Annotated in this window: 48 protein-coding genes and 1 pseudogene (1 of these 49 running past the window's edge); 33 read left to right on the top strand and 16 right to left on the bottom strand. The window is 43.3% G+C overall.

The genetic code is table 11. The features are described from left to right. A protein-coding gene (carA, locus tag I3254_RS07715; protein ID WP_238052355.1) for a glutamine-hydrolyzing carbamoyl-phosphate synthase small subunit crosses the window boundary here: on the bottom strand, positions 1–417 show its 5' end (the start). It extends 825 nt beyond the left edge of the window; 417 of the gene's 1,242 nt are visible here — the first part of the coding sequence; the start codon lies at positions 415–417; its stop codon lies off the left edge, out of view. A 503-nt stretch (positions 418–920) separates the two neighbouring features. Between carA and I3254_RS07710 the strand changes: the two genes are divergently transcribed. The 12 genes from I3254_RS07710 to I3254_RS07655 all read left to right on the top strand — a co-directional run bounded on the left by I3254_RS07710 (position 921) and on the right by I3254_RS07655 (position 16,930). After that, on the top strand, positions 921–1,457 hold the full coding sequence (locus tag I3254_RS07710) for a gamma carbonic anhydrase family protein (protein ID WP_238052354.1): 537 nt from the start codon (positions 921–923) through the stop codon (positions 1,455–1,457). A 157-nt stretch (positions 1,458–1,614) separates the two neighbouring features. Next, complete coding sequence (locus I3254_RS07705; RefSeq protein WP_238052353.1) at positions 1,615–2,316, top strand: HAD family hydrolase; 702 nt, start codon at positions 1,615–1,617, stop codon at positions 2,314–2,316. Positions 2,317–2,440: 124 nt separating this feature from the next. Beyond that, positions 2,441–3,536, top strand: a protein-coding gene (gene prfB, locus I3254_RS07700) for a peptide chain release factor 2 (RefSeq protein WP_102078362.1) whose coding sequence is annotated in 2 segments (ribosomal slippage) — positions 2,441–2,512 and positions 2,514–3,536 — 1,095 coding nt in all. Because the reading frame shifts where the segments join, the coding sequence is not laid out codon by codon here. Between the two features lie 77 nt (positions 3,537–3,613). Continuing rightward, the gene (locus I3254_RS07695; RefSeq protein WP_238052351.1) at positions 3,614–3,898 is read left to right on the top strand and encodes a pyrimidine/purine nucleoside phosphorylase; all 285 of its coding nucleotides are present in this window, start codon (positions 3,614–3,616) and stop codon (positions 3,896–3,898) included. A gap of 211 nt (positions 3,899–4,109) precedes the next feature. Next, on the top strand, positions 4,110–5,240 hold the full coding sequence (locus I3254_RS07690) for a DNA topoisomerase IB (protein ID WP_238052350.1): 1,131 nt from the start codon (positions 4,110–4,112) through the stop codon (positions 5,238–5,240). A gap of 325 nt (positions 5,241–5,565) precedes the next feature. Further along, on the top strand, positions 5,566–7,281 hold the full coding sequence (locus tag I3254_RS07685) for an AMP-binding protein (protein WP_238052349.1): 1,716 nt from the start codon (positions 5,566–5,568) through the stop codon (positions 7,279–7,281). 72 nt (positions 7,282–7,353) lie between these two features. Further along, positions 7,354–8,145 carry an SDR family NAD(P)-dependent oxidoreductase gene (locus I3254_RS07680; protein ID WP_238052348.1) on the top strand — a complete coding sequence of 264 codons (792 nt, stop codon included), beginning with the start codon at positions 7,354–7,356 and terminating at the stop codon, positions 8,143–8,145. 111 nt (positions 8,146–8,256) lie between these two features. Then, a complete protein-coding gene (locus I3254_RS07675) occupies positions 8,257–8,838 on the top strand; it encodes a L,D-transpeptidase family protein (RefSeq protein WP_238052347.1) in 582 nt (193 codons plus the stop codon). A 309-nt stretch (positions 8,839–9,147) separates the two neighbouring features. Continuing rightward, the gene (gene clpB / locus I3254_RS07670) at positions 9,148–11,745 is read left to right on the top strand and encodes an ATP-dependent chaperone ClpB (RefSeq protein ID WP_238052346.1); all 2,598 of its coding nucleotides are present in this window, start codon (positions 9,148–9,150) and stop codon (positions 11,743–11,745) included. Between the two features lie 204 nt (positions 11,746–11,949). Next, on the top strand, positions 11,950–13,224 hold the full coding sequence (locus I3254_RS07665; protein WP_238052345.1) for a PQQ-dependent sugar dehydrogenase: 1,275 nt from the start codon (positions 11,950–11,952) through the stop codon (positions 13,222–13,224). Between the two features lie 166 nt (positions 13,225–13,390). After that, a complete protein-coding gene (locus I3254_RS07660) occupies positions 13,391–15,034 on the top strand; it encodes a BCCT family transporter (protein ID WP_238052344.1) in 1,644 nt (547 codons plus the stop codon). A gap of 243 nt (positions 15,035–15,277) precedes the next feature. Then, positions 15,278–16,930 (top strand): BCCT family transporter, encoded by a 1,653-nt coding sequence (locus tag I3254_RS07655; protein ID WP_238052343.1) that lies wholly within the window; start codon positions 15,278–15,280, stop codon positions 16,928–16,930. Positions 16,931–17,073: 143 nt separating this feature from the next. Here the strand turns inward: I3254_RS07655 and I3254_RS07650 are convergent, their stop codons facing one another. The 8 genes from I3254_RS07650 to dnaQ all read right to left on the bottom strand — a co-directional run bounded on the left by I3254_RS07650 (position 17,074) and on the right by dnaQ (position 26,363). Then, the gene (locus tag I3254_RS07650; protein WP_238052342.1) at positions 17,074–17,430 is read right to left on the bottom strand and encodes a hypothetical protein; all 357 of its coding nucleotides are present in this window, start codon (positions 17,428–17,430) and stop codon (positions 17,074–17,076) included. Positions 17,431–17,663: 233 nt separating this feature from the next. Further along, on the bottom strand, positions 17,664–18,020 hold the full coding sequence (locus I3254_RS07645) for a DUF3144 domain-containing protein (protein WP_238052340.1): 357 nt from the start codon (positions 18,018–18,020) through the stop codon (positions 17,664–17,666). 76 nt (positions 18,021–18,096) lie between these two features. Continuing rightward, a complete protein-coding gene (gene metK, locus I3254_RS07640; protein ID WP_057760687.1) occupies positions 18,097–19,263 on the bottom strand; it encodes a methionine adenosyltransferase in 1,167 nt (388 codons plus the stop codon). A gap of 488 nt (positions 19,264–19,751) precedes the next feature. Then, positions 19,752–20,447, bottom strand: a complete 696-nt coding sequence (nth, locus tag I3254_RS07635; RefSeq protein WP_238052338.1) for an endonuclease III — start codon at positions 20,445–20,447, stop codon at positions 19,752–19,754. A gap of 120 nt (positions 20,448–20,567) precedes the next feature. Beyond that, entirely contained in the window at positions 20,568–21,413 is an 846-nt protein-coding gene (locus tag I3254_RS07630) for an RnfABCDGE type electron transport complex subunit B (protein ID WP_238052336.1), read from the bottom strand. A gap of 255 nt (positions 21,414–21,668) precedes the next feature. Then, on the bottom strand, positions 21,669–22,607 hold the full coding sequence (gene nudC, locus I3254_RS07625; RefSeq protein ID WP_238052335.1) for an NAD(+) diphosphatase: 939 nt from the start codon (positions 22,605–22,607) through the stop codon (positions 21,669–21,671). A 267-nt stretch (positions 22,608–22,874) separates the two neighbouring features. After that, the gene (locus I3254_RS07620; protein WP_238052333.1) at positions 22,875–24,557 is read right to left on the bottom strand and encodes a hypothetical protein; all 1,683 of its coding nucleotides are present in this window, start codon (positions 24,555–24,557) and stop codon (positions 22,875–22,877) included. Positions 24,558–24,704: 147 nt separating this feature from the next. Beyond that, positions 24,705–26,363: a DNA polymerase III subunit epsilon gene (gene dnaQ / locus I3254_RS07615; RefSeq protein WP_238052331.1), complete on the bottom strand. Its 1,659-nt coding sequence runs from the start codon at positions 26,361–26,363 to the stop codon at positions 24,705–24,707. A 349-nt stretch (positions 26,364–26,712) separates the two neighbouring features. Between dnaQ and I3254_RS07610 the strand changes: the two genes are divergently transcribed. Both I3254_RS07610 and I3254_RS07605 read left to right on the top strand, forming a co-directional pair. Continuing rightward, positions 26,713–27,258: a hypothetical protein gene (locus I3254_RS07610; RefSeq protein ID WP_238052329.1), complete on the top strand. Its 546-nt coding sequence runs from the start codon at positions 26,713–26,715 to the stop codon at positions 27,256–27,258. 116 nt (positions 27,259–27,374) lie between these two features. Next, positions 27,375–27,680: a hypothetical protein gene (locus I3254_RS07605; protein WP_165597863.1), complete on the top strand. Its 306-nt coding sequence runs from the start codon at positions 27,375–27,377 to the stop codon at positions 27,678–27,680. Positions 27,681–27,801: 121 nt separating this feature from the next. Here the strand turns inward: I3254_RS07605 and I3254_RS07600 are convergent, their stop codons facing one another. Further along, positions 27,802–28,281, bottom strand: a complete 480-nt coding sequence (locus tag I3254_RS07600) for a YkvA family protein (protein WP_238052327.1) — start codon at positions 28,279–28,281, stop codon at positions 27,802–27,804. A 203-nt stretch (positions 28,282–28,484) separates the two neighbouring features. On the opposite strand from I3254_RS07600, the gene I3254_RS07595 reads away from it, so the two are divergent. Then, the gene (locus I3254_RS07595; protein ID WP_238052325.1) at positions 28,485–29,762 is read left to right on the top strand and encodes an LD-carboxypeptidase; all 1,278 of its coding nucleotides are present in this window, start codon (positions 28,485–28,487) and stop codon (positions 29,760–29,762) included. 19 nt (positions 29,763–29,781) lie between these two features. Here the strand turns inward: I3254_RS07595 and I3254_RS07590 are convergent, their stop codons facing one another. After that, the gene (locus tag I3254_RS07590) at positions 29,782–30,804 is read right to left on the bottom strand and encodes a helix-turn-helix domain-containing protein (RefSeq protein WP_201579607.1); all 1,023 of its coding nucleotides are present in this window, start codon (positions 30,802–30,804) and stop codon (positions 29,782–29,784) included. 181 nt (positions 30,805–30,985) lie between these two features. Here I3254_RS07590 and I3254_RS07585 point away from each other — a divergent pair, with 181 nt between their 5' ends. From I3254_RS07585 to arfB, 6 genes are all read left to right on the top strand, one after another. After that, entirely contained in the window at positions 30,986–32,791 is a 1,806-nt protein-coding gene (locus tag I3254_RS07585; RefSeq protein WP_179799280.1) for an acyl-CoA dehydrogenase, read from the top strand. A 22-nt stretch (positions 32,792–32,813) separates the two neighbouring features. Further along, positions 32,814–33,821: an NADP-dependent oxidoreductase gene (locus I3254_RS07580; protein ID WP_238052324.1), complete on the top strand. Its 1,008-nt coding sequence runs from the start codon at positions 32,814–32,816 to the stop codon at positions 33,819–33,821. 3 nt (positions 33,822–33,824) lie between these two features. Next, positions 33,825–34,607, top strand: coding sequence for an SDR family NAD(P)-dependent oxidoreductase (locus tag I3254_RS07575; RefSeq protein ID WP_238052323.1), 783 nt, complete (start codon positions 33,825–33,827; stop codon positions 34,605–34,607). Between the two features lie 158 nt (positions 34,608–34,765). After that, complete coding sequence (locus tag I3254_RS07570) at positions 34,766–35,530, top strand: SDR family oxidoreductase (RefSeq protein ID WP_238052322.1); 765 nt, start codon at positions 34,766–34,768, stop codon at positions 35,528–35,530. Positions 35,531–35,766: 236 nt separating this feature from the next. Beyond that, entirely contained in the window at positions 35,767–36,609 is an 843-nt protein-coding gene (locus I3254_RS07565; protein WP_238052321.1) for a CoA ester lyase, read from the top strand. Positions 36,610–36,794: 185 nt separating this feature from the next. Beyond that, positions 36,795–37,208 (top strand): alternative ribosome rescue aminoacyl-tRNA hydrolase ArfB, encoded by a 414-nt coding sequence (arfB, locus tag I3254_RS07560; protein WP_102091188.1) that lies wholly within the window; start codon positions 36,795–36,797, stop codon positions 37,206–37,208. A gap of 153 nt (positions 37,209–37,361) precedes the next feature. On the opposite strand, the gene I3254_RS07555 is transcribed toward arfB, so the two are convergent. The 3 genes from I3254_RS07555 to I3254_RS07545 all read right to left on the bottom strand — a co-directional run bounded on the left by I3254_RS07555 (position 37,362) and on the right by I3254_RS07545 (position 42,328). Beyond that, the gene (locus I3254_RS07555; protein WP_238052320.1) at positions 37,362–39,257 is read right to left on the bottom strand and encodes an autotransporter domain-containing protein; all 1,896 of its coding nucleotides are present in this window, start codon (positions 39,255–39,257) and stop codon (positions 37,362–37,364) included. Positions 39,258–39,480: 223 nt separating this feature from the next. After that, positions 39,481–40,758, bottom strand: coding sequence for an MFS transporter (locus tag I3254_RS07550; RefSeq protein WP_238052319.1), 1,278 nt, complete (start codon positions 40,756–40,758; stop codon positions 39,481–39,483). A 370-nt stretch (positions 40,759–41,128) separates the two neighbouring features. Next, positions 41,129–42,328 (bottom strand): sugar transporter, encoded by a 1,200-nt coding sequence (locus tag I3254_RS07545; RefSeq protein ID WP_238052318.1) that lies wholly within the window; start codon positions 42,326–42,328, stop codon positions 41,129–41,131. Positions 42,329–43,070: 742 nt separating this feature from the next. Here I3254_RS07545 and I3254_RS07540 point away from each other — a divergent pair. The 5 genes from I3254_RS07540 to I3254_RS07520 all read left to right on the top strand — a co-directional run bounded on the left by I3254_RS07540 (position 43,071) and on the right by I3254_RS07520 (position 47,460). Next, positions 43,071–43,985, top strand: coding sequence for a hypothetical protein (locus tag I3254_RS07540; RefSeq protein WP_238052317.1), 915 nt, complete (start codon positions 43,071–43,073; stop codon positions 43,983–43,985). A 57-nt stretch (positions 43,986–44,042) separates the two neighbouring features. Then, the gene (locus I3254_RS07535) at positions 44,043–44,627 is read left to right on the top strand and encodes a YqiA/YcfP family alpha/beta fold hydrolase (RefSeq protein ID WP_238052316.1); all 585 of its coding nucleotides are present in this window, start codon (positions 44,043–44,045) and stop codon (positions 44,625–44,627) included. Positions 44,628–44,730: 103 nt separating this feature from the next. Then, entirely contained in the window at positions 44,731–45,357 is a 627-nt protein-coding gene (locus I3254_RS07530; RefSeq protein WP_238052315.1) for a TetR/AcrR family transcriptional regulator, read from the top strand. Between the two features lie 80 nt (positions 45,358–45,437). Beyond that, positions 45,438–46,421, top strand: coding sequence for an MDR family oxidoreductase (locus tag I3254_RS07525; RefSeq protein WP_238052314.1), 984 nt, complete (start codon positions 45,438–45,440; stop codon positions 46,419–46,421). Between the two features lie 403 nt (positions 46,422–46,824). After that, the gene (locus tag I3254_RS07520; RefSeq protein WP_238052313.1) at positions 46,825–47,460 is read left to right on the top strand and encodes a hypothetical protein; all 636 of its coding nucleotides are present in this window, start codon (positions 46,825–46,827) and stop codon (positions 47,458–47,460) included. Between the two features lie 94 nt (positions 47,461–47,554). On the opposite strand, the gene I3254_RS07515 is transcribed toward I3254_RS07520, so the two are convergent. Continuing rightward, positions 47,555–48,235 carry a TetR/AcrR family transcriptional regulator gene (locus I3254_RS07515; protein ID WP_238052312.1) on the bottom strand — a complete coding sequence of 227 codons (681 nt, stop codon included), beginning with the start codon at positions 48,233–48,235 and terminating at the stop codon, positions 47,555–47,557. Between the two features lie 378 nt (positions 48,236–48,613). Here I3254_RS07515 and I3254_RS07510 point away from each other — a divergent pair, with 378 nt between their 5' ends. The 7 genes from I3254_RS07510 (at position 48,614) to I3254_RS07480 (ending at position 57,312) form a co-directional block, all read left to right on the top strand. Further along, positions 48,614–49,765: an acyl-CoA dehydrogenase family protein gene (locus tag I3254_RS07510; protein WP_238052311.1), complete on the top strand. Its 1,152-nt coding sequence runs from the start codon at positions 48,614–48,616 to the stop codon at positions 49,763–49,765. Positions 49,766–49,870: 105 nt separating this feature from the next. Beyond that, positions 49,871–51,079: an acetyl-CoA C-acetyltransferase gene (locus I3254_RS07505; protein ID WP_238052310.1), complete on the top strand. Its 1,209-nt coding sequence runs from the start codon at positions 49,871–49,873 to the stop codon at positions 51,077–51,079. A 72-nt stretch (positions 51,080–51,151) separates the two neighbouring features. Continuing rightward, entirely contained in the window at positions 51,152–53,353 is a 2,202-nt protein-coding gene (locus tag I3254_RS07500; protein ID WP_238052309.1) for a 3-hydroxyacyl-CoA dehydrogenase NAD-binding domain-containing protein, read from the top strand. Beyond that, the gene (locus I3254_RS07495; protein ID WP_238052307.1) at positions 53,346–54,485 is read left to right on the top strand and encodes a CaiB/BaiF CoA-transferase family protein; all 1,140 of its coding nucleotides are present in this window, start codon (positions 53,346–53,348) and stop codon (positions 54,483–54,485) included. Before I3254_RS07500 ends, I3254_RS07495 begins: the two co-directional genes overlap by 8 nt. A 280-nt stretch (positions 54,486–54,765) precedes the next feature. Next, positions 54,766–55,470 carry a hypothetical protein gene (locus tag I3254_RS07490; RefSeq protein ID WP_238052306.1) on the top strand — a complete coding sequence of 235 codons (705 nt, stop codon included), beginning with the start codon at positions 54,766–54,768 and terminating at the stop codon, positions 55,468–55,470. 312 nt (positions 55,471–55,782) lie between these two features. Further along, positions 55,783–56,787, top strand: coding sequence for a 23S rRNA pseudouridine(2604) synthase RluF (gene rluF, locus I3254_RS07485; protein WP_238052305.1), 1,005 nt, complete (start codon positions 55,783–55,785; stop codon positions 56,785–56,787). A gap of 81 nt (positions 56,788–56,868) precedes the next feature. After that, positions 56,869–57,312 (top strand): SRPBCC family protein, encoded by a 444-nt coding sequence (locus I3254_RS07480; RefSeq protein WP_238052304.1) that lies wholly within the window; start codon positions 56,869–56,871, stop codon positions 57,310–57,312. 117 nt (positions 57,313–57,429) lie between these two features. On the opposite strand, the pseudogene I3254_RS07475 reads toward I3254_RS07480, so the two are convergent. Continuing rightward, positions 57,430–57,671 (bottom strand): annotated as a pseudogene (locus tag I3254_RS07475) (hypothetical protein); the annotation flags it as partial.

Raw genomic sequence — 57,671 nt, 5'->3', positions numbered from 1 at the left:
GATACAGCCGTTCTGTGCACCTTTATCACGTAATAGACGTGTTAGCTGACGCGTATCAATTTCAGCGATAGCTACGGTTTCGTTACGCTGTAAATAGTCGCTAAGTGATTCAGAGTTACGGAAGTTAGAGGTTGCCATGGTGGCATCACGGATGATAAGACCGTCTGCCCATACTTGATGGCCATTGCCAGATTCGGTGTCCTCAGCGTTGGTGCCTGTATTACCGATATGAGGGTAAGTCAAAGTCACCAGCTGGCGGGCATAACTTGGGTCGGTTAGGATTTCTTGATACCCTGTCATGGCTGTGTTAAATACCACTTCACCAATACGATGACCTAGGCTGCCGATACTGACACCGCGAAAGATTGTACCGTCTGCTAGTGCCAAAATTGCTTGTATTTCTGCCGATGAATTCAAGGATTGCCTCCGCTGTTATTGGTGAGTGCCATCGTGTTTTGTTGGAATAAAATTGCTCCGTATCCTTTTATTTACGGCGTTTGATTGTTGTCAAACCGAGGTGATAAAAGGGCGATACACAAAAATTTTCCACAAAAAAGCGAGAAGACATTATTGATGAAAACTACAAAACCCACTAGATAGTGAATAGGTAACTTGCATCATGTCCGCTCGCTTAGGCACAGATTTTGCGTATTATATACAAAATAGACGGTTATAGCTAGCCGATTTACTGGATTAATAGTCATTTCATGGCTAATAATACGGTCTTTATAAAGATATTGACTCTATAGAAATAGCCTAAGCAAATAAAAGCTACCTTTTCTTTTATCAAAATCAACATCCAGCGTGTATTAATAGCGCTGGATTTTCGCAGTTGGCTTTGCCACAATGGACAGCGAAGCGCTAGACCCAATTTTTATGATCGTTTGTTATAACAATAATGAAGATGACAAGGAGTCGTTATGATTTATCAGTATTTAGACAAAACCCCTGAGTTTGCCGCACCATTCAATGGCTGGGTAGCAGCCTCGGCGCAAGTGATGGGCGATGTATATTTAGGCCATCAAGCCAATATTTGGTTCGGTGCAGTGATACGCGGTGACAACGATCGTATCCATATCGGTGACTATAGTAATGTGCAAGAAAACAGTGTGATTCATACTGATGCAGGTATCAAAGTGACTATTGGTAATTACGTGACTATCGGTCATCTGGCTATGTTACATGGCTGTGAAGTCGGTGATAATAGCCTGATTGGTATTGGTGCTGTGGTACTTAACAATGTCAAAATCGGTAAAAACTGTCTGATAGGGGCGAAAGCCTTAATTACTGAAGGTCAGGTTATTCCAGATAACTCGCTAGTGATGGGCGCGCCTGCAAAAGTGGTCAAGACGCTGACCGATGAGCAAGCAGCCATGCTAAAAATGTCAGCGCTACATTATGCTGAGCGTTGCCAGAAATTTAAAACAGGCTTGACAGAAATAGCGATGCCTGACTAAGGGTAAGTAAACGAGCTAAGTTTAAATAGATAGACGATAGGGCGCATACTTATTTCATTGATAGACTGTTCAATTAATACGGTCAGCCTTAATGCATAACGTACCCAATTTTATTAAACGATTCATATTTTTTCGCAACCAACGATAAGGTCTCACCATGCAGGCAAATCAAGCACAAACACAACAAAAACAACTGGCATTATTTGATTTAGATCATACATTACTTGATGTCGATAGCGATTATCTCTGGGGTGAGTATATCGTAAAGCATGACCTTGTCGATGAGGCGCAGTACCGCACTGCCAATCAGAAATTTTATAATGACTATATTGAAGGTACGCTAGACGCGACAGAGTACAATGAATTCGTCGCGCAGTTTTTAAGCAGTCTGCCGCTTGATAGACTTGATGAGCTAAGAGAAGACTATATTAAAAGCGAAATCGAGCCACATATTCGCCCAAAAGCGATGGAAGCGTTATGTCAGCACATTGAGCAAGGGCACGATGTGGTGATTATTTCTGCGACCAATGATTTTGTGGTATCGGCTATTGCCAAGCGTTTTGGCGTGGAAGAAGCCAATGTATTGGCAACGCCATTAGAGATCAAAGACAATCGCTATACAGGTAAGCTAACTGACAGACCAAACTTCCAAGCGGGCAAAATATACCATTTAGATAAATGGGTGAATAAGCAGCAGTTAGCTGGTGTTACCTTTGAAAAAACGTATGCGTATTCAGATTCTAAGAACGACATCCCATTGCTCGAATGGGCAGATGTGGCCGTTTGCGTGTCACCTGATGATGCGTTACATGCGCATGCTTTGGCCCATCGCTGGGCAGTAGAAGATTGGTCGATCTAGATTATTTAAGCTAGTAATAGTAGCAACATTGGCAATAGCGATAATTAACGAACCATTTAGTCTCAATCTCATTTAAAATAGCGCCACATGCGTTATTTATTTTATTAGAAAAACAGGAACATTTATGGAAATCAATCCGTATCAAGAGCAGATTAAAGATTTATCAGAGCGTGGGCAGGATTTGCGGAGGTATCTTTGACTTCGATGGTAAGCAAGAGCGCTTAGAAGAAGTCAATTTGGAGTTAGAAAACCCAGAGCTATGGAACGATCCAGAGCGTGCGACCAAGATTAACAAAGAAAAAAGCCATCTTGATGGTGTCATCGATGTGGTGGTCTCTCTTGAAACTACGCTAGAGGACGCGTCTGCCATGCTAGAGTTGGCAGTCGAAGCAGAAGATGAGTCACTGCTAGCCGACGTGCAGAGCGAGCTAGATAGCGCTGAGAAACGCGTTGCTGATTTAGAGTTCCGCCGAATGTTTAGCGGTGAGATGGATCCAAATAACTGCTACTTGGATATTCAGTCAGGCAGTGGCGGCACCGAAGCGCAAGATTGGGCTGAAATGCTGCTGCGTATGTATACGCGCTGGGCAGAAGCTCATGGCTTCAAAGTAGATGTGATTGAAGTGTCATCAGGCAGCGTGGCTGGCATTAAGTCGGCAACGATTGAGATCAAAGGCGACTATGCTTTTGGTTGGCTGCGCACCGAGATTGGTGTCCACCGTTTGGTACGTAAATCACCATTTGATAGTAATAATGGTCGTCATACGTCATTTGCTGCGGTGTTTGTGTCACCTGAGATTGACGACAACGTCGAGATTGATATCAATCCAGCGGATTTGCGTATCGATACCTATCGCTCATCAGGAGCGGGTGGTCAGCACGTAAACACGACAGATTCTGCGGTACGTATTACCCATGAGCCGTCGGGCGTGGTAGTGACCTGTCAGAATGAGCGTAGTCAACATGGTAACAAAGCCACCGCGATGAAAATGCTACGTGCTAAGCTCTATGAGCTTGAAATGCAAAAACGTATGGAATCACAGCAAGCAGTCGAAGATGGCAAGTCTGACGTCGGTTGGGGCAGTCAAATTCGCTCGTACGTGCTCGATGACTCACGTATCAAAGACTTGCGTACGGGTGTTGAAACCTTTAACACCGGTGCCGTACTAGATGGTGACCTCGATCAGTTTATCGAAGCAAGTTTAAAAGCAGGACTGTAAAAGGCTGTTTTAAATAAGCAGCCGTTTTAAAATAGTAACTAATTAAAATAGCAACTAACATTTAATTAAGGAAAATTATGCCAAGCGTTAATAATTATTTTGATGATAAAGTGACTTCTATTGCTTTTCAAACGGCTACCAAGCCTGCGACTGTCGGTGTAATGGAAATTGGTGAGTATGAGTTTGGCACCAGTGAATTTGAAACCATGAGTGTGGTGAGCGGTGCATTGACCGTAAAATTACCAGAGAGTGATGATTGGCAAACGTTTAACGCTGGCGAGCAGTTTACCGTCGAAGCCAATCAGAAGTTCCAAGTAAAAGTAGACGTCGAAACCGCTTATCTATGTGTATACGGTAAATAATGACTTCTAAGTTATAGCAGTATCAAAACGAAAAACGCCAAGTATTTGATGCTTGGCGTTTTTTTGTGTGTCATATTTCAAATGAATTGTAAGCTATTATCCTGAAAACTATGTTTTACACAGGATTACACTTTGTCTGTGCCAAATAAACAGCAAAAATTACCGTCATTAATTATGCTAAAACCATGAGTTCTCAAAGGTATACAGGTTTATGACAAAGGCAACAGTAAAGGCAAACCAGCAAACAATGACCAAAGACGTGCGTCATGATTACGAGCATCTCGCACGCCGTGCCAATTTGCGTTATGTGAGTGACGACGAACCAGGCTACGAGCGTAGGCGTTGGGGTCGCGGCTTTACTTATCGTGATGCAATGGGCAACACGGTCAAAGACAAAGCATTGCGTCAGCGTTTTGATGCATTGGTGATACCGCCTATGTGGTCAGAGGTGTGGATATGCCAAGACGAACGAGGCCATCTGCAATCAACAGGGCGAGACGAAAAATCGCGCAAACAATACTTGTATCATCCCTCATGGAACAATATTCGCGACCAAGCAAAGTTTGATGCGATGATAGGATTTGCAGAGGCGCTGCCCAATCTACGCGCGCAGGTGGAGGCAGATTTGGAAGCAAAGTCCTTATCACGCACCAATGTGCTTGCTGCCGTCGTTAAATTGCTAGAGACCACTTTGATTCGTATTGGTAATAGCCGCTACGCTAAGCAAAATAAAAGCTATGGTCTGAGTACGCTACGCAGCAAGCATGTCAGTGAAACCGACAATGGACTGGCATTTGATTTTGTCGGCAAAAGCGCAAAAGAACACCACATTGAGCTGCAAGACGAGCGATTGATTGACATCGTTCAGGCCTGTTCTGAGCTGCCAGGTTATCAGATATTCAAATACTTAGATGATAATGGGCATAAGCAAGTCGTTGACAGTAGCGATATAAATGACTACTTACGGATGCATACGTGCGGCATGGACTGTGAAAGCAAACTGTACAGTGCAAAGGATTTTCGCACATGGATGGCAAGTGTACTCGCAGCAAGCTACCTTTATGACGAACTACAAACGTCTGCAGGCGCTAACATACTAGCCAGTGCACCAGAAAGCGCTGAGCGACAGCAATTAGTCACTGATATGGTAAAAAGTGTGGCAGCAGAGCTAGGTAACACGCCGACCGTATGCCGTGCCTCTTATATTCATCCCATTGTCATTGAGCGTTTTTTGGCAGGGCAGTTCTTTGAAACTTACAAACAAGCGCGCCGTGGACGAACTAAGAAATACCAAAGCTGTGAAGAAAAAGCGTTATTAGGGTTTTTAAGAGCTGATGTTTAAGTGTGAGGTTTTAGATAATAATATTGAGGTGTTAATTCTTTAATAGGAAATTGAAAATATGCGGTAGTACTTTGGCTATTGTAGGTGTCTTCGCGGACTTATAGCGAATTAATGATAATTAGTTATAGATTATCTCTATTTCTATAAAATAAAAATGATACGTTATGTATTGAAATAAAATTAGAAATGCGTTACTAATAGAGCATGATAAATACGAACCTATGAAACGGTCTATAGGATGTGGCCGTTCTTCAATTATAAATACCATTTTACCAGTTACCAGTTACCAGTTACCAGTTACCTGCTATTGCTAAAGGATTAGCTTATGAAAACCGCCTCTCAAACTCCGACGAATATTGATACAGATACTACCGTCACGCCCAAAAACTATACCGATTACTATAATAATTTTGATATGGATACACTGCTGTCAGAAATATTTGGCGAGCAGGTGGACGATCGACTAAATGCTTATATGGCTTGCTGTGGTCGTCATGTACGTGACGGCCGCGCTGACAATGCCGCGCTAGTACACGAAGATACCGCAGGCAATATAACACGCATGAGCTTTGGTGAGCTTGACAAAGCGAGTGCTCAAATCGCTAACTTGCTACAGTCGTATGGGGTAAAAGCGGGCGACAAAGTAGCGACGATGCTACCACGCACGCCTGAGCTACTGACTGTTGTATTGGCAACATGGCGTATCGGCGCCGTATATCAGCCGCTATTTACCGCTTTTGGCTATGACTCCATCAAATATCGGATGGATAAAGCCGATACCAAAGTCGTTTTTACTAACTTAGAAAATCGCAGCAAGTTTGAAGATTTGGCTGAGCAAACCAAAATGGTATTGGTCGGCAGTGTGGAAGATGCCCAGACATGGGGTGACGATCACTATATCCAGTCTATGGCAGCACAGTCGCAAACGTTTGAACCTGTGATGCTCGATACAGATGCGCCATTTTTGCAAATGTTTACCTCTGGTACGGTTGGTAAATCAAAAGGCGTCAGCGTTCCGTTGGCCGCGTTACCTGCTTTTTACCTATATATGCGTTATGCCATCGACCTACGTGAAGATGATCAGTACTGGAACATGGCAGATCCAGGCTGGGCGTACGGATTGTACTATGCCATCACGGGGCCTCTGCTACTGGGTATTACCACTTATTTTAATGAAGCAGGATTTGACGCGACTAATACCCGTGATTTTATAGTGCGTCATAAGATTACAAATTTAGCCTCTTCACCAACTGCGTTTCGAATGATGAAATCTAGTGGTGTGTTTGATAGTGTTGATGAAGGCGCTCACAATGATGCCAAGGCCAAGCTATCTTTACGCTGTGCCAACTCGGCAGGGGAGACATTGAACACCGAAGTGGTCAACTGGGTCGAAACCTATCTAGAATGCCAAGTCAAAGACCAATATGGGCAAACAGAGACTGGCATGACTTGCTGTGCACATCATGCACTGGCGCATGATTGTCCTGTTGGCTCGATGGGTATGGCGCTACCAGGTCATACGCTAGTCGTACTAGATGATGATATGAATGTACTGCCAGATGGTGAGCAAGGGCAGCTAGCAGTCGTGGTCAGTCAGTCACCTGCGTTTTATTTCCGGGGTTATAGCTGGAATGAAAAACAAGCCTTTGTAGATGATTACTATCTGACAGGCGACGTGGTCGAGCGTCATAGTGACGGCAGTTACTGGTTCTCAGGCCGTGATGATGACATCATTATTACCGCAGGTTACCGCGTAGGGCCTACTGATGTCGAAAATACCGTATTAGAGCATGAAGCAGTAGCAGAATCTGCGGCGGTAGGCGTGCCAGATGAAGTGCGCGGCCATACCATCAAGTCTTATGTGGTGCTAAAAGATGGCATCGAAGGCAGTGAGAAAATCGCCAAAGAAATCCAAGAGCTGGTACGCAAACGCCTATCCACTCATGCCTATCCGCGTGAGGTTGAGTTTGTGACCGAGTTACCAAAAACGCCAAGTGGTAAGATTCAACGCTTTTTGCTGCGTAGTCTGTCTGCTGCATAAATGAGTTAGTAAAGCGTCTATACATTCAATAGAAAAACATCTAATAAAAAGTAAAAATTTAAAGGAATAATCATGCAAGTTAAAGAAAACAGCTTTTTGGTCACAGGCGGTGCATCAGGTTTGGGAGAGTCAGTGGCTCGGGCGATTGTAGAGCAAGGTGGTAACGTCGTTATTGCTGATTTAAATGAATCTGCTGGGCAAGCATTAGTCGCTGAGTTAGGTGATAATGCGCGCTTTGTACGCTGTGATATAACTAATGGCGATGAAGTACAATCAGCGGTCGAAATGGCAGAGTCAGCTTTCGGTGGTTTGCAAGGTTCAATCAACTGTGCTGGTATCGTAGTGGTACAAAAACTGCTAGATCGCGATAACAATCCGGCAGACCTTGAGGCATTTAGCCGCGGGGTCAATATCAATCTGGTCGGTTCATTCAACGTCGCTCGTTTGGTAGCTGCTAGCATTGCCAAGCGCATAGCTAGTGATAGCAATGCAGGCGAGCATGTAGAAAAGAATGCAGATCAAGGTATTATTATTAATACAGCATCTATCGCAGCCTTTGACGGTCAAGTAGGACAAGCAAGCTATTCATCGTCTAAAGCAGGTGTGGTTGGTCTGACCTTACCGCTTGCTCGTGAGCTGGCACGTCATGGTATTCGCGTGATGACCATCGCACCAGGTGTCTTTGCTACGCCGATGATGGAATCTATCCCAGAAAAAGCCCGCGAGCAGCTAGAGGCAGGTGTGCCATATCCTAAACGTTTGGGCGCACCCAATGAGTTTGCCAAATTGGTCACTCATATCATCGATAATGCTTATCTAAATGGTGAAGTCATTCGCTTAGATGGTGCGATTCGCATGGTGTAGCAGTCTAGTGAGTGATTCATCACTTTTGCACAAAACGTATCTACAGAATCTGGCATAGTGCTTTGATACATATGATTAATGACAAAAAATTAATTATGGGAAACAGAGTCTATGCCATTTTTTTGTAAAAAATATTACTCATCAAATGAGCAGCGGACGCCTTGGTTGCCCGTTATCATTGGTCTTAGTCTTGCTGCCATTGTCAGCACCAGCGCTATTGCTTATGTCAAAAGCATCTCAAAACCCAAAAACCTCATTCCTGCGTCGTCAGTCATTGATCGAGTCTTCGTCGATAAATCAGATCGTATTTTAAAACTGATGAGCGATGGTAAAATCATTAGGTCGTATCGTATTGCGCTAGGGGGTAGTCCATCGGGACATAAGCAACAAGAAGGCGATCAGCGTACGCCCGTTGGAATTTATACCTTAGATTATAAAAATGAGAAATCTATTGCGCATCGTTCTATCCATATTAGCTATCCAAATGATGAAGACAAGGCACGAGCGAATTCATTAGGGGTCAATCCGGGTGGCGATATCATGATTCATGGGCAAATGAATGGCTTTGGACATTTGGGCTGGTTGAATCAAAGGCGAGATTGGACCGATGGTTGTATCGCTGTCACCAATGACGAGATGGATGAAATTATGGCAGCGGTGATACTTGGTACTCCTATCGAAATTGTGGAGTAGCATAGTCGGATTATGATTGGGTCTATGCTCAATAAGTCCATTGCTTATTACCGTATTCAACGTAAATTTCTCTTTAATTTACATCAATAAAATGGCGTTTCCTGCCTACTAACTATATTTAACTGGTATTAATAACCCGTTTAAATATTATTAATAATCAATATCATTGCTTTAAGTAAGGTTTTATTTGGTAATTGTCTTGAAATAGGTGTATATATACCTTATATAAGTGACAGATAACAGTGGGCACTAGACTAAGATAATCCTTAGAAGACTCACTGAAAATACTAATTATAAAAGGATATAAACATGAGATTTGAAAAGTTTACTCAAAAATTGCAGTCCGCCATTCAAGAAGCACAGAGCCTAGCGTTAGGTCGCGACCACACGGGCATTGATCCTGTACATTTGCTTGCCGTACTGCTACAAGATGAATCTAATTTATCTATTTGCCAACAAGCAGGTGCTTCTATTCCAGCGTTAAAAAATGGCGTTGCCAAAGCATTGGATAATCAAGCGACCATTTCGGAGCCGACAGGTGACGTTAACCTAAACCCAAACTCGGTCAAAATATTGAACTTGGCCGATCGTCAGGCGCAAAAAGAAGGCGATGATTTTATCGCGACGGAATGGGTGATGTTGGCACTCGCTGAGCAGGGCGAAACCAAAAAGATATTTGAAAGTGCCGGCGTGACGGCTAGCAAACTAAAAGCGGTCATTGAGCAGCTGCGCGGTGATGATACCGTCAATAACCAAAACGCTGAAGATCAGCGTGATGCACTCAACAAATACACGATTAATCTGACTGAGCAAGCAGAGCTTGGCAAACTAGATCCAGTCATTGGCCGTGACGAAGAAATTCGCCGTACCATTCAGGTGCTGTCGCGCCGTACCAAAAACAACCCTGTGCTCATCGGTGAGCCGGGCGTTGGTAAAACAGCCATCGTAGAAGGCTTGGCACAAAAAATCATCAATGGCGACGTACCAGAAGGTCTGCGCCGTAAAGAAGTGTTGTCATTAGACTTGGGCGCGCTAATCGCTGGGGCAAAATTCCGCGGTGAGTTCGAAGAGCGTCTCAAAAGCGTATTGAGCGACTTGGCCAAACAAGAAGGCAATGTCATTCTGTTCATCGATGAGCTGCATACGATGGTTGGTGCAGGCAAGTCTGAAGGTGCGATGGATGCGGGTAATATGCTAAAACCTGCATTGGCACGCGGTGAGTTGCATTGTGTCGGAGCGACGACGCTAGATGAATATCGCAAGTATATTGAAAAAGATGCAGCGCTTGAACGTCGCTTCCAAAAAGTACTGGTCGATGAGCCAACGGTCGAAGATACCATTGCGATATTACGGGGTCTAAAAGAGCGTTACGAGCTGCATCATGGCGTCGATATTCAAGATAGCGCCATTATCGCTGCTGCGCGCATGAGTCATCGCTATATTACTGATCGTAAGCTACCAGATAAAGCGATTGATTTAATTGATGAAGCGGCCAGTCGTCTGCGCATGGAAATGGATAGCAAGCCTGAATCCTTAGGTAAGCTTGATAGCCGTTTGATTCAATTAAAAATGCAGCGTGAAGTGCTCAAAAATGAAGAGGATGCTGGCGCGCAAGCCGAGCGTAAAGTGCTCGATGCACAAATAGCTGAATTGGAAAAAGAGTATGCTGATCTCAATGAGGTTTGGCAGGCAGAGAAAGCATTGGTCAAAGGCAGTCAACAGCTAAAAGATGAGCTAGATAAAGCCCGTATCGCGTATGACAAAGCCAGCCGCGAAGGCGATTATGAGACCATGAGTAAGCTGCAATACGAAACCATTCCGCAGTTAGAACGTCGTATTCATGAGTCTGACTTGGCAGAGCAAAAAGAGCAGACAGGTGAAGGTAGCGGTGTCAAATTGCTACGTAACAAGGTCACCGACAATGAAATCGCCGAAGTGGTGGCGGCAGCGACGGGTATTCCAGTTAGCAAAATGATGCAAGGCGAGCGTGATAAGATGATCGCAATGGAAGAAAAGCTCCATGAGCGTGTCATTGGTCAAAACGAAGCGATCGAATCGGTGGCCAATGCGGTACGTCGTAGCCGTGCAGGCTTATCTGATCCAAATCGTCCTTCTGGTTCGTTCTTATTCTTGGGACCTACTGGTGTTGGTAAAACTGAGCTGACCAAATCACTAGCAAACTTCTTGTTTGACTCTGAAGATGCGATCGTACGTATCGACATGAGTGAGTATATGGAAAAACACAGTGTCAGCCGTTTGGTAGGCGCGCCTCCAGGTTATGTCGGTTATGAAGAAGGCGGTACGTTGACAGAAGCGGTACGCCGTAAGCCATACAGCGTCATATTGTTCGATGAAGTAGAGAAGGCGCATCCTGATGTGTTCAACATCTTATTGCAAGTATTGGACGATGGCCGTTTAACCGATTCGCAAGGTCGGGTGGTAGATTTCAAAAACACTGTGATTATCATGACCAGTAACTTGGGTTCGCATAAAATTCAAGAGATGGTTGGCGAAAGCTATGAGGATATCAAGGCAGAAGTAATGGATTCTGTTGGGCAGCATTTCCGTCCAGAGTTCGTCAACCGTATTGATGAAATCGTAGTCTTCCATCCGCTTGGTATGTCGCAGATGGCAGGTATTGCGGATATTCAATTGGATCGATTGCGTCAGCGTATCCAAGAGCGTGAGATGGATATTGAGCTGTCAGCCGATGCGATGAATAAATTGGTTGCCGTGGGTTATGACCCTGTTTATGGTGCCCGTCCTTTGAAGCGTGCCATTCAACAAGAGATCGAAAACCCATTGTCATTAAAGCTATTAGCAGGTGATTTTGTCGCTGGTGATATTATCAAAGTCGATGTAGGTGCCGATGACAAGCTAACTTTTGATAAGCTTAGAATGAGCTAATCAGCTTATTCTTGACGTCTTTGTAATCCAACTGTACGTTTAAAACAAACCCCTTATCTACAATTGTAGGTAAGGGGTTTTTATTTATAAGGCGCGTTTTACGTTACTGTTTTTTTACCATTTCGATATCTCTTAAGTCTCAGGACTATGCTATAACTAAATCAAAGACTAATAGTATAAGTATCAATTGAATGGAGAAACAGAATGATGACAGCCCATATCGAACGTATAAATATACCCTTAACTTCGCCGCTAATTATTGCAGCATTGCTGTTTAGCACTGCCGCGTGCTCTAACCCTTCTACAGTAAGTCCTAGCAATAACAAAAGTACCGCAACGGAGTCTAAAGAAGTTTCCACTTCAGATAACGATGCTCAAACCGCCACACAAAAAGATACTAGCAAGCCTGACTTTACCACTAAGGCAATCGCTACCTTTGATGAGCCTTGGGCCATGACAGCATTACCCAGTACAGATGGCAAAGCGCCCAAACTATTGGTGACACAAAAAACAGGGGAGCTGTTCATTGTAGATACGGCGACGGGTAGCAAAACACAAGTCGCAGGCATCCCTAAAGTGGCCTACGGTGGTCAAGGTGGTTTGGGAGATATTATATTAGCGCCAAATTTTGCGACTTCGAATGCTGTATATATCAGCTATGTAGAAGCAGGAACAGGAAATGATAGCAATAAATTTGGTGCTAAAGTGATCAAAGCGACACTCTCAGGATTAGAGACAGCCACACCTACGTTGCAAGATATCACGCCTATCTGGCAACAGTCTCCGAAAGTCACGGGGCAAGGTCACTATAGCCATCGCTTATTGTTTTCACCTGATGGACAGTATCTATATATAAGCTCAGGAGAACGCCAGAAAAAAGAGCCTGCACAAAATATGAGCATGAATCTAGGTAAGATTATTAGATTGTATGCTGACGGCTCGGTTCCAAAGGACAATCCATTTGTCAATGATAGCAATGACATTGCCTCTCAGTTTTGGACAATGGGCAATCGCAATGTGCTCGGCATAAGATTTGATGAAAGCGGCAGGCTTTGGGCAAACGAGATGGGGCCAAAGGGCGGTGATGAATTTAATCTGATTAAAAAAGGCAAAAACTACGGCTGGCCGATTGTATCAAATGGTCGTAATTATTCAGGCACACCAATCCCAGATCACGACACTCGTCCTGATTTTGAAATGCCCAAAATCACATGGACGCCCGTTATTTCACCGTCATCACTGAGTTTATATACGGCTGGTAGCCACAATGACTTTCCAGCATTACAAGGCGATTTTTTAATCAGTGGTTTATCTTCAAAAGCGCTTATTGTCGTAAGTATCGATGAAGATGATAGTGCTACTGAACGCTATCGTTATGACATGGGTGAGCGTGTCCGCAGCGTACTGGCTGTTGATGGGCAGGTCTGGGCATTGGAAGATGGTGATGGTGGACGATTACTCAGATTATTGCCTAAGTAACATCATGATAAAGCTGCTTTTACATCTGTATTTATGTAGACATTTTAAAAAAACTATCAATCTTATTAGAATAAGTTAAAGGTTTTATCAAGTTTTATTTTGTAATTGATTGATAGTTAAAGCCTATTTTGTTAAGGTAATATTCCTTAAGTTTTGAGACTTGCACATGGAAGAAGTAAAAGTAGGCAGATTAGGACCTTTTCCACGGGTGAGTAAACCTGTGTTTATTACATCGTCACTGTTGATCGTTGGATTTATTATTTTCGGTGCGCTTTTCACTGAAACAGCAGGGGCAGTTTTTAGTTTTTTACAGAATTTTATTACCGATAAGTTCGGTTGGTTATTTATTATCTTAGTGAATACAGCGCTCGGGCTTTGCATTTACTTAGGAATGAGTCGCTATGGTGATATTCGTTTAGGCAATCAAACGGAGCGACCGCAGTACAATCTGTTTTCTTGGATTGGCATGTTGTTCTCTGCGGGTATTGGTATTGGTCTGGTTTATTGGGGTACAGCGGAGCCGTTGTATCACTTTATGGCACCACCAATGGGCGAGGCCGAAACGGTTGAAGCCGCAAAGCAAGCGATGAATATCTCATTTATGCATTGGGGTCTACACGCTTGGGGCATCTATACGATTGTGGCACTGTCGTTAGCGTATTTTCATTTTCGTCGCGGTTTGCCTTTATCGATTCGCTCAACTTTGTATCCTTTGCTCGGCAAAAGAATCTATGGTCGCTGGGGGCATACGGTCGATATCTTGGCCGTGTTCGGTACGATGTTTGGTGTGGTCACCTCACTCGGGCTTGGAGTGATGCAGATCAATGCGGGACTTGAGAAACTATTTGGCATGCCGAATAGTCTCACTGTACAGTTCGGTTTGATAGCTTTCATCACAGCGCTTGCAGCCGCTTCCGTTATGATGGGTCTGGATAAAGGTATTAAGCGCCTTAGTGATATCAATATAGGTTTTACAATCGTTTTATTGGTATTCATGGTGGCTTTAGGGCCAACGCTCTTTATCTTTGATAGCTTTATCGAAAATATCGGCAACTATCTGACCGTACTCGTCCCTTTGGGTACGTGGGGCGAGTCTTATAGTGGAACAGATTGGCAAAGCGCTTGGACGATATTTTATTGGGCATGGTGGGTGAGCTGGGCACCATTCGTTGGTATCTTTATTGCCCGTATCTCTCGTGGCCGTACCATCCGTGAGTTTACGTTTGGGGTGCTATTAATCCCTATGCTTATCTTGTTCTTTTGGTTCACGACCTTTGGTGGCGTAGCGATTCACATGGAGCTTGCCTCTGCTGTGACAGGTATTAGCCCAGGGTTGGTTGAAGCAGTACAAGCAGACACGGGTAGCGCAATCTTTAAGCTGGTTGAGTACTACCCACTAGCCAAACCGATTACGTTAATGATTGTTGTCATGATTATGCTTTGGTTTGTGACTTCGTCAGATTCGGCCAGTTTTGTGATTGATATGCTGACCGCTGGTGGCGATACCAATCCACCAAAGATTCAGCGTTTGTTTTGGGCAACCACAGAAGGCGTTATCGCTGCTATATTGTTAGCGGCTGGTGGATTGTCTGCTTTGCAGGCAGCTGCCATCGTAGCAGGATTGCCATTTGCTTTAGTGGTTTTTGTCATAATGTATGCGTTGTTGCGAGGACTTAGCCGTGACCGTTTGATTCTATATCGAGCGCAGCAAAGCTTTATCACAGATGAGTCGGCAGATCATAACTCTGCAGATGAGTTCGTCGATGAGCATTTACTAAAAGGGCCACCTAAAATTGTTAAAGGTGACTAAGAAGTAGATAGCATCAAGACAGCTACTTAAGCTTTTAATAGAAGAAGCCCCAATTTATTTTTAAATTGGGGCTTCTTTATTGGGTAAAGATATTTAAATCTATTCAGGAAAAATTCAGATTGTTGAAAATTATTACCGAAATGTTACTACTATTTCTATACATTCGGTAGTATTTACAAGGTGTTATATTTGATAATTCGTTCATACCTTGGTATGGTTACGCACTTTTTTGGGGATATACCTATGGATCATGTAAAAGTTGGCCGATTAGGCCCTTTTCCGCGGGTAAGTAAACCTGTATTTTTGACTTCAGCAATCTTGATACTAGCGTTCATTATTTTTGGCGCTTTATTCAATGAACAAGCAGAAGTAGTATTTAACCAAGCAAAAGCATTTGTCTCTTTACGCTTTGGCTGGTTCTTTATTGTCGTGGTCAATTTAACATTGGTCATGAGTATTTATATGATATTTAGCCGCTACGGCGATATCAGACTCGGCCATCAGAATGAGAGGCCAGAATACAATATGGTTTCTTGGATTGGTATGCTGTTTTCAGCAGGTATCGGTATCGGGCTGCTTTATTGGGGAACCGCTGAGCCGTTGTATCACTTCATGGCACCACCATTAGGCGAGGCGGAGACAGTTGCCGCTGCCAAACAAGCGATGAATATCTCATTCCTACATTATGGTCTACATGTATGGGCGCTATATGGCATGGTTGCGTTATCGCTCGCATATTTTCATTATCGAGTAGGTTTACCACTGGCTATCCGTTCGACACTTTATCCAATATTGGGTAAAAAGATCTACGGCGGTTGGGGACATACGGTAGATACGCTTGCCGTATTTGGTACGATGTTTGGGGTAGTGACCACGTTAGGTCTTGGCGTCTTGCAGATTAACTCAGGCCTTGAGACGTTATTTGGTATACCCAATAATATTACGGTGCAGATTATTTTGATTGGCCTTATCACCATGCTAGCAGGGCTATCTCTGTTTATGGGATTGGATAAAGGCATCAAGCGTCTAAGTGATACCAATATATTGTTCACTGTGATATTGCTAAGTTTTGTGATTATCTTTGGACCTACGCAGTTTATCTTTAACAGCTTTGTAGAAAACATCGGTAACTATTTGCATCAAATCGTGCCGTTAGGTCTATGGACAGAGTCTTATAGAGGCGAAGAAAACTGGCAAGCCTCTTGGACGATTTTCTATTGGGCATGGTGGATTAGCTGGTCTCCATTCGTTGGGGTATTCGTTGCACGTATCTCTCGTGGTCGTACTATCCGTGAGTTTATATTAGGCGTACTGTTAATTCCTATCACGATATTGTTCCTGTGGTTTACTGCTTTTGGTGGTTCTGCGGTAAATATGGAGTTGGTAGCAGCAGCAGACCCTAACATAGTTAGCCCAGGTCTGCTCGAAGCGGTCAAAGCCGATACGGGTAGCGCTATCTTTAAATTGATGGAGTCTTATCCATTAACAGGTGCGGTCAACTTGCTCATCGTGGTGATGATTGTATTATGGTTTGTTACCTCGTCAGATTCAGCCAGTTTTGTCATCGATATGCTGACATCAGGTGGTGATACCAATCCGCCAAAGATCCAGCGCTTATTTTGGGCAGGTTCTGAAGGCGTTATCGCTGCTGTATTGCTAGCAGCAGGTGGTTTGAGTGCATTACAAGCGGCATCGATTGTCTCAGGCTTTCCTTTTGCTATTGTGATCGTCGTGATGATGTACTCTCTATTGCGTGGTCTCAGTCGAGATCGTTTGATACTGTATCGTAATCAGCAATGGTTCACCACAGAAGAGTCAGCAGAGCATAACTCAGCTAATGAATTCCGTGATGAAGAGTTACTAAAAGGCCCACCAGCACTTGAGAAAGATGCTTAAGCTTTAGAGTTTATTTTCTGGCTACAAAAATACCCAGCTTGTCATAGGCTGGGTATTTTTATAAATTTTCAATATTTTTAATAAAAAACCTTTCAATACAGCAGCTTTCAGTACAGCAGATCTCGATACAACCACTTTATAGATTAGCTACATTCGCCTTTTGTATAACCGATAGCTTCAGGAATATTACAGGCTGAGCAGGCATTACTAGCCGTTCGGTAGCTGATCACTGATCCAACTTTCGTCTTTACACAGACTGGTTCATATTGTGCCGTACAGATATTATTGGCAGGGTTAGCAGGCGGGCATTGAGTAAGAGCACCTTCAAATTGCTGACTGATATCAGGACTGGATGGGGTAGGCGTTTGACCAGACGTGCCTACATCAGACATAGAGCTACAGCCAGTTAAGGCTAGAACTAATATCAATATAAGTGATGATGATTTGAACGAAGCTTGATTAATTGTGGAAAATCGGCGATTGGATAGAGTTTGTTTCATAAGAAATGTCCTTATTAATAATATTCGATAGCGTCCTGTTATCGATGATGGATTTGCCTACTGATGATAAACGCTTAAGCATTTATGGTAGCTCATTTGTCAGTAGCTATCTACTTAAACACCATACAAAAAACCCCAAGCTCAATTGAGTTTGGGGTTTTATTTTCTACCATCAAATACTGATTTTATGACAGCATGTCTAAATCAAAGACATCTAGACTGACGAAATTCGCTTATTCAGCTGGTTTGTTGTCTTGATTTAGCTGCACATACTTGTCAAAGTTTTGAGCATAATCCGTTAAATTATCGCTCAGCATTTGGCGATACTGTTTGACATAAAACTCGACAATATCGTCTTTTTCTTTGGCGAAATCATCGCCTTTGACGAATCCGATAGAGGCAACTGACGCGCTATAGCGTGCTGCAGCATACAATAAAGAAGCACCTACTTGACCTGAATGTGCTTCAGGGCCTAGCTGGCTGTTGGCGATACCGATGATAGCGTCAGCACGTTGATAGAATGCCTGCATTTCAGGGGTGATTTCGATGTTAGCGTCAGCGTTTTGGTCTTGAATATTGTCTTGAGACATAAGCAACTCCTAATAATAAGTGTCAGTAGTTTTTAGTATATAAAAATGGTTGGTAAACGTTTTAAAGTAGTGACTCTTATAAACCAGCGTCTGCTTTTAAGATATCAGCTTTGTCTGTTTTTTCCCACGTAAAGGCAGTCTCTGAACCTGGACGACCAAAGTGTCCAAAGGTAGCAGTCTGCTGATACATTGGCTGTAGTAAGTTCAACATACGGGTAATGCCGTAAGGACGTAGGTCAAAGTGCGTACGAATCAAGCGGATGATTTCATCGTTGCTGATTTTGCTAGTACCAAAGGTATTAACAGAGATAGAAGTCGGCTCAGCGACACCAATCGCATAGCTGACCTGTACTTCACAGCGCTCAGCTAATCCTGCTGCTACGATGTTTTTGGCAACATAACGTACCGCGTAAGCAGCACTACGATCGACTTTTGAAGGATCTTTACCACTGAACGCACCGCCACCATGACGTGCCATCCCGCCGTAAGTATCAACAATAATTTTACGACCAGTCAGACCAGCATCACCAACAGGACCACCAATCACAAATTTACCAGTTGGGTTGATATGATAGCGTGTGCCAGCGTGTAGCAAATCAGCTGGTAGCACTTGCTTGATGATAGATTCCATCACGGCTTCTTGCAGATCTGACTGCGAGATGCTTGGATCATGCTGTGTTGATAATACAACAGCATCGATGGCGACAGGACGATTGCCGTCATACTTCAAAGTTACCTGCGCTTTGGCATCTGGACGCAACCATGGCAACTCACCTGCGCGGCGCAGCTCCGACTGACGCTCCATCAAACGATGAGCATACTCGATAGGCGCTGGCATCAGTACTTCGGTCTCATTACTTGCATAACCAAACATTAAGCCTTGGTCACCTGCACCTTGCTCTTCAGGATCGCTACGATCGACACCTTGCGCGATTTCAGGAGATTGCTTGCCGAGCATGTTAATCACTGCGCAAGTCTCACCATCAAAACCTAAGTCTGAATGGTGATAGCCAATGCCATTTACGGTGTCACGCACCAGACGCTCTAAATCGATATTTGCCGTTGTGGTGATTTCACCTGCAAGTATGACTGCGCCTGTTTTTACTAAGGTTTCGCATGCCACACGTGCGTGCAGATCTTCACGTAAGATAGCGTCAAGGATAGCGTCTGATATTTGATCAGCCATTTTGTCAGGATGGCCTTCGCTCACAGATTCTGAGGTAAATAAGTTGTATTCACGCATAATGGGATCGCTTAATTGAATCAATAAGGGTAGGAAAAGCAGCACATCTGGGTGCTGCTCTAATTAATTTTGACCACGCATTTACGCGGCAGATAATCGGTATTTCTCAATTTAAAATCGGTTTTGACTAAAATCTTTGCTAATAAATATGACCAAAGGGTGAGCGGACTATCATTTAATCAATATATAAAATGATACTGCCTCGCTCTGATATGGTCTTGGCGGTAACGAGTTGGGTCAGTACTTGCCCTAATAGACAACGCTAATGTGCAGATTGCCTTATCAGAAGCAGGGTAATGGCCAAAATCTCTTAACGCAAAATAGGGTTATTCTACCTTGAAACGTTATAAAACTCTAGTGAGCAACACTTGCTCTACTATAAGAAATGCTCAACAAGCAGTTCACGGCAATCAAAGGTGGTTACTGGATAGCGGTTTATCTAGCTGAGTAATTGGCTGTAGTAGCATCTGCTTGAAATGAACAAGACGTTACAACTCTAAAAATGCAGCTTTATCTTTAAACATGCATTCTTCATAGACAGGGCAAGCGCCGCATTTGGGTGTACGTGCCTGACAGGTATAGCGGCCGTGTAAGATAAGATAATGATGGGCGTCTACAATGAAGTCTTCTGGGATACGCTCGACCAGCTTTTTTTCGACGATGAGTACGGTTTTGCCAGTAGCAAGCCCAGTACGATTACCCACCCGAAAGATATGCGTGTCAACGGCCATGGTCGGCTGGCCAAAGGCTGTATTCAACACGACATTGGCAGTTTTGCGGCCGACACCTGCCAGTGACTCTAAATCTTTGCGGTTATCAGGAACAGTGCTATCAAATTTCTCAATCAAATCATGGCAGGTTTTAATGACGTTTTTTGCTTTGGTATTATATAAACCAATGTTTTTGATATAGGATTTGAGACCGTTTTCGCCTAGTGCCAGTATTGCCTCAGGTGTATTGGCTACAGGGTACAATTGCTTGGTAGCAATATTGACACTGATATCAGTCGCTTGTGCAGACAGAATTACGGCAATAAGTAACTCAAAATTACTGTCATAATTGAGTTCGGTGACAGGTTCATCAATAGTCGCTGCCAGTTTTTCAAAGAAGGGACGCACGTCACGATTGGGCATTCGTCTAGAGGGCGGCGTGTCAGCTGTTTTATGTTTGACCGTTTTACTCATGGCATTTTGACTATTATTTTGATGAATGATTGTGCCAAATTATATGCTAGCGCTAGCATTCATGTTAATGATTAAAGTATCAATTTATTAACGCATTAATTGCGTAATCAGCTATTACCGTTATAACGCTACTTGCAATGACTCAAGCTCGGCTTGTAAGGATTCAAGCTCTGCTTGTTTCTTATCGTTTGCACGAACACTCAATTGCTTTTCCAGTTTTTTGATTTTGGTACGGAGCTTGGCAGCTGCAATGGTGTTTTTTGCTTGTGACTCACTGATGTTTAGAGACTGACTTGCTGCATTATTGAGCTTAGCCTCTACCATACTAACGACAGGTCTACTATTGCTCGTATCAGCAAGCTGTTCTGTGACACGTTTCAAATGGGTATGGTAGCGTTGTCTCAAATCCTCTTGCTCTGCTATTCGCTCAGGCTCAGATATTTCTCGCTCAATCGTAACTAAGTCAATGCAATCAACAGGGCAGGGCGCGATACATAGCTCACAGCCCGTGCACAAATCTGTAAAAATCGTATGCATATGTTTGCCAGTACCAACGATAGCATCGACTGGGCAAGCAGGAATGCATTTGGTGCAGCCGATACAGTCATCTTCACGGATAACTGCACGAACCTCGGTCGGACGTGCAGAGGTGGCATCTATTGGCCACTGTGAAGGCACTGCCGTCAGCGTAGTGTTAGGAGTATCTATATCGAGAGTCTGAGCAATCGCATTGGTGACAGGCTGACCACCAGGCACACATTTATTATACGGCTCGCCATCTAATACAATCGCAGCGGCATATGGCAGGCAACCATCTGGATGCTCACATAGTCCGCATTGCGTCTGTGGCAAACAAGCATCCACACGTGCAATTTTTGCCTGTATGTCAGCGGGCAAAGTATCAATGTGTAATGTATCAAATAAGATAGGTAGATTAACTAAGCGTATATTGGTGCTACTTTGCATTTAATTAAGGACCTTAATACCAGTCGTAAGAATAGGTATTAGTATAAATAGAGATAAAAGGTTGAGAAAGCGGTCTTTGTAAAACAGTATCTATAAGAGCATCTGCTCTGTCAGCGTTTTACTGCTCATGTTGGCGTCTTACTTATTAAAATGAAGTTCGAAGTAAAACGCTTATCACAGAAGCAGCGATTTTAAAGAGATGAGATTGAAAATACAATACTATAGCGTAATGTGTTGCTTATAGATAAGTGCCGATTATAAGTCTATATTTTGTTCTTTGGCCACTTGGTCAATCAAATCGCGAGCGATACTACCCTTTGGCGGAATTCTGGGCAGGTTTGAGAGATCAAAGAAGTCAGCATGTGCTAGCTCATCTTCTTGCAAGATAATATCGCCATTGGCATACGAAGCACGAAAACCAAGCATTAAGTTAGAGGGAAATGGCCATGGCTGACTGCTCACATAGCGGATATCTGTTACGCTGATATTGACCTCTTCTGCGACTTCACGTACTACGGCATGCTCCAGACTCTCTCCAACTTCTACAAACCCTGCGATCAAACCATACATTGGCGGCAGGTTTTGCTGTCCATGACGGTGATGGTGAGCCAGTAAGATTTGCATCTCACCCGTCACTGGATTTGACCGAGTAATAGCAGTGATGACGCAAGGTTGTACGCGAGGGTATTGGCGCAATCGACATATTGGACAAACCATGGCACGTTCGCCTTGGTCAGCATGTACAGTAGGACTAGCACAGCGACTACAAAACTGCGTATCTGCTTGCCAGCTTAATAGTTGTATTGCTTGGCTAATCTGATCTGACAAAGCGACTGGCAAATGAGTCATTAGTTTTCGATAAGGAACAAAAGTGTTACCACTGCTTTCAGCAATAATTGGTAGCGTCATGTTATGAGCAACTGCATAGTCATAAGTCATGGCGCTCGTGGCATGAGCGGTAAAGCTATGAGCCATATTGGCATCAACCGTATCATCTGCATCGTTACCAGTGCTGTCGTCTGATAACCAATGATTTGGTGCTAGGCTCTCGTGCAGCGTTACGTGACCAACCTGATAAGCTTGCTCGCTTAAGTCATTACTATCGGGCGATAGCTGAACTTGCAAAGGCCACCAACCATCTGGCATTTGACGGCATAAGATACTATCATCACTTAATACAAAAGCATGGGCCATATAAAATTCCAAACATTATAAAGTAAGTCCGCATCGACGTAGACACAGACTGTTTTAGAGTAAAATATCATCAATTCTATGTAAACCAGATACCCAGATATCTATACATGTTGTCAGGCTGGTTCAGCCTCATGACCAGGCTAGTTTAACCTAATGACTGTAGCGCTTTCACGTGCCTGACTCGTACCTACATTATCTTGAATTATCTATACGTAAATGAGATGTCATGGCTAAGAGATAATAACCATGCCATGACAATAAGAAAAGTTAAGCAGCAAGTAGGTGGCTTAAGCTTTGCTGCCCCACATCAAGCGCTTGTTTGCTGACAGGGCGATTATTCTCAAAACCATCTAAGTGATGATCGACCGCCATGATAACATCAGCGATGCAGGCTAACATACTGTCTTCGATACGTCGTCCGCCTTCGATACGCTTTTCAATGTAGTTGGCTAGCTGACTCAGCATGCTGGCAGGTGTGGGCAGTTGTAAGAAGCGTACTGCGCCTGCTACTTGACGCATCATCCCAGGAATATTTTGGATATTGAGCATATCGCGCTCAGGCTCCGCCAAATAATCATTGATGGCTTGCTCGGCACTAGCAATAGCAGTTCGGCTTTCTTGTATCAAGGTATCATTAGCCGTATTAAGCTGATGCAATGAGATATGCGGGTTATTCAGTGGCAGATAGATTGCCCCTGGTGTATGCATCTCTGCCATGGCAATGGCGGCGTTCTCTGCATGCATTAACGCTAGTAGCAAATGATCAAAATCGTCAGGGGAAGGTGCTTGCCAATGGCTCACAGCTTCTGCTGCTTCGCTAAGACTATTGGCTGCGTTGGACAGACCTAATAAACGTAATGCTGAACTAAGCTCAGTCAGCTCTTCGATAATTTGCGCGGTCTGCATATCAATAGGGTTGATTGAATCGCCACGTGCATAACTATCGACGTGTTCTTTAATACTATTGATCTGATTTTGAATAATTGTGTTCAACGTATCGGTAAGTTCGCGGTTAGGACCGAATAAAAAGCGCTTCATTTGTTCTAGCTGAGCACCTTCTAAATGGTTACTGGCATACTGTTCACGTAGTTGATGCGCTTGCTCGTTATCACGTTGACAGGCAAAGCTCACTAAATCTGCAAAGCGGGTATCCATGACTGGTAAATAGCTTTGAAATTGCTGCTCTAAATAGATAAGTGTGTGTTTTTGACTCAAGTTTAATGGTAATACTGCTGCGATATCAGTCACGGCAGCAGTCGCCGCTTGCCAAAATAAGCTATCAGTATTTGACGCGATTAATGCACAGGCTGCACTCATGGCATCAAGCTTTTGCTGATCTGCTGAGTCAATGTTGCCATCTTGATTGAGTAGTGCAACCGCAAGGCCACTACGATACGCGTTGGTCAGCAGCTCTGTGTCTAGATTAAGCGTGCTTAGAGATTCAAAGTTTTGTTCAGGATTGGCGATGATGACACTACTGCTGCCAAATGCAGAAAAATAGTCTGCTGTAATAGGAAGTTTTTGACTATGTGCATTAAGCTTGTTAATGACAGGTATGAGTAGAGTAGGCTCTACCGATTCAGTCAAGAGGACAAACTCGACATAACGATCTAAGGTCATGATGGCTTCTGATAGATCCATGATCAAGTCGGTATCGTTGTTATCACCATTGTCATAAAGTCTCTGTAGACCACCAACAATGGCATCATTCAATGCTTCTGCACCGACCAAAGAAATCAGTTTAAAAATACAAGAAAGCTGCTTTAATACTTCGATAGAATCTGACAACAAAGGAGCTTGGCTACTATCATCATTGAACTCGCCTAGATGAATCTCGGTATCCTTAAGCGTTGCTATAACCTCATCATGCAGTAAATGGAGTGATGGTAGGTTAAAATCAGTAACACTAAGCGTTGGGGCGGTTAGCTTCATTTGCGCAGACTGGTCCATAAGTATTTTTCCATAATGTACTGATGAGAATAGCAATATTATAAATTTGATTCAGAAAGTATTAGCTAGTGATGTTTTAACGCTTTCTATCATAATAATCAAGACTAAATTATACAAATGTCGGTTCAATAAAAATTCAAATGACAATTACATGCTAGCTTTTAGGGCAGGATAATCTTCTGCCAAAGCGGCATACCAGCTTTGGTCAGCAGTTTCATCCGATGTTGAAGCCAGTAATAAATTTGCTAAATTGGCGAAACTTGCATGAGCGGTTTGTCCGCCATCGGTATCTGTATCCTCTTCGATGGCAAGCGTGACCTGTCCGCCAGTCATCGCCAAATAAACTTCGGCTAGAATCTCTGAGTCAAGTAATGCTCCGTGAAAAGTACGGTCTTGCTTACCAACATCTAGGCGACGCACGAGGGCATCTAGCGTGTTTTTTTGCCCAGGGTATTGCTGCTTGGCCATCGCCAGTGAATCGGTTACTTGCACTCGATTAGCAAAGTCATTCAGACCAACTTTTGCAAACTCCATATTTAAGAAGTTCATATCAAAAGTAGCGTTATGAGCGATAATCTCAGCGCCATCCATAAAGTCGTACAAAGACTGAGCCACTTGATCAAAGGTCGGCTTGTCGGTCAAAAATGCTTCAGAGATACCATGAATACGAATGACTTCATCATCCATACCGCGCTGCGGATTGATATAAACGTGCAGCTTTTCACCAGTAAACTTACGTCCGACCAACTCCACAATACCGACCTCGATAATACGATCGCCTTTTAGTGCATCAAGCCCTGTGGTTTCTGTATCCATGATAAGCTGCCGATCTGCTTCATGGCGGTGTATCGGCTTTGGTAGTAGCGGCTTAAAATATGGGTTGGCACGGCTAGTATCCCCATCGAACTTAGGGGCATCAGATTCTACACTTGGCAATATATCATTGTCGACGGTATCATCTAGGTGCGTTTGAATATCTGGCATAGCTTTGGTACTCGTCGGGTTGTATGTATTGTCTTGATGGTTGCTAAATTCTACAGCAATGTTTTCATTCATATTACGATTGTCAGCAGCACTCTGACTATCTTCCTTTAGCGGCTCAGGTTCTAAGAGCTCTTCATCAAACTCATCGTCCATCATATCTAGACCCAATGGATCGAAACTTAGCCAGTCAGCGCTAGACGTGTTTTGCAAGGTATCAATGTTAGTGTCAGTATTAGTATCAATGTTAGGATTAATATCAGTCGCTATGTGGTCTTTTTTTTTAGTCATGTCTGCTTCACTGACTATAGCTGAATGGCCGCTGTTTGATGTGACACCTAAGTTTGCCAGCTCATCTGCTTTTTCATTACCAGCATGTCCAGCGTGACCCTTGACCCAATGCCAGCTAACATCACGCTGTTGGCAGAGTTTATCCAATTGTTGCCATAGGTCTTGATTGGCGACGGGCTTTTTACTGGCAGTTTTCCAGCCCTTTTTCTTCCAACCCTCAATCCATTCAGTGATGCCTTTTTTGACATAACTGGAGTCAGTCCAAATCTCAAGAGTATGCTCATGCGGGCTATGGGTCAGGGCTTGTATCGCACCCATTAGTTCCATACGGTTATTGGTAGTTTCTTTGTCGCCGCCGTATAAATCTTGCGAGCTGCCATCACTAAATATCAGGTGTGCGCCCCAGCCGCCAGAGCCAGGATTGCCTTTGCAAGCACCATCAGTATAGGCCACAGTGGTATTTGTTTTAGCAGCCAATGGATCAATCGCGTTGTCTTTATGAGTGTTTGGCATTGAATTACGGTTGTCTGACATAAAAGAGTATGGACCTGATAAGTGGTAAGCATAGGGTAGTACTAGAGCATCTCGTTTACGCTATTCGAACGATGATGATGACGTTGTGAGTATAGCAAATCTATCATAAATATGGGCAGTCGTGACGCACAAAGTCATAAAACCCTTACGGTAACTTATAACATAATAGTAACGTCTTGGTTTTCTGTTAAAATAGCGAAGCTCTCTGAAAGGCTCTAGTTTTTAGTTACAGAGCTGCCTTTGCTACAAAGACGCCCAAGCGCATTTTTCGTATCTGCTATTTGATGGTTTTTTGACAATAGTACACTTAATAAAAGTTTTTAATGCATGATTGCAGGATAACCCCATTATGTCCTTACGCTCGAATTTATTTAATAAGAGACTGACCTATTTGATGCTCAGTGTGACTGCCAGCAGCGCGATTTTTCTGAGCGCTTGTAATGATACTAGCCCTCAAGTAGATACTGAAGTTGCAGCAGATCTGTCTGTCTTTGAAGGTTGTTATACGGTGAGTCAAGATGAGCCTGCTCAGATAAAAGTCAGCCAACAAAATGACACTTGGGTAATGCAAATGAAAGAACCCGTCACTGCTAAGCGCGTCTGGGATACTCCAGAGCCGTTAGAAGTGATTGAAAATAGCGACATACCGCAGTTTTTCTCTATCGATCCAGACAATGTCGATGCGGTTATTGGTCGTCCTGATCGAGTGCTTGTGTTGGCTCATGTCAAACCAGCTTACGCAAATATTGATCCGCTCTTAGACAGTGAGTACTTGTCTTATATTTACCGAGGCGCCAACACGATCTATCGCGTGGAATGTGATGAGGTGAATACTGATATTTTAGCCAACCCACATGCCAATCTTGTTATCGATAATGTTGATGACAGTATTTAAATAAGCATTGATGATAGTATTTAAATAAGTATCGACTATAAATATCATTGTTGGTCGATGATATTTGTATAAACAGCATTTTGTTATAAACAGTCATACCATTAGAGTTAAGCGATATGAATTTTTTCAGTTACGTAGTGTTAGGTGGGTTCTCTTATGCAGCTGGTTGGGCGGTAAGGACGTATGTATTAGACAAACAACCGACGCCTGAGCAGCCTTATAATTTAAAACACCCTGCGATTTTGGCATATTTGGGTGCATTTCTTATTATCATGTTGATCGTCTCTTGGCTGCTTGGTCGCTATGCACTTGGTCATGCTACGATTGATCTACCTTTCATTATTGTCAATAGCCTCGTTGCAACATTCGTCTACTCGTTTGGTCTTAATCCAGAAAAAGCTAATTATGAAGTGCCTGATTAAAATACAGTATTGAATGAATTGTGAATAACAAAAGCCACGACCGAAATATTAATTCGCGGTCGTGGCTTTTTTAATACTGTGATTATGAATCACTTTTTTTAATAGCTGAAAGTATTAATCTTCACGAGGCTTTCTTCAGATTAGTACCAGTCTCGTCGCTGTCTTTCTCATCAGGACTAGTCTTGTCGTTATCAGTCTTATCCGTATCATTGTTAGATTCTAACTTATCCTTAGTAGCTGATTGTTCCTGCTTCCATTCTTTGTATTTTTGCAGATCTTTTCTGGCCTGCTTCAAACAAAATTTAAGTACTAGCGCATCATCGATATGACCGATAAACGGAATAGAATCAGGAATGAGGTCAATTGGATTTAGCACATAGAGCGCACCAATAACGCCAGCTGAGATTGTCTTAAAAGGAATCTTACGGTAGTCACCTTTATAATAGTCTTTGACAAGACTCATAAATAGCATTAGATCATCACTAAACGGTTCAAGGTAGCCGCTATCTTCTAACTTTTCTTTCAGCTTATCTTCTTTGCCCAGCAAGTATTCTAAATTAGAGTCAAGTGACTTGTTTTTATCGGTTTTTTTATTAAACATAATTATTACCTTTTATTTTTTGCAATGAATTTGTATTTACAGTAACAAATCTAATCGACCTATATTGTGTGTCTCAGTAGCGAAAAAGTAAATATCGGTAAAGATTAGGCAACCATCAGTGTCAGAAAAGCGTCTACAATATGCTGCCACAAGGTCTAAAAACACAAGTCATAAAAATAAAAGCGATAAGGTAGCAGTAAGATATGGGGATTAAGCGTCAGGCATGGACAGATAATAAAAATAGTCGTGCAACTGAAATAACATCTGGGCTAAACCGTCGGCAGTTTCTACGTCGAATCGGTGTGAGTGCAGGCACAGCAGTATTAGCGAGCCAAGGTATGTCCCAAGCGCTTGCAGCCAGTCCTATCGATTCTGATCATAGTACACAGCTGACCAAGGATGATCTACCAACTTCGTTATTGGATAATCGCTCATTAGCACAAACGTCACAGGAATCGCTGACGCAGACAGGTTGTATCACGCCTACGATTGAGACGCGACTTTTTGCCAGCTCCAACGTTGGTGGTAATGATGAGCGTAATCAGTTGGCATTAGATCGGGTGGCTTGTGCAGGGTTTAAAGTAGAAAATCCTGCTATTACCAATCGTCAGTACTTACGCTTTGCGGGAACGGACTCACAGCGTGCTAGCGATTTTCAAAACCTTGCCACTGGGGCAATAGCCGCGCCAAAACTACTGCTAGGTGTGCGCGGTGGTTACGGTGCCATGCGTATATTGCCTATGGTGGACTGGGCGACGCTAGGACGCATTATGAAGGAGCGTGGCACGATACTCGCAGGCTTTAGTGATGTGACGGCTATCCAATGTGCGCTATTGGCAAAAGGGTCAATGAGCTCACTTGCCGCGCCAATGCTCTATAGCGAGTTTGGTAAAACTGCGCCTGATAAAGTCAGCTGTCAGCAGTTTGTTGAAGTGCTGACTAATCCCAATCTAACTATCAGTATACAAGATGCTTCGTTAACCAGTCAGCAGCTACCTGCCATACTGACAAAGGGTGAGCCCAAACTGTTAACTGGTACGATTTGGGGTGGTAACTTAAGTGTCGTATCAGCGCTGGCAGGTAGTGAGTATTTACCACGTATCGATGGTGGTATTGTGTTTTTAGAAGATGTCGGCGAGCAGGCGTATCGTATTGAGCGCATGTTATATGACTTATATCTCGCAGGTGTGTTTAAAAATCAACAAGCGATTGTATTTGGGGCATTGTCTGGTACGGGCGAGGACAGCTATGATAAACGTTATGATGTCGCCACAGTCATTCGCCAATTGCATGAACTAACAGGGTTGCCAATATATAGTGGTATGCCTTTTGGTCATATCGGCAAAAAATACAGTTTTCCGCTGGGAGCGACTTGCCAGCTTATACCTAATACTGATGGTGGGTATCAGCTAGCGTTTACCGATTATCCAATCATCAAGGCTGATGCTATCCAAGTAGAAGGCTTGTGGCAAGATGATTAAACGTTAATCACTGTCCTTTTTAAATAGCCAACCGCGAAAACTTATCTTGATATTCTTTTGGTGTCAGCTCTGTCGCACGTTTAAATAGACGCGTGAATGAAGAGATATCATCATAACCTACTTGATCGGCAAGCGATTTTATTGATACATCGCCTAATTCAAGTAAGCGTTTGGCTTGTTCAATTCTGACGGCCTGAATATACTCAATCGGTCGCATTGCTACGCAGGACTGAAAGCGCCTGTTTAAAGTGCGCGGGGTAATATTTACCATAGCGGCTAAACTACTGACCTGCAAAGAATGTTGAAAGTTCTCTTCGATATATTCTTGGACTTGTTTAATCAAATGGTCGGAATGCGGCTTGTGCAGGGTCACATTGGTATAGCTATTTTGACTACCTCTTTTGCTATCAATAATTTGGGTTTTTGCCACTTGCGTAGAGATCTCACGTCCGCAGTAGCGCTCAATCAATAATAGCCCTAAATCATAAAAGGCGCTGCCACCAGCTGCACAAAATATATTGCCTGACTGGTTTGTTGACTCGCTTCTTGAGTGAGTCACAAACTGATTCTCTTGTAAGTCCACGAGTGGAAAGTCTGCCTTAAACTTATTGGCGTAGCCCCAGTGTGTAGTGGCTATCTTATGATCTAATAATCCCGCCTTTGCCAAAAAAAATGCACCGCTACAATTGCTTGCTATATCGGCCTTGGTATTCGCAAGTCGTACTAGGTGCGGCAGCAGCTCATTGTTTTGCTTCAATACCTTATCAATAGAATCGCCAATGGTTGGCACAAGCAATAAGTCGCACTCTGTCACGTCTCGGATATCACAGTGGGCTTGCATGATTAACCGATTACTACACCTGATATCACCGCCACCCAAGCTTGCAATCTGTACATTAAATCGTGGCTCTACAGACTCATTCGAAAAGCGTTGCCAGCTAACCCCTGTGAATGAAAACAAGTCCAATGCGCCAGAGAGCACACTGCCAAGTACACCGTCGAAGCCAAGAATAATCATTTTAAAAGGTTTGAAATAGGGCATAAGTCACTCGTTTCCTTTGCTGTACTGACCAAAATAGCCATTATTTAGTTGATTTTAACTGGTTAGATACTCTGGTTGTGTCTTATTTGACCATAATTATGTCATAAATGACAATACGGACAGGTATCAAATTAGACTAATATCAATTGATAACCACATTTAATCAGTTAACGAGAATACTATGGCCGCAGATACCCTCCTAAACGATTTTGAATTACCTTTCCAATTGTATGATGTGCTAGGCACAGAATCACTCACCGAGCACGCAAAGTTCTCAGAACATAGCCGTGAGACATTTGATGCTGTATTAGAGACAGCAAATAAGATTGCGACAGATTTATTTTTACCGCACAACCATATCGCAGATAAAAACGAGCCGCAGTTCGATGGTAAAAAAGTCAGCATGATAAACGATGTGAAAGTCGCTTTTGATGCATTCCGTGAGTCTGGCTTTATCGCAGGTCGTTATAGTTTTGAAGACGGCGGCATGCAGTTACCTGAGACGGTTATGACTGCTGTGGCAGGCTACTTTATGGCAGCCAATCCATCAACGACTGCCTATCCGTTTCTGACCACTGCGGCAATCAACGTCATCTCGCATTTTGCTAGTGATGATATCAAAGCCGCCTTTATGCCGCGCATGCTGACAGGTGAATTTACTGGCACCATGGCGCTGACCGAGCCGCATGCAGGTTCATCGCTTGCTGATATCAAAACCATCGCCGTAAAACAAGATGACGGCTCGTACCGTGTCAAAGGCAGCAAGATTTATATCTCAGCAGGTGATCATGAGCTGTCTGACAATATCGTGCATTTGGTACTGGCCAAAGTGCCAGGTGGTCCAGGCGGTGTTAAAGGTATCTCTTTATTTGCCGTGCCTAAGTATCGCTTGAACGCTGACTTGTCTGTTGGCGAGCGTAACGATGTACATCTGACCGGACTGATTCATAAACTTGGTTATAGAGGTGCAACTTCTACAGCATTGAGCTTCGGTGACGAAGGCGATTGTCATGGTTATTTGATCGGCGAAGAGCATTTTGGCTTGCGTTATATGTTCAAGATGATGAATGAGGCACGTATCGCTGTCGGTTTTGGCGCTTCTATGATTGGTTATCGTGGCTATCAGTATTCGCTAGATTATGCCAAAGACCGTACACAAGGTCGCATTGCGCCAAACAATAAGCCTGAAGATGATGCAACGGCCATTATTCAGCATGGTGACGTAAAGCGCATGCTATTGGCACAAAAAGCTTATTCTGAAGGCGGTATATCATTGTGCTTATATGGCTCAAACCTAATTGACCGTATCAACACTTGCGAAGACGAAACGCTAAAAAATGAGCTAACAGAGTTGTTGGATTTGCTAACGCCAGTGCTAAAAGCATGGCCATCTGAATATGGGCCAAAAGCCAATGATTTGGGTATTCAAGTATTGGGCGGCGCAGGCTATACGCGTGAATATCAAGCTGAGCAATTTTGGCGTGACAATCGTCTAAATCCTATCCATGAAGGCACAAACGGTGTGCAGGCGCTAGATTTGTCATTCCGCAAGTTATGGCAAAAAGGTGGGTTAGGCATTCAAATCCTAAAACGTGAGATTACACAAGATTTAGAAAGTATCACTACGCCTGAGAGCGCGCAACTTGCAGGCAAGCTGATGCCTTATATGGGTCAGCTGCATGAAGTGCTCGTGCATTTGGGCAAAGTGTTGCAGACAGAAGAAGCGCTGACATTGACTGGTAATGCTCAAGCACTGATGAATATTTTTGCCTCAATTGTACTGAGCTGGATTTGGATTCGCCAAGCCAGTAAAGCCGAGCAGCTACTAAGTACGACGCAAGATGTCGAGCAGCAGAATTTTTATAAAGGCAAGATACAAGCGGCCAAATACTTCATCGATTGGGAACTACCATTAGTTAAACGCGACATCGAATTATTAACCAACACCAACTCGGTTTGCACTGATATGCAAGCGGACTGGTTCTAAGAACAACTCTAAGGAAAGAGACATGACAACGATAAACAAACAATGGCGCCTAAAAGCAAGACCTGTAGGCGAGCCAAGCGCTGAGACTTGGGATTATACCGAGACAGAAATACCAACGATTACCGATGGTCAGCTACTGATTAAGGTTGAATACATCTCTATCGATCCGGCGATGCGTGGTTGGCTGAACGATGCCAAATCTTATATCGCGCCAGTACAAATTGGTGAAGTGATGCGCGCCGGTACTGTGGGTGAAGTGATTGAAAGTAAAAATGAAAAATTTGCAGTAGGTGACTATGTCGCAGGTCACGACGGCGTACAGTCATATGCGGTCAGCGATGGTACTGGTCTGCATAAAGTTGATCCGAGCCTAGCGCCGCTGTCTTATTACTTGGGTGTACTAGGTATGCCGGGGATGACAGGGTATTTCGGTCTCCTAAAGACGGGTCAGCCAAAAGCGGGTGAGACCGTGGTCGTCTCTGGCGCTGCTGGTGCGGTTGGTAGCTTGGTCGGTCAGATTGCCAAAATTAAAGGCTGCCGCGTCGTCGGTATCGCGGGCGGCGCTGAGAAATGCAAATTCTTAATTGATGAGCTTGGGTTTGATGCGACGATTGATTACAAAAACGAAGATGTGAAAAAAGCACTAAAGAAAACCTGTCCAGACGGCGTCGATGTGTACTTTGACAACGTAGGCGGTGATATCTTAAATGACGTGCTTACTCAGATTAATCTGCATGCGCGTATCGTTATTTGCGGGGCTATCAGCCAATATAACAACACCACGGCAGTAAAAGGCCCATCGAACTATCTATCACTGTTGGTCAATCGTGCTCGCATGGAAGGCATCGTGGTGTTCGATAATATCAAAGAATATCCAATCGCTATGAAAGAGATTGCTGGCTGGATTCAGTCAGGTGACATGAAAGTGAAAGACCATATCGTTGAAGGTATCGAGACGTTCCCTGATACTCTAATGATGCTCTTTAATGGTGAAAACTTCGGCAAATTAGTACTTAAGGTAGAGGGATAGATCATGACACTGAATACAAATGGAATTGCATCAGATGTAGCTGGCAAACAAATTTTGATCACGGGCGGTGCATCAGGCATCGGGGCAGCAAGCGCGTTGTTGCTGGCCAGCCGCGGCGCAAAAGTCGTCATTGGTGATATGGCAGAAGAGATGGGTGAAGCAGTTGCCAAGCAAGGCCAAGATGCTGGCAACAGTATCGTCTTTAAAAAAGTAGACGTGACCAGTGGTGATGAAGTGCGTGCGTTGTTTGACTTTGCAGTAGAAACGCTTGGTGGCCTAGATGTTGTGGTGAATAACGCTGGTATCGACCACAAGCCTTCACCAATGCATGAGCTAAGCGATGATGATTTTGATCGTAATATCGCCGTGAATTTAAAAGGTGTGTGGCACTGTATGCGTGCTGCGGTCAATTGTATGCTGCCTAATGGCGGTGGTCATGTGATCAACGTCGCCTCTATTGCTGGTCTTCGTTCAGCGCCTATGATTTCAGCCTACAGTGCAGCTAAACATGGGGTTATGGGTCTGACTAAATCTGCTGCCCATGAGTATGCTCGCGCCAATATTCGTTTTAACGCGGTATGCCCAAGCTTCATTGATACGCCAATGGTACGCAACACCATGGCAACGATGGATGAGCGTACACAGCAAGCAACGATTAAGGCCAGTCCACTGCGTCGCCTAGGTGATGTGAATGAAATCTCTAGTGCGATTGCGTGGCTTGCCAGCGATGAAAGCAGCTTTATGAATGGTCATGCCTTCACCTTAGATGGTGGTATGCTAGCGTAACCGTGATCGTTGAGCGCTCTTTGTTCAGTTCATTAGTGCTCGATAATCGCTGTTAGTTATGACAGCGATTATCTGCGTTTAGTTATCCAATTTTAGATACATGAATTCAGCGCTCAAAAATTATTGAAAATATAAAGTTTATAAAAATATAAGGAATAATGATGAAAGATTTATTTGATTTAACCGGTAAGATTGCTCTAGTAACTGGTGCTAGCCGCGGTATTGGTGAGTCTATTGCCCGTCTATTGGCATCAAGAGGCGCACATGTGATTGTCTCAAGCCGAAAAATCGATGCTTGCCAAGCAGTCGCTGATAGCATCAAAGCTGACGGTCATAAGGCCAGTGCTTTCGCTTGTCACGTGGGAGACATGGAGCAAATTGACGCAATTTTTGAGCATATAAAAAGCGAGTTTGGTCAAATTGATATCTTGGTCAATAATGCCGCAGCCAACCCTTACTATGGTCATATCTTAGATACAGATTTAGCCGCCTTTGATAAAACGGTTGAAGTTAATATACGTGGTTACTTCTTTATGTCGACGGCTGCTGGCAAAATGATGAAAGAGCAGGGTGGCGGTGTCATCTTGAATACCGCATCGGTCAATGGCTTAGTAGCAGGCGATAAGCAAGGCATCTACTCAATCACCAAAGCGGCAGTCATCAGCATGACCAAAGCATTTGCTAAAGAATGTGGTCCACTTAACATCCGTGTCAACGCGCTATTGCCAGGTTTGACGGATACTAAGTTTGCCTCTGCATTGACGACCAACGATAAAGTCTTAAAAATGGCGCTACACTCGATTCCGCTAGGACGTGTGGCTGAGCCTGATGAAATGGCTGGTACCGTATTGTATCTAGTGTCTGATGCCTCAAGCTATACCACAGGCGCGACTATCGTTGTCGATGGTGGCATGCTGGCTTAATTAGACAATCTATAAGACATAGGTTAGATAAGAAAGTAATTGTTTAAAACTGCATGAGACTCAAGAACCGCATGAGATTAATTTTCATGCGGTTTTTTTGATTTGGTTTTTTAATAGAATGTCTAAGTAATCTTGGTTTTGCACTATCTAATAAATTGCTAATTTTAAATGAACATCAGCTGTATAGTGGCATAATAAATATGCTAATAGCTACTTGGACAATATAGGAATTAAGCATGGATTCAATTATCAACAATAAAATAAAAACGATTTCTCAAAATAAAACATGGCTGTTTGTGCCAGCGACTCGCATCGATAGAGTAGCGAAAGCCTTTGCTAGTGGTGCAGATGCAGTTATTGTCGATTTAGAAGATGCAGTGGCTTTAGAAAGTAAGGCAGCTGCCCGCGAAGCATTACAACAATATCACGACAGTACAGGTTATCAGCCGATTTGGGTACGTATTAATAAAGCAGGCAGCGAAGAATTTTTCAAAGACATAGTGCTCTGTCAGAAAATGCCAAATTTAGCCGGCGTGTTACTGGCCAAAGCCGAGCAAGTCGCTGATATAGAGAGCGTATATCAGCTCACCAACTTACCCGTGATTGCATTGATCGAGAGTGCGATTGGATTATATCAAATCGATAGTATGGCAAAAGCAGTCGGGTTGGCCGCGTTTAGTTATGGATTTTTAGATCTGTGCAATGATTTTTGGGTACAAGTAGGTACGCCTGCCGCCGATATCATCGCCAATCAAATCCGCTATCAACTAATCCTGACGTCAAAAGTGCACCAATTATCGCCGCCTATCGATACCATTTATCCTGATTTCAATAGTGAAGTTGGACTGAGCGATCGAGTACAGTTATGGTCACAAATGGGGATGTCAGGGATGCTATGTATCCATCCCAATCAAGTGGCAGTTGTCCAACAAACAATGCAACCAACAGATGAGACTTTGTTATTCGCACAGCGTGTGATTAAAGAATATGAGCGGAGCGGGCAGGCAGTATTTGAGATAGATGGTCAAATGGTAGACGCGCCAGTGATTGAGCGTAGTCGTCAACTGTTGGCAAAGTAGCAGACCAATCCGTATTCAGTTAAATATAAGTAGTCGGTTCAATATAATTCAGATACTAGAAAGCCGAGTGGAAGTATTACAAGCAGTATACTAAGTGAGACTGACACCGTACCTAATTTATAGAGGATTGACTATATAATGCTTTATCATAAACCATATCCATTCACATTCGATAAAAGCAAACTATGATTTTTATTAATAATAATATCAGCCTCAATGATAATGAGGTAGAGATCAGCGCCATACGAGCGCAAGGCGCAGGTGGGCAGAATGTCAACAAAGTATCTTCTGCCATTCACCTGCGTTTTGATATTAACAACTCAAGTCTGAGTGATGAGTACAAGCAGCGACTGCTAAATAGCAAAGATAGCCGAATAACAAAGGAAGGCGTGCTGATTATCAAGGCGCAGCAGTTTCGTACGCAAGAGCGCAATAAAATAGATGCGCTTGAACGTTTGCAAAGTTTTATCACCAAAGCCACTTACGTTAATAAAACGAGAAGGCCGACCAAGCCAAGCAGAAATGCCAAACGTAAACGGGTAGATAAAAAGACCCAGCGCGGTAAGACAAAGGCTTTACGCGGTAAAGTAGATTTTTAGAGAGTTTGTGATAGTAGGTTTTATCGTTGAGAAGTTGTGCGGCAGAAAATTTATAGAGCAAAAGCTGTAGTAGGTTATTAGGTTTTTTTTGAATTTATAATGGTATAGGCGATTAATTGTCACCTATACCATTCTTCTAGATTAACAACTTATTTAGAATGCACCATTAAGTCCAACGAATAAGCTGGTTGAGTCATCGTCATTACCTTGTGAATGTGTGACACCAACGTTGGCATTTAAGAGGCCAAAGCTTCTAGATAGGCCAAGTGTCATAGCAACATTATCATCATCAGTTTCGACCATAGGCGTCTCAAAGCTGATATTTGGTAGCGTATTCAAACGTGCGGTTACTGCTTCACGATTATCACTCAGCTGCTTTTGGTAATGAATGTCACCAAATAAGTTTAGGTTCTCCATCAAGCTATGATTGGCTTTGAGACCAAGCTTGCCATATGTCGTAGAGTATTTCTGCTCATCGAACTGCATAGCAATGCCAGACATCTCTTTTTCTTTGAGTCCGTCAATTTTTACGCGGCTCGCTGTTGCACCGATATAAGGCGTGACGGCAATATTGCTCACTTGCATTGGGTAGCCTGCCTGCAAGTTGGCATAAAAGCGCTTGCCATCAGCATTTGACTTAAACTGCTGTTGGTTACTACCAAGTGTGACAGTACGTGTGACATCGACATCCATGTTGCCAAATCCTGCAGCACCATTGATCTGTAAACCGCCAAACTTGTTGCTATGATAGACACCAAAACCGATCTCTCCCAGATCAATATCACTCAAACCTGTGCCAACGTCTGAGTTTTCAAAGTCTTTTTGAGTGATATTGCCGTATAAGCCTGTTACTGCATTGGCTGAGTTAGGATGAGCAAAATCTACGCCAAGCAATACTTGGGTATTATTATCACCATCAAACCCTGCAATTTCTTGGTTAGCGACTTCACCGACGGCCCATAGCGTACGGGCAGGTTGTTGCTCATTGTTTTGGATTTGGTTGACGTGTGACTGTAAGCGCTCATTGGTTGCAAGCCCGGTTGTCGTTGCAATATGTGGCAAAACGCCGATTAAGCTAGGCGCAGTGACAACAGCATTTGCATAGTCGGCGATCATTTGATGTGCTTGACCAGTCGGGTGAATACCATCAGCGAAGAAGTAGGTTTCGCTGGCATCAGGTGTTTCTAGGTTGCTTGACCCGCAAAATAATGAGCTATTAGCAAACAAATCTTTAGTACAGGCTGGCGTGGTCATATTAGTAAATCCATAAGCTGTAGGATTACTAGCGATTTGTTGTAATAAGCTAAAAGTGTCTAACGGGATGATATTAGCCCCAGTACCCGCTACGCCACTCAGCATAAATTGATTGTATAGCCTGGTAGCGCCAGTACTTTGCGCCTGAGCAATAGGTCCTTGACCAATAGCTTCAGGGGTCAAACCAATATCAGGAATATTAGGCACTAAAATATATTTGGCACCATTGTCTTTTAGTGCCTGAATCGTTTCGGTCTGTCTTTCTACTGCGCCAAGTATGGTCGCTTGAGCATTAGCAGGATCTTCAGCTTCAGCCGCTTCACGTAAATCATTTGCACCGGCCCATACTACATATAGACCATTAGGGTCTACTTTGTTATTGGCTAAATAATTGGTTGTTTGAGTTTTGGCAGAGGCTACATCCACTGGAAATCCAAAATCTGTATTTATAACTTCTTCACCGGCTCTTGCCCCGCCAATAGCGTAGTTATTGCCAGTTTGATTTCCAAGATAGACAATGGGAACAGCCGTGGTACCTAGCTGCTCAGCGAATGAGGTCGCCCATGTGTTATCGGGGTTGGTAGTGAACTGACCTGATTCTGTGAGCCCTAAGTTACCTTGAGTTATGGAACTAAAATAGCCACCATCGGTCAGGCTATCACCGAAAAAGGTGACACTGTCATAAGCATTTGCGTGAGAAATACCAGCGATAGATAGGCTGATAGCAAGCATGCTTTTGGTAAAAGTTTTAAGAGTGGTATGGCTAATTTTAGAACGTGAGGTATTACGAGGCATAGCGACTTCCTTATCATCAATGTAATAGTTTGTCAACCGAGTGTAACCACTTTTTAGAAAGCTAGCAATCGTTTTGATTGTAAAATTGCAAGAAAATAGCCCAATCATAAACAGTATCAAAACAGCACTCCACAGTAAGATAATCAGGCCAAATGCGCATACAGATGTCACTGGCAGCAAGAGCAAAGTATAGTTAGGAGTATCAATACTATAGAGACTGGAATTAAGCTTGTTTTTGTGGACGCAATAATAAGGCAAGTCCAAGCGCTACAAAAGCGGCGATACCAGATATCATATAACTGATACTAAAGTCTCCAGTGGCTTCTGCAAGATAGCCTGCTGCCACTGGCCCGAGAGCCTGTCCACCTGAAAAGGCAAAAGTCAGTGCCGCAAGTGCACTCGCTGCTGCCGCAGGCCCGAAATAATCGCCTGCAGAAGCTGCCATAATGACAGGCACACTCCAAACCACTAGGCCAAACAAGATAATGGACAAATATAGCCCTAAACTCCAATCAGTAAGTCCGACCAACAGATAAGCGATGGCAAGGAAGAAAAAAGCCAGCGTCAGACCAAGGCGTCTACCAATATGGTCAGAAATCCAGCCAAACAACATGCCTGAGAACATGCTCAGCAGTCCAATCCATGCCCAAACACCACCAGCAGTCGCTTCACTTAGTTGATACGAGCCAACCATACTGGTGACAATGAAGGTGACGTAAACCATATAGGTGGCGCCATAAATAGCAAAGATGACACCTAAATGTACGAGCAGCTTAATATTGCTACGTTCTAGCTTTTTATTATTTTTAACAGGTAACGTAGGTGCGCGCCCAAAAGGGCTTTGGCTGACATCGTCTGGATGATTGCGAATCAAAGTAAAGGTAAGCCAAGCTACCGCAACATTAATCACGGCAAAAATTAGCCAACCTGTTTGCCAAGACAGTAGAGTAGAGATGGGTAAGAGTTTGGGTACGACAAAGCCTGATAAAATGATACCAAAGCCGGGTCCCGCCATGACCAATCCTAGAGCGAGCCCGCGGTGTGAAGGAAAAAACCAATGCGACATGACGCTCATCATTGGTAAGACCACGCCGCCGCTACCAATGCCTGTCAACACATAGAGTGCGCAAAGTATTGGAAAACTGGTGGTAAAAGCCATACCGAACATAGAGACAGCAATGAGGAGGAGGCTTGCCGTCGCAGTCGTTCGAGTACCCAGCCGAGATAGAATAAAAGGGCTTAGAAGCACTGCAACCAGATATCCTATCAGGTTAGTGAATCCCAAGATTCCACTTTGAGTATAATTTAACCCTAAAGAAGCCGACATGGACGGCAGTAACATGCCAAATGCGAATCGTCCTAACCCAAGTCCGCAGAACATTGCTACAGAGCCTGTAACGGCAACGATCCAAGCATAATGCAACCTGCCTAGCTTAAGAGGCGCAGTGTTATCTTGGTTTCCTTGATCTGGATTGTCTTGTTGCATCATTCCATCAGGCATCACGAATCTCCAACAAGTTGAAAATTCGCAATATATATCGTCACTAAATTTAAATTGTAGGTAATGACTTCCTTGTTTTGAATAGTATCCATTTCACACTCATCCTTTTGTGCTCAATCCCTATCAGTCCTTTATTAAATACACTTATAGCCTAAGTATACTTATGTCCAATAAAATTAGTATAACCGCACCTGAACGTTCGTTCAATCGGTGTCTAAGAAATCCTTGAAATGATTTGTAGGCTATATCGTTGTATTCACACATAAAGAAAATGCCAGCCCATTTATATGGCTGGCATTCTGCTTGTTATTTTCTGACGGTTACTTACTGTCTGCTGTTTTTTGGATACTATCTAATATCAGTTTATTAGCTAGCCAAGTCGCTTACTCAACTCAGGAAAGCGCTTGATCATAAATAGCATTAAGAGTAATGCCACAACTGCGATAGCCGCACCTGTGTATCCTACGCTAGATAGTGAAAGATGCGTCACGGCATAACCACCGAATAGTGCACCCGTACCAATCCCCAAATTAATAATACCTGAAAACATCGACATCAGCATGTCTTGCGCATTGACATCGACCATGATGACTTTGGCTTGCATCGAGATAATCAGTAGCATGAGTGCCGTGCCCCAAAGCAAGGCGATAAAGCTGAGCGCCCATACAGAGGCCACTGCTAGCAATAGTGCAAGCATAGACACGAGCATCAGTATGGTCGATATCAGCATCAATCTGGTATTGAACCGATCACCCCACCGACTGAAAATAACACTGCCTACAAGTCCAGCTGCACCGAATAATAACAGTACAAAAGTCGCAGCGTTTTCACTGATATTACCGACTTGGCGCATGAATGGTTCTATATAAGAATAAGCTGTGTAGTGCGCTGTAAAGACCAATAAGATAAGCAGGTATAGACAGAATAATAGGGGATTTTTAAGGAGTTCTGGAATCTTTCTAAAAGACCCCTCAAACATACTAGGTAGCGTTGGTAAGAGTCTCGCTTGTAGAATAAATACAATTAAGGCAATGACGCCAATACCGCCAAATGTCGCTCTCCAACCAAACCATTGCCCAACCAAACGCCCCAGCGGCACACCCAGTACCATTGCTAACGACGTACCCGTCGCCAGTACGCTAAGCGCCATGGCTTTTTTGCCTTCAGGTGCGACACGTATCGCGATTGCGGCCGTGATGGACCAAAATATCGCATGCGATAACGCAATCCCAACTCGGCTAATGAGCAGCACGTCAAAGCTCCATGCAAATACGGACAGTACGTGACTGGCAATGAATACGGCAAAAAGACCCAAGAGCAAGCGCTTGCGCTCAAATCGACTGGTCAATAGCATTAGTGGCAACGACATTGCAGCGACAATCCAAGCATAGAGTGTTAACATCCAGCCAGTCTCTGCCGTCGTAATAGAGAAATCTTGGGCAATGTCGCTCAACAGCGCCACAGGGACAAATTCTGTGGTGTTCATTATAAAGGCACTAACGCCCATCAAAAATACTTGAAAATACTGAGTTCGGCGAGCGTTTGAGCTGGCCTTAATGTTATGTGTCATAAAATCCAATACAAAGTAGATGCTAATACTGTGTGTAGTAGTAGGTCAAAATAGGGCAGATATGCTTAAAGACGGGAGTCGCGAGGCAAGATAGCAAGTCAGCGTTAATCTTGGAAGGTGTTTTTTGATAAGGATTGTTAATTGGACGTTTATTGAGGATACTTGAGTAATATGAAACTGTCGATAATGATACTTATTGCGTTGGGATACTTGCTAATGACTAAACTACAATTCATTTAAAAAGAAGCGACACCAGTTGTCGTATAAGGTTTTAAACCGCTTTATTTTTATGTGAGCTTATACTATAGTGATTAGGTCAGGCAAAATGACATGAGATAAAAACCAGTTAACCCTCGGAGCGCAACGCTTCACTTCTTAACTAAGTTTTTGAAACGCTATTTTAGCGAAGTCTTTCTAGTAGTGTTATTTACGTTTAATCCTAAACTTCTGCGCCCTTACAAATTCTACAAACCATCATATTGATAAACAAGAAACTTAGTAGAAAAAACTCGTTGGCGTTGCAAAAATATTAGCAATGTAACAGCGAAAAGCTGTGTCTAAAAAGCCTATCAGAATTAAAAGCTACTACCTTACCAAGTCGATTAATTTACTTAACTTTATAGATAATGACGTCATTTAAACAATGGCGAATAGGCTCGGCTGGCTTGAAATCGGCACTCAGAATATAACAACAACGAAAAACTGCAGCTAAACAACCAGTCAAAATAATAAGGATATAAATATGACGACATTAACGTATCAGTTTGAACAAAAACGGTTAGATAATTTTAAGTGGTCGGGTGGCTCAAAGCTATCTGGTATAACGGCACTAGCAAATGATGAGAAAGGCCGAATACGAAAACAGCCATTGTTTTACCTCGAAACGGTTTCTGTAGACAGTTATGAAGATGATATTTATTTCGTGAACAATACTAATGAGACGCTTAGTTGGGTAGCGCCCTTTAAACCCTATCGAAACATAACTGAAGCACGAGCAAAGCTAGGCGATACCAGTGATGAAAACTTACGTAAAGTGACGCTCTATAGTGATGACATAAATAGCGTATATCAGGATGTATTGCCTAAGCAGGGCGTGCGAATTGGTAGCACTCATATTATGTATGACAGTGATGCGATGATGCAGTGGTTCATACATGTGCCCTATAAGGGGCCAGATACTCATTATGCGATTTGGCAATTTAATGTAGTGGAAAAAGGCGGGATTCGAGGAACTTACCCATTGGTGTGGGATGATTTTAGTAAACCCTCGCACATGGTGAATTGTGACTGTTTGTTTGATCAAGCTGATATGCCGATAGAGGTCAGTATTTATGAAGAGCGCTGTGCAATGCTTGACAGGCTTATCGGGTCATTTGGCATATCAAATGCCATATTCATATTGGCAATCAATGATGTGCTCTATCGTTATGGCGTGGGCTGGAGCGCGCCCTATAGCGAGTCGGATATACAAGCGCAAGACATTGCGATGAAACTAATAGAACAAAAGCCAGAAAATGCGAAAGCGGTAAAAGCCGTTGTCCAAGCGGTTTATGACTTTTGGTTTAACGAAGGTTTTGCAAAAAATATCTCAGTGCAAGCTTGTGAGGAGCTTTTGAGCTTGTACCAAGCGCATGTTGCCACCCAAAAACCAGTTTAATTTATAAACTAAATTACCAAGAGCAAACCTAAATAATGATTAAAAAAGGAGAACCTTATGATGTTTCCTATTGAAAACAACGATACGTTTTTATTGTTTTTTCATGGTCTTGATTCAAGCAATAAGACCAGTAAATATACTTGTATCACGCGTGAGCCAAAATACTGTCAAACGGTCAATTATCGAGAGAATTTTGCAGAAGTATTTGAGATTTATGATGCATTGATTCGCGAGAAAATCGCACAGTACCCGCGAGAGGTGTTGGCAGGGCACTCGCTTGGTGGTTGGTTTGCCAATCATTTTACGCATAAATACAACTTGCGGGCACTATTGATTGCGCCTTGTATCTATCCAAGTGAGATATTGGCTGACCGTATCCCAGTAGTGGCCGATATGAAGCTGTCTTTTCCCACTACCAATACTGAGATGGTGCGGGTTATGGTAGAAGTCGATGATGAAAGTCTTGATGTGGCAGTCGCTAGACGAACCTTAGTGAATCTGCCTGATAGCTGGGACGTCGATTATTTTGAAGGCGGTCACCACCGTATCGCCCGTAGTAATGATATTTGGTATCACTTAACTCATTTGTGTGAAGATCCCATCGTTTGGATGGATGAGGCAACGTATCATGGTGAGGACTGATAGTAAGGACAGTCAAAAAACTCAAGCGACTGAAGGATAAATAAACCACTAAAAATAATCGATTGACATTAAAGACGATCGGTCATAATATCTATGCATGACAATGATTAAGCCAAAAGCCCGCCGAGGGCGTCCACCTAATGTTGAACGAGAGTTTACGGATACCCGTGAGGCTCTTTTGAGATCTGGGATGGAGATGCTGACAGAGCAAGGCTTTGCGACGACTGGTATCGATGCCGTACTCAAACGTATCAATGTACCTAAAGGTTCCTTCTACAATTACTTCAAAAACAAAGAAGCATTTGGACAGGAAGTGTTGCAGCAATACGCGTTATATTTTGCTCGCAAGCTAGATCATTGTTTTTTAAACGAGCAAGTGTCTCCTATGCAGCGCATCAGTGACTTTGTTGAGGATGCTAAGTCAGGAATGATTAAGCATGAATTTCGACGCGGCTGCTTAGTAGGTAACTTGGGTCAAGAGATTATCGTGTTGCCTGACAGTTTTCGTTGTGAGCTAGAAAGTATATTGCTTGATTGGCAGGAGCGTTTAGCAGCTTGTTTACGCCTAGCAGTACAACAAGGACAAATACATTCTCATAGTGATTGTGATGAGCTTGCTGCTTTCTTTTGGATTGGTTGGGAAGGTGCGGTTTTGCGTGCTAAGTTGACGCAAGATGTCAGTCCGTTAGATACTTTTTTCCGAGGTTTTGTAGCAGGAATACAGAAGTAATTTTTTATCTATATTTTTAGACGACTGGTCTAAATTATTTTTTACTCATTTATAGACGATTGGTCTAAATAGGAGCTGCTATGTTTAAAGCAATATTTATTGAAAAAAATGACGATGTTTATCAGTCTAGTCTGACTGAGATACAGGACACGCAATTGCCTGAGGGTGATGTCACGGTTCGTGTGGCATTTAGTACGCTCAATTACAAGGACGGATTGGCCATTACGGGTCGTAGTCCTGTGGTACGTCAATTTCCAATGGTTCCAGGTATAGATTTAGCGGGTACTGTCGAAACAAGCAGTCATCCTCGCTACAAAGTTGGCGACAAGGTGTTGTTAAATGGTTGGAGTGTGGGTGAGAAGTATTGGGGCGGTCTATCACAAAAAGCACGATTAAACGGTGACTGGCTGATCCCGCTCCCTGAGTCGATGACTGAACGTCAAGCAATGGCGATAGGTACAGCAGGATATACCGCAATGCTTTGTATAATCGCATTAGAGCGTCATGGACTCACACCAGAGAGTGGCGAAGTATTGGTGACGGGTGCTAATGGCGGCGTTGGCAGTTTTGCTATCGCACTTCTAGCAAACCAAGGTTACTCTGTCACAGCCTCTACGGGACGTCTAGAAGAAGCGGAATACCTAAAGAGCCTTGGTGCAACGACGCTCATTGACCGATCAGAGTTGAATAGTCCGGGACGTGCGCTTGGAAAAGAGAAATGGGCCGCAGCAATTGATTCTGTTGGTAGTCATACGCTGGCCAACGTTTGTGCCAGTACCTGTGAAGATGGTTTAGTCGCTACTTGTGGACTGGCTCAAGGCATGGATTTCCCTGCTACTGTTGCGCCGTTTATTTTACGCGGTGTTAGTTTACTTGGTATCAATAGTGTGACACGACCTTATGATGAGCGTGTAGAAGCATGGCAGCGTTTGAGCACAAGCTTGGATATGACGCAATTGGATGCGATCACCAGAGAGATTGGTCTAAGCGAAGTCATTCCGACAGCAAGCGAGTTGTTGGATGGTAAGGTTCGTGGTCGAATAGTTGTTGATGTCAATCGTTAGGCTATCGAGCATAATTTTTAATACTTCAACCTTAACATTTCGATGTTGTGCCTCTTTTTAATACATGAACAAATGATGCATCGAAATGTCTAAGATTGAATGCGCAAAGTGAAAAAGAATTATTCACAAACGGTCACAAATATCGGTATTTATTTTTTGTCATCTGATGTGCTATCATCGTTGAACGATCTATCGTGGGTTTAACAGTTTTGTTATTGCCGACCATGACAATAGTCTAATGGTGGCGTGACAAACCTTGCAACTTCCAGCACGATATAAAACAACTCTGGTAAAGCGCATGAGCCTGTACTCCGACAACCTCATTTGTGCCTGATTTTTTGCCTATTTGGGCGTATATCATACTTTTTCGTCGGAGTTACAGGAGTCTAAGGTGTTCAATATCATGAGCCACATTGCTAATCCATCTAAATATACCCGTCGTTATCACCCACGCCATTCTCTAGCGCAATATATCATCAACCAAATAGAGTCGCTTGAGCTGCGCCCGCAAGATATCGTCAAGCAAATGGGCTATCCTCTTAAACATACCATACCTGCCTATGACCGCCTGCGCCATGTACTGTCGAGCAAATTCCTTGGACTTGATGGTAGCTATATGGACAAACACTTTACCGCTGATGAGTTTTTGGCAAAATTATTTGCTGTGCTTGAGATACCTTATCAGCCATTTGCAGAGGATATCGCTCAGATTAAATATGACTTGGCGAATTATTCTAATACGCTACCCATATATAGCTTAAGAGCGGAAGTAGATTTTACATTTACGAGTGTCGATAATTGGGTGTCTCGTAGTAATGCTGCACGTTTGGCTCACATACGTCTCCCAAATGGATTTGCCAAATTAGACGATGCTCAACGTAAATCAGTGATTCAAGACAGCATCTGCGAGCATTATCAGCAGTATGAGGGCAGTTTGCCATACGATGGTGTTATCAAAGGTTATCGACTGACGATTGAACAAAACAACCATGTGGTTGATCATGCAGATTATGGCTTACCAAAATCCAGCAGTATCTAAAATGCTGTGAGTATATGAAGAGTGTAATAATCTAAGCTCATCGACTAAGAAGCCTTAGTATAAATTAGAAGACTCAGTATAAAAAAGCCTCACTTTATCGTGGGGCTTTTTGGTTCTTTGCATTAAATTTTTTGTTTAATGCTTCAGGTTTAGAGATGGCGCGCCATAAAATCACAAATAGCGCATCAAACTCTACATTTAATGGCGTCTCTGTTTGGCGAATGGTATGCATTAAGCCAAGTCGACTAATAAATCCCATAAACACATCGAAGAGTATGTGCAGTGGGACAGTGTCATTGAGCACCCCACGATTTTGACCATCTTCTAATACCGCCAAAAACGCGCCAATTAGCTCTTTGTTTTCATAGATCGCGATATTACGTATACGCGAGGCCGAGACAGAAGACAGCACCATCACCGCATCTGGATGCGAGTCGACAAAATCAAAGCAGACCCACAGTGTCTTACGTAGACGATCTTGTACGCTATCAATCCCTTGCAAATGATCCATAATTCTAGCGGCTAATCTGCCGAGCACAATATCCATAATGGTATAAAACAGCGTTTGCTTATCCCCGAAGTACTTGTAGAGCGTTTGCAAAGAGACATTTGCAGACTTTGCAATCTGCACCATCGTCACCTCATTAGCGTCAAATCCTGCGAAGACTTTACGAACGGCCTGTTCAATTTTGTTCAAAGTTGCAGGCCGCATATCGGATAGGGGAGCTAGAGATCGATTTTGCATGAGGCTATCTGACTGATGAGAGGTTTTCATATTTATTGCTTCTTAAAGTATTGGCTATTTGATATGTCCTATCAATTAAATGATTTGCTCGATAATTTAACGTGATTAAATTAACAAGTAATGTAAATTACCATTTTTATTTAATTGATTGCGAAGTGGTTTTTCGTAGCCTAGTATAAGACTCATATATTAATAAATACAAAGCATTTATAGTATATTTATAACGGTAATATAAATTACCATATTTTAAAAAACGGCTTAGCTATAGTCAGTTCAATATAATTTCGATACAAGGAAACCGAGTGCAAGTTATACATTAGTATGCTTAGCGAGGATGACGATGTAGCAGATTTATATAGACTTGACTATATAGTTGTTATTCACTTCACCTTGTCAAGGATAGACATCATGAGTATCGAAAAATTTACCCCAAACTGGATGACCGAAGAGCACCAGATGGTGTATGACAGCGCCTTAAAAATGTTTCAATCTTGGGATCCTAAAGATGAGCAGTGGCGCAAAAACGGCATGATTGATCGCGCTGCGTGGGAAGAGGCAGGCGAGATGGGGTTTTTGTGTGCAGCGATACCAGCTGAGTATGGCGGCGGCGGCGGGGATTTTGGTCATGAAGCGGCGCTTATCTACGCACAGACCGAAGCCAATCAATCGGGATTTGGCGGTATGGTACATTCAGGTATTGTCGCGCCTTATATTTTAGACCACGGTACTGAAGAACAAAAACAAGCATGGCTACCCAAAATGGCAACGGGCAAATATATTGGTGCTATCGCCATGACCGAGCCTGGCACTGGCTCCGACCTACAAAACATCAAAACCTATGCAGTAAAAGACGGTGATGACTACATTATCAATGGCTCTAAGACCTTTATTACCAATGGTCAGCATGCCAATCTTATCTTATTAGCGTGTAAAACAGACCGTGAAAAAGGCGCTCAAGGTGTCTCACTTATCATCGTAGAAACGGATAAAGTAGAAGGGTTTGAGCGTGGCCGCAATCTCGACAAGATTGGTCTGACATCGCAGGATACCTCAGAGCTGTTCTTTAGCAATGTACGTGTGCCGCAAAAGAACCTGTTGGGTACAGTAGAAGGCATGGGTTTCATACAGATGATGCAGGAGCTGCCACGTGAGCGCTTAATTATTGCGTTATCTGGGGTCGGCTCAATGAAGCTAGCGATTAGCTTAACGTTAGACTATGTAAAAGGCCGCGAAGCCTTTGGTAAACCTATTTGGAAGTTTCAAAATACGCGCTTTAAGATGGCAGAGTGCTATGCAGATTATCTCGCTGCCAGCACCATGTGTGATGCCGCAATGGATGCGATTTTAGAGAATAAACTGTCTGTACCGCATGCGTCATTGGTCAAATACTGGGTCACCGAAAAGCAATGTGAAGTCATCGACGAATGCGTTCAGCTGTTTGGTGGCTATGGCTATATGACAGAGTATCCTATCGCACGACTGTATGCTGATGCGCGCGTTCAAAAAATCTATGGCGGTACCAATGAGATTATGAAAGAGTTGGCTTCACGATTTATGTAGCCGCGTAGCTTATTGGTTGGTTACAAGCCCATGTCCTATCTAGCAAGCTAAATAGGACGTCAGCGCATTATTTACAAAATTTACAAAATAAAAAAAGGATTTTTTATGACTGAGACTGCTTACATTTACGATGCGATCCGCACGCCGCGTGGCAAAGGAAAAAAGGACGGCTCTTTATATCAGGCGTCACCGATTTGGCTGACGCGAACTTTACTAAAAGAGATGCAACAGCGCCACAATTTGGATACCAGTTTGGTCGACGATGTGGTGCTTGGCTGCGTGACGCCAGTGGGTGAGCAGGGCTCTGATATTGCACGTATTGCCGTTATTGATGCTGGTTGGGCGCAAAGTGTGGCTGGGTTAACCTTATCTCGATTTTGTGCCTCTGGTCTGGAATCCATTAATCTGGCGGCTGCCAAAGTCATGTCCGGTATGGAAGACATGGTAGTAGCAGGCGGCGTCGAGTCTATGAGCCGCGTACCGATGGGCTCAGATGGCGGTGCTTGGTACATGGATCCGCGCGTCAATGAAGCGACGCATTTCGTACCGCAAGGCGTAGGTGCGGATACCATCGCAACGCTCAAAGGCTTTAGTCGTAGTGATGTCGATGCCTTTGCCACCGAATCGCATCGTCGCGCTGCACAGGCTTGGGAGAAGGGGTATTACGACAAATCTGTCGTCGCTGTCACCGACATCAACGGTATGATGCTGTTGGATAAAGATGAAACCATCCGTCATAATACCAATGTCGAGACTTTAGCGGGTCTTAAACCGTCTTTTATTATGCCAGGCAAAATGGGCTTTGATAGCGTGATTTTGGACAGATACACCACGATTGAAACCGTCAATCATGTGCATCATGCAGGTAACTCTTCAGGCATTGTTGATGGGGCTGCTATTTGTTTGGTCGGTAGCGCGGCGGCTGGTCAAAAAGCAGGGCTAAAACCACGCGCCAAAATTACGATGGCCTCAGTTGTTGGTTCAGAGCCTGCCATTATGCTGGCAGGTCCAACACCAGCTTGCCAGAAAGCTCTCGATAAAGCGGGCATGCAAGCTTCTGATATAGACCTTTGGGAAATTAACGAAGCCTTCGCTGCTGTGCCGATGAATACCGCTGATGATTTTGGCATCTCGCTTGATATCGTCAACGTCAACGGTGGTGCGATATCCATGGGTCATCCGCTTGGGGCAACAGGCGCAATGCTAATGACAACTGTCCTTGACGAGTTAGAACGACGTGACTTAAAGACCGCTATGATTACGCTATGTGTGGGCGGTGGTATGGGAATTGCCACTATTATCGAGCGTGTTTAACCTTTCTCTAAAATAGACTGAAAACCAATTAGACTAAAACGCAATATACAAAGAATCATTTAAGGGATAAAAATGATGACAAATAACCAGGCAGCTAACCAAACAGCAGATAGCGTAACAGCCATTAATGAATTAGAAAACTTCTCTGCCCAGCGTGATGACGACGGTATCGTCACCGTCACGATTGACCAAAGCAAACGCAAAATGAATGTCATCGGTGATGGCTTTACGGAGACATTCGCCACGATAGTCGATAGTTTCATCAATGATGATTCAGCTACAGGCTTGATACTCACATCGGCTAAAGAAACCTTCGTGGTTGGCGCAGATATTGATCAATTGAACCAGATAAAGACAGCCGAGCAAGCGTTTGCATTGACCGAAGAACTAAAAGGGAGTTTGCGCAAGCTTGAGACCTCAGGCAAACCTGTGGTCGCTGCTATGACAGGAACTGCATTAGGCGGCGGTTTAGAGCTCGCGCTAGCATGTCATTATCGTATTGCGATTGACACACCCAAGACCAAGCTTGGTTTGCCTGAGGTGAAACTGGGCTTATTACCTGGCGGCGGTGGTACTCAGCGCTTACCAAGGTTAGTCGGTATTCAAGCAGCACTGGAGCTGATGACGCAAGGCAAAGAACTTCGCGCTGCTGCTGCAAAAGACATCGGACTTATTGATGCGACTGCTACTGATCAAGCAGATATGCTGAAGCAAGCAAAAGACTGGATTCAAAATAATCCAAGTGCGCAGCAGCCATGGGATAAGAAAGGCTTTAAAATTCCTGGCGGCGATAGCAAGCATCCAAAGGTAGTTCCTATATTCTCTATCGCCCCAGCCATGGCTAATCAAAAATCACATGGTAACTATCCTGCGATCACCCATATTATGTCTTGTGTGTTTGAAGGATGCCTAGTGGATATCGATACAGGGCTTGAGATCGAGTCGCGTTATTTTGCCGCTTGCGTACGGTCCACTGAATCTAGAAACATGATCAACACCTTATGGACGCAGCTGAATAGCATCAAAAAAGGTCAGTCTCGTCCTCAAGGATTTGAACGCACAACCACTAAAAAAGTCGGTATCTTGGGCGCTGGCATGATGGGCGCTGGCATTGCTTATGTCACTGCCAAAGCAGGTATAGATGTCGTGCTATTGGACACAGAGATTGCTAATGCTGAAAAAGGCAAAGCGTACTCTGCTAATATTTTGGATAAAGCCATCAGCCGAAAGCACGCTACCGAAGAGAAAAAACAAGCTCTACTAGAACGTATCACGCCAACAGTCTCTTACGATGATTTAGCAGATTGTGATCTTATTATTGAAGCAGTATTTGAAAACCGAGAAATTAAAGCCAAGTGTACCCAACAAAGTGAAGCAGTGATTTCAAACACAGCCGTCTATGCGTCTAACACCTCAACGCTACCGATTACTGGACTGGCAACAGCCAGTACGCGACCAAACCAGTTTATCGGTCTACATTTTTTCTCGCCAGTAGATAAGATGCCGCTCGTTGAGATTATCATGGGCGAGCAAACCGACGATTCAACATTGGCCAAAGCATTCGACTATGTTGTGCAAATAGGTAAAACGCCTATCGTCGTCAATGATAGTCATGGCTTTTATACCTCGCGGGTATTTGGCACCTATGTATCAGAGGGCATTGCGATGCTAGGAGAGGGTGTGCATCCACGTAGCATCGAAGTTTCCGGACTGAAAACAGGTATGCCAATGCCGCCCTTAGCATTGCAAGATGAAGTGTCATTAAGCCTAGCATTGCATGTCAGCGAACAGCAGCAAGCGGATATGGCAGCCGAAGGTAAGCCAATCGTAGTGCGTCCTTCTTATGAAATACTAAAAAAATTGGTCAATGAGCATGGGCGCGAAGGTAAGAAAAATGGCAAAGGATTCTATGACTATCCAACAGAGGGTGATAAGCATCTATGGCCTGAGCTTATCAACTTGTACCTGCCAAAATCGGAGCAACCTTCACAGCAAGATTTGGTAGATCGGCTAATGTTTATTCAAGCCAATGAATCCGCTAAGTGCTATGAGGAGAATGTCGTACGCTCAGTTGCCGATACCAATATAGGGTCTATCTTTGGTTGGGGGTTTGCACCGCAGTACGGTGGTACGCTACAGTTTATCAATGCGATGGGCGTGAGTGCATTTGTTGAGCGTAGCCGTGAGCTGGCTGCGAAATATGGCGAGCGTTTTGAGCCGGCTCAAATCTTGTTAGATATGGCAGCCAAAGGCGAGGCGTTCTCTGATGACTGACATGCATGTATCAAATCATGATCAAATGGCGGACTGTCTACAAGGGTTACGAGTGATCGATCTGACTCGTAATCTACCTGGGCCATTTGCTACGCGTTTGCTAGCAGATTTGGGCGCGGACGTCCTTAAAATCGAACCCAAACAAGGTGATCCTGCTCGGGTGTTTGGTGAGCTATTCGCAGCTCTAAACCACGGTAAGACGACCGAAAAATATGATTTTCATGATCCCAAAGAGATTGAAGCTATAAAAGCACATCTTAAAGAAGCTGATGTGATGCTAGATAGCTTTCGCCCAGGTGTCTTGGCAGAAATGGGGCTAGATGCTAAGACCTTGCATGTCATCAATCCAAAGCTAGTAATAGTGTCAATCACTGGCTATGGCGTAGCAGATTGTCATTCAACAGAAGGTGTCTACTTAGAAAGTGCTGAGTCAAAAAATAGCTCTCAAGTGACTCATGACTGGGCCAATAAGGCAGGTCATGATATCAATTTTATGGCTATGAGCGGTGTACTAGATCAGCTAAAAACAGCGCAGGGTGAGCAGGCCATGCCCAATATCCAGTTTGCGGATTTAGCAGGAGGTAGTGACACAGCAGTGATAGCACTGTTGGCTGCTGTATTTGCTGCCCAGCGTACGGGCAGAGGGCGACACATTGCTATTAGCATGACGCACAGTTTGTACAACCATATGGTCATGCCAAAGGTCACAGGCAAACTGATTAATAGCCTTTCAGGAAAGGACTTAAACGACATTCTACTGCCGCAGCATGATTTTTTGGGTGGTGCATTACCATGTTACCGACTGTACCAAACCGCTGACCAGCGCCATATGGCGGTTGGTTCCTTGGAGCTTAAGTTTTGGCAAGGGCTATGTGAGGTATTGGAGCTACCGTCGCTTAAAGAAATACACTGGCAACTTGGTATCATGCCCAATAGACCTGAGAGTGAAGCCGCGACCAACACAATTGCGAAAAAATTCGCCAGTCAAACGCTTGAGCATTGGCAACGTGTATTTTCAGCAAAAGATGTCTGTGTGACCCCTGTACTGAGTTTGCATGAAGCCAAAGCTCACCCTTTATTTGCACATCAAGATGAGCATCATTCAACGTCAGGATGGCAGCAAGTGAATTAATAATTAGTATGTAATAGCTCTGGAGAAAAGAGAAGAAGATATTGAGCCGCTGCTGGCTAGTATCTTTTCTTAGTCTTTATTATTCTAACTGTCTGTATAAACCAGAGTGATTGAACTTGTATATTTATAACTGTCTATCTAAAATTGCCTGAATAAGAGACAATACGCCCATAAATCCTAAAGTTTTACGGTACTGAAGCATAGTAGCGCGTTCAAAAGCTCTTAGAGATTGAGCAACAGACATTTAATAAATTTAACTTAAGCAAAAAGGCAGTTCTGAATGACCAAACATAACCCGTATAATTTTTTACCTTTGCAGCCAACAGGTAGAAACGAGACTAATACTGCTAATACTTATGCTCCTGAAGATATGATTAAAATATACGAGCAGCAGTTTCTCATTCAAGTGCCAGAAGAAGAGCTGACCGAGTTTTTGCCAGCGTTAAAAGCATTCTATGATATCGATAATCATACCTTAGATGTCAGTGCCATTATTTTTGATGCAATCGCAGACTCTGCTATTATTTATAATCATAAAATCAAAGTCGGCGACTATCAGATATTAGGTGAGTTGATAGAAGAGGCGATTGAATATGATGAAGACAACGAAAGTGATGAAAGCGCTGAGAGTGAAGAGATTCAAGCCTATACATTAGAGTGCCAACGTACATTTTTTATCAATGATGTAGAAATACCTTATCATTTCAATCTATTTATTTATGGTGATGGTTATTCTACTTTGACCAAAAAAGAAACCGTACTAGAAAAAATGTATTGGTTTGTCAGAGGTAGGTTTGAAGAGGATTTGCTGGATGACGCTGAAGACAACGACAGCTTAGAAACTATTAATGCGCAACTAGCCAGTTTAGGTATTCGTGAAATGGATCTGACGACTGTGGATGAGATAATCAGCTATGTAGAAGGCAGTATCATTGACGATCTAATGGTGGACGAGCTTAATAAACTGTTGGATGATGCTGAATAGTGAGTAAGATAAGTTAGTAGAGTGATCAGCAAAAGAACAGATTTGAAAAATTATATAGCTGAAAAACTAGAAAAAAGCCTCACTGCTCGTATGATGAATGGTGAGGCTTTTTAAACTCACAACCTCATAAATAAGTTCTTTCGTCATCATTCAAAATTACATGACGCTATACATTTATAGGTTTTTATCCATCTCCCATCAAAGGGTCAGTCGATTTCCTATATAATGTGAGCTATTTCGTTATTGTTGATCCATTCAATTTAGGCTTTTTTCTTAGCAAAAAACGCTTCTTATCAGGTAAAACGGTGCTTTATGTTCAACGCTTCCTCGACTCGTTTAAATAAATACATCAGCGAAAGTGGTATTTGCTCTAGGCGAGACGCTGACCGCTTTATTGAACAAGGTAATGTATACATCAATGGCAAACGTGCGTCGGTAGGTGATCAGGTAGTCGCTGGTGATGCAGTAAAAGTCAACGGGCAGCCTATTGAGCCACGAGAGCCTGATGATTTTATTTTTATTGCATTAAATAAGCCAGTGGGCATTGTGAGCACCACGGAAAGCTCTGAGAAAAATAATATTGTCGATTTTGTGCGACATAGTTTGCGTATTTTTCCGATTGGCCGTTTGGACAAAGATTCTCAAGGTTTGATCTTTTTGACTAATAATGGCGATTTGGTCAATAAGGTACTACGTGCTGGCAATAATCACGAGAAAGAGTATCTAGTTACAGTAAATAAGCCGTTAACGGATAGTGTTATCGAAGGTCTGGCGGGCGGTGTACCGATGCTTGGCAAGATGACCAAAAAATGCCCAGTGACTAAAGTAGCTCCTAATGTCTTTAATATAACGCTCGTACAAGGCTTGAACCGTCAAATTCGCCGTATGTGTGAACACTTTGGCTACGAAGTCGTTAAGCTTGAACGTACGCGGATTATGAATGTAAGTCTTAAGGGTCTTCCCGTTGGTGACTGGCGGGACTTGACTCCAAAAGAGCTGTCTGTGTTGCTTAAATCTGTAGAAGACTCTTCTTCGCAAGACAATCACTCAAACAAGAAATCTCGCAATGCACCACGAAAAAAACCTCGTACGGATGCTTCGTCAAAGTCAAAACCATCTACAAAATCAGCAGGTGCAGCAAAGGGGCGTAACACATATACCAAGGACGATGCTAGAAAACCAACAGGTTCTAAAGGTAGGGATGGACGTCCTACTGGTCGTGGTAAGCCGTCAGGCAGTAATGGTAAATCTGGAGGCAATGGTAAACCTGCTACTAATGGCAGGCGTCCTTCAAAGGGACGAGGCTCTTCACGGTAATAATTTTTCACAATGTGACGGCTATATTTATTTCTAAAATGGCAGTAGGCTAAATAACTTTAATCTTAATGAGATCATATTATGTTTAAAATAAAAGTAGAGCGCATTGTCAAAAAACCGATTGATGAGGTATTTGAAGCACTGAGTGACCATGCCAGTTATGGCTCATTTAAAGCGGTGGGAGTGGCTAAATTGGTGAATGAAGGTGACGAGGAGCGCAATGGTGTCGGGGCTTTACGTAGCATTCAAACGGGACCCGTTAAGTTCTGGGAACGGATTACAGCGTTTGAGCGTCCTACTCATATGCAATACCAAATCGAAAAATCTAAACCCATCAAAATGCAGCATGATAAAGGCATCATTGACTTAAAAGACTTGGGCGATGGCACCACACACGTGACTTGGGTATCTGAGGGTCGATTGACGGTACCATTGCCATTAATCAGTCGCCTATTTGACCGTCAAATGCAGAAACAAGGAACCATAGGGTTTAGTAGCATACTTAAATCTATAGAAAGCCGCTAATTTAGCGGCAGTATTGGATTTTCTGATATCACTCTCTAGTGATGGCTTATTTTATTTGAGCTATCACCGTCTGACCTATGCTGTCAAATCTGTAGACATTGACTTGGGAGATTTTAGTTACGCAGCTTGACGATAAAAATCAAACCACACCTGTCTTGGCGTTTTATAGCCCAAACCCTTTTGGATTCTAGTCCCACTGCGAGCATAGCTCTTGCCTTGCGTCGCTGCAAAGCAGTGCTTTGCTAATAGCTCCTCATTATACTCAAGCTCAATATATTTAATGATGTCATTGATAGCTTCGAATCTCATTTTATAATCCTGATGATACACTAACTCATTTTTCAATATGCCCCAGAAAC

The organism is Psychrobacter sp. Ps2 (assembly GCF_022129405.1).
In the GTDB taxonomy this organism is placed as follows: Bacteria; Pseudomonadota; Gammaproteobacteria; order Pseudomonadales; family Moraxellaceae; genus Psychrobacter.
Note: the sequence above shows the minus strand (reverse complement) of the source record. Positions and strands in the feature narration are given on the sequence as shown.

Bases quoted from the DNA above. Each gene is read 5' to 3' on its own strand.
- I3254_RS07520 (WP_238052313.1), top strand. From the start codon at position 46,825: ATGAGCCACATTGCTAATCCATCTAAATATACCCGTCGTTATCACCCA.
- I3254_RS07630 (WP_238052336.1), bottom strand. From the start codon at position 21,413: ATGCAAAGTAGCACCAATATACGCTTAGTTAATCTACCTATCTTATTT.
- I3254_RS07530 (WP_238052315.1), top strand. From the start codon at position 44,731: ATGATTAAGCCAAAAGCCCGCCGAGGGCGTCCACCTAATGTTGAACGA.
- I3254_RS07655 (WP_238052343.1), top strand. From the start codon at position 15,278: ATGGATCATGTAAAAGTTGGCCGATTAGGCCCTTTTCCGCGGGTAAGT.
- I3254_RS07680 (WP_238052348.1), top strand. From the start codon at position 7,354: ATGCAAGTTAAAGAAAACAGCTTTTTGGTCACAGGCGGTGCATCAGGT.
- nudC (WP_238052335.1), bottom strand. From the start codon at position 22,607: ATGGCCCATGCTTTTGTATTAAGTGATGATAGTATCTTATGCCGTCAA.
- I3254_RS07545 (WP_238052318.1), bottom strand. From the start codon at position 42,328: ATGACACATAACATTAAGGCCAGCTCAAACGCTCGCCGAACTCAGTAT.
- I3254_RS07665 (WP_238052345.1), top strand. From the start codon at position 11,950: ATGATGACAGCCCATATCGAACGTATAAATATACCCTTAACTTCGCCG.
- I3254_RS07605 (WP_165597863.1), top strand. From the start codon at position 27,375: ATGAATTTTTTCAGTTACGTAGTGTTAGGTGGGTTCTCTTATGCAGCT.
- I3254_RS07595 (WP_238052325.1), top strand. From the start codon at position 28,485: ATGGGGATTAAGCGTCAGGCATGGACAGATAATAAAAATAGTCGTGCA.
- I3254_RS07620 (WP_238052333.1), bottom strand. From the start codon at position 24,557: ATGGACCAGTCTGCGCAAATGAAGCTAACCGCCCCAACGCTTAGTGTT.
- metK (WP_057760687.1), bottom strand. From the start codon at position 19,263: ATGCGTGAATACAACTTATTTACCTCAGAATCTGTGAGCGAAGGCCAT.
- clpB (WP_238052346.1), top strand. From the start codon at position 9,148: ATGAGATTTGAAAAGTTTACTCAAAAATTGCAGTCCGCCATTCAAGAA.
- I3254_RS07705 (WP_238052353.1), top strand. From the start codon at position 1,615: ATGCAGGCAAATCAAGCACAAACACAACAAAAACAACTGGCATTATTT.
- I3254_RS07535 (WP_238052316.1), top strand. From the start codon at position 44,043: ATGATGTTTCCTATTGAAAACAACGATACGTTTTTATTGTTTTTTCAT.
- I3254_RS07600 (WP_238052327.1), bottom strand. From the start codon at position 28,281: ATGTTTAATAAAAAAACCGATAAAAACAAGTCACTTGACTCTAATTTA.
- nth (WP_238052338.1), bottom strand. From the start codon at position 20,447: ATGAGTAAAACGGTCAAACATAAAACAGCTGACACGCCGCCCTCTAGA.
- I3254_RS07690 (WP_238052350.1), top strand. From the start codon at position 4,110: ATGACAAAGGCAACAGTAAAGGCAAACCAGCAAACAATGACCAAAGAC.
- I3254_RS07515 (WP_238052312.1), bottom strand. From the start codon at position 48,235: ATGAAAACCTCTCATCAGTCAGATAGCCTCATGCAAAATCGATCTCTA.
- I3254_RS07565 (WP_238052321.1), top strand. From the start codon at position 35,767: ATGGATTCAATTATCAACAATAAAATAAAAACGATTTCTCAAAATAAA.
- I3254_RS07580 (WP_238052324.1), top strand. From the start codon at position 32,814: ATGACAACGATAAACAAACAATGGCGCCTAAAAGCAAGACCTGTAGGC.
- I3254_RS07555 (WP_238052320.1), bottom strand. From the start codon at position 39,257: ATGCCTCGTAATACCTCACGTTCTAAAATTAGCCATACCACTCTTAAA.
- dnaQ (WP_238052331.1), bottom strand. From the start codon at position 26,363: ATGTCAGACAACCGTAATTCAATGCCAAACACTCATAAAGACAACGCG.
- I3254_RS07695 (WP_238052351.1), top strand. From the start codon at position 3,614: ATGCCAAGCGTTAATAATTATTTTGATGATAAAGTGACTTCTATTGCT.
- I3254_RS07575 (WP_238052323.1), top strand. From the start codon at position 33,825: ATGACACTGAATACAAATGGAATTGCATCAGATGTAGCTGGCAAACAA.
- I3254_RS07495 (WP_238052307.1), top strand. From the start codon at position 53,346: ATGACTGACATGCATGTATCAAATCATGATCAAATGGCGGACTGTCTA.
- I3254_RS07710 (WP_238052354.1), top strand. From the start codon at position 921: ATGATTTATCAGTATTTAGACAAAACCCCTGAGTTTGCCGCACCATTC.
- I3254_RS07610 (WP_238052329.1), top strand. From the start codon at position 26,713: ATGTCCTTACGCTCGAATTTATTTAATAAGAGACTGACCTATTTGATG.
- I3254_RS07540 (WP_238052317.1), top strand. From the start codon at position 43,071: ATGACGACATTAACGTATCAGTTTGAACAAAAACGGTTAGATAATTTT.
- I3254_RS07510 (WP_238052311.1), top strand. From the start codon at position 48,614: ATGAGTATCGAAAAATTTACCCCAAACTGGATGACCGAAGAGCACCAG.
- I3254_RS07650 (WP_238052342.1), bottom strand. From the start codon at position 17,430: ATGAAACAAACTCTATCCAATCGCCGATTTTCCACAATTAATCAAGCT.
- I3254_RS07660 (WP_238052344.1), top strand. From the start codon at position 13,391: ATGGAAGAAGTAAAAGTAGGCAGATTAGGACCTTTTCCACGGGTGAGT.
- I3254_RS07685 (WP_238052349.1), top strand. From the start codon at position 5,566: ATGAAAACCGCCTCTCAAACTCCGACGAATATTGATACAGATACTACC.
- I3254_RS07505 (WP_238052310.1), top strand. From the start codon at position 49,871: ATGACTGAGACTGCTTACATTTACGATGCGATCCGCACGCCGCGTGGC.
- I3254_RS07645 (WP_238052340.1), bottom strand. From the start codon at position 18,020: ATGTCTCAAGACAATATTCAAGACCAAAACGCTGACGCTAACATCGAA.
- I3254_RS07570 (WP_238052322.1), top strand. From the start codon at position 34,766: ATGATGAAAGATTTATTTGATTTAACCGGTAAGATTGCTCTAGTAACT.
- I3254_RS07550 (WP_238052319.1), bottom strand. From the start codon at position 40,758: ATGCCTGATGGAATGATGCAACAAGACAATCCAGATCAAGGAAACCAA.
- I3254_RS07490 (WP_238052306.1), top strand. From the start codon at position 54,766: ATGACCAAACATAACCCGTATAATTTTTTACCTTTGCAGCCAACAGGT.
- I3254_RS07500 (WP_238052309.1), top strand. From the start codon at position 51,152: ATGATGACAAATAACCAGGCAGCTAACCAAACAGCAGATAGCGTAACA.
- I3254_RS07585 (WP_179799280.1), top strand. From the start codon at position 30,986: ATGGCCGCAGATACCCTCCTAAACGATTTTGAATTACCTTTCCAATTG.
- rluF (WP_238052305.1), top strand. From the start codon at position 55,783: ATGTTCAACGCTTCCTCGACTCGTTTAAATAAATACATCAGCGAAAGT.
- I3254_RS07525 (WP_238052314.1), top strand. From the start codon at position 45,438: ATGTTTAAAGCAATATTTATTGAAAAAAATGACGATGTTTATCAGTCT.
- I3254_RS07590 (WP_201579607.1), bottom strand. From the start codon at position 30,804: ATGCCCTATTTCAAACCTTTTAAAATGATTATTCTTGGCTTCGACGGT.
- arfB (WP_102091188.1), top strand. From the start codon at position 36,795: ATGATTTTTATTAATAATAATATCAGCCTCAATGATAATGAGGTAGAG.
- I3254_RS07675 (WP_238052347.1), top strand. From the start codon at position 8,257: ATGCCATTTTTTTGTAAAAAATATTACTCATCAAATGAGCAGCGGACG.
- I3254_RS07480 (WP_238052304.1), top strand. From the start codon at position 56,869: ATGTTTAAAATAAAAGTAGAGCGCATTGTCAAAAAACCGATTGATGAG.